63 protein-coding genes, 1 tRNA gene, 1 rRNA gene and 1 pseudogene (2 of these 66 only partly in view) are annotated in these 57,671 nt (G+C 32.5%); 42 read left to right on the plus strand and 24 right to left on the minus strand.

Annotation, left to right across the window (positions count from 1 at the left end):
- Positions 1 to 192, plus strand: partial view of an alcohol dehydrogenase gene (locus STK_RS07905; protein WP_010979455.1) — the 3' end only. The gene continues 675 nt to the left of window position 1, outside the view; the window shows 192 of its 867 coding nt (coding positions 676-867); its start codon lies beyond the left edge, outside the window; its stop codon occupies positions 190 to 192.
- Here STK_RS07905 and STK_RS07910 read toward each other — a convergent pair.
- Positions 175 to 1,377, minus strand: coding sequence for a PLP-dependent aminotransferase family protein (locus STK_RS07910; protein ID WP_010979456.1), 1,203 nt, complete (start codon positions 1,375 to 1,377; stop codon positions 175 to 177). The genes STK_RS07905 and STK_RS07910 overlap by 18 nt on opposite strands.
- A 44-nt stretch (positions 1,378 to 1,421) precedes the next feature.
- Between STK_RS07910 and STK_RS07915 the strand changes: the two genes are divergently transcribed.
- On the plus strand, positions 1,422 to 2,213 hold the full coding sequence (locus tag STK_RS07915) for a nicotinamide mononucleotide deamidase-related protein (RefSeq protein WP_010979458.1): 792 nt from the start codon (positions 1,422 to 1,424) through the stop codon (positions 2,211 to 2,213).
- Here the strand turns inward: STK_RS07915 and STK_RS07920 are convergent.
- Genes STK_RS07920 through STK_RS07935 form a run of 4 tightly spaced genes read right to left on the minus strand, consistent with a single transcriptional unit; the run spans position 2,200 to position 6,669 of the window.
- A complete protein-coding gene (locus STK_RS07920) occupies positions 2,200 to 2,967 on the minus strand; it encodes an alpha/beta fold hydrolase (protein WP_010979459.1) in 768 nt (255 codons plus the stop codon). The two genes, STK_RS07915 and STK_RS07920, sit on opposite strands and share 14 nt — an antisense overlap.
- Complete coding sequence (gene pheT / locus STK_RS07925) at positions 2,967 to 4,589, minus strand: phenylalanine--tRNA ligase subunit beta (RefSeq protein WP_010979460.1); 1,623 nt, start codon at positions 4,587 to 4,589, stop codon at positions 2,967 to 2,969. The genes STK_RS07920 and pheT overlap by 1 nt, the downstream gene beginning before the upstream one ends.
- A complete protein-coding gene (locus STK_RS07930; protein WP_010979461.1) occupies positions 4,576 to 5,985 on the minus strand; it encodes a phenylalanine--tRNA ligase subunit alpha in 1,410 nt (469 codons plus the stop codon). The genes pheT and STK_RS07930 overlap by 14 nt, the downstream gene beginning before the upstream one ends.
- Positions 5,986 to 6,669: a metal-dependent hydrolase gene (locus tag STK_RS07935; RefSeq protein WP_010979463.1), complete on the minus strand. Its 684-nt coding sequence runs from the start codon at positions 6,667 to 6,669 to the stop codon at positions 5,986 to 5,988.
- 53 nt (positions 6,670 to 6,722) lie between these two features.
- On the opposite strand from STK_RS07935, the gene map reads away from it, so the two are divergent.
- The 9 genes from map to STK_RS07980 all read left to right on the plus strand — a co-directional run bounded on the left by map (position 6,723) and on the right by STK_RS07980 (position 14,596).
- A complete protein-coding gene (gene map / locus STK_RS07940; RefSeq protein WP_010979464.1) occupies positions 6,723 to 7,616 on the plus strand; it encodes a type II methionyl aminopeptidase in 894 nt (297 codons plus the stop codon).
- A 182-nt stretch (positions 7,617 to 7,798) separates the two neighbouring features.
- The gene (locus STK_RS07945) at positions 7,799 to 8,941 is read left to right on the plus strand and encodes a DUF1512 domain-containing protein (RefSeq protein WP_010979465.1); all 1,143 of its coding nucleotides are present in this window, start codon (positions 7,799 to 7,801) and stop codon (positions 8,939 to 8,941) included.
- Complete coding sequence (locus tag STK_RS07950) at positions 8,938 to 9,132, plus strand: hypothetical protein (RefSeq protein WP_052846564.1); 195 nt, start codon at positions 8,938 to 8,940, stop codon at positions 9,130 to 9,132. Before STK_RS07945 ends, STK_RS07950 begins: the two co-directional genes overlap by 4 nt.
- A 49-nt stretch (positions 9,133 to 9,181) precedes the next feature.
- Positions 9,182 to 9,300 (plus strand): 5S ribosomal RNA (gene rrf, locus STK_RS07955).
- Between the two features lie 42 nt (positions 9,301 to 9,342).
- Entirely contained in the window at positions 9,343 to 10,530 is a 1,188-nt protein-coding gene (locus STK_RS07960; protein WP_010979466.1) for an HD domain-containing protein, read from the plus strand.
- Positions 10,527 to 11,213, plus strand: coding sequence for a phosphoglycolate phosphatase (locus STK_RS07965; RefSeq protein WP_052846565.1), 687 nt, complete (start codon positions 10,527 to 10,529; stop codon positions 11,211 to 11,213). Before STK_RS07960 ends, STK_RS07965 begins: the two co-directional genes overlap by 4 nt.
- Complete coding sequence (locus STK_RS07970) at positions 11,200 to 12,900, plus strand: glutamate--tRNA ligase (RefSeq protein WP_010979468.1); 1,701 nt, start codon at positions 11,200 to 11,202, stop codon at positions 12,898 to 12,900. The genes STK_RS07965 and STK_RS07970 overlap by 14 nt, the downstream gene beginning before the upstream one ends.
- Before the next feature lie 60 nt (positions 12,901 to 12,960).
- The gene (gene rpl7ae / locus STK_RS07975; RefSeq protein ID WP_010979469.1) at positions 12,961 to 13,341 is read left to right on the plus strand and encodes a 50S ribosomal protein L7Ae; all 381 of its coding nucleotides are present in this window, start codon (positions 12,961 to 12,963) and stop codon (positions 13,339 to 13,341) included.
- A gap of 10 nt (positions 13,342 to 13,351) precedes the next feature.
- Entirely contained in the window at positions 13,352 to 14,596 is a 1,245-nt protein-coding gene (locus STK_RS07980; RefSeq protein WP_010979470.1) for a glycosyltransferase family 4 protein, read from the plus strand.
- Positions 14,597 to 14,662: 66 nt separating this feature from the next.
- On the opposite strand, the gene STK_RS07985 is transcribed toward STK_RS07980, so the two are convergent.
- Positions 14,663 to 14,737 (minus strand) — tRNA-Arg (locus tag STK_RS07985).
- A 60-nt stretch (positions 14,738 to 14,797) separates the two neighbouring features.
- Here STK_RS07985 and STK_RS07990 point away from each other — a divergent pair.
- Positions 14,798 to 17,428, plus strand: coding sequence for a DNA-directed DNA polymerase I (locus STK_RS07990; RefSeq protein ID WP_010979471.1), 2,631 nt, complete (start codon positions 14,798 to 14,800; stop codon positions 17,426 to 17,428).
- A 2-nt stretch (positions 17,429 to 17,430) separates the two neighbouring features.
- Here STK_RS07990 and STK_RS07995 read toward each other — a convergent pair whose 3' ends face one another.
- From STK_RS07995 to STK_RS08005, 3 genes are read right to left on the minus strand one after another with little or no spacing between them, the layout of a single operon-like run.
- A complete protein-coding gene (locus STK_RS07995) occupies positions 17,431 to 17,862 on the minus strand; it encodes a DUF2286 domain-containing protein (protein ID WP_010979472.1) in 432 nt (143 codons plus the stop codon).
- Complete coding sequence (locus tag STK_RS08000) at positions 17,859 to 18,344, minus strand: protein-lysine N-methyltransferase (protein WP_052846965.1); 486 nt, start codon at positions 18,342 to 18,344, stop codon at positions 17,859 to 17,861. Before STK_RS08000 ends, STK_RS07995 begins: the two co-directional genes overlap by 4 nt.
- 18 nt (positions 18,345 to 18,362) lie before the next feature.
- A complete protein-coding gene (locus STK_RS08005) occupies positions 18,363 to 18,683 on the minus strand; it encodes a hypothetical protein (RefSeq protein ID WP_010979474.1) in 321 nt (106 codons plus the stop codon).
- 35 nt (positions 18,684 to 18,718) lie between these two features.
- Here STK_RS08005 and pgsA point away from each other — a divergent pair, with 35 nt between their 5' ends.
- Positions 18,719 to 19,303: an archaetidylinositol phosphate synthase gene (pgsA, locus tag STK_RS08010; RefSeq protein WP_010979475.1), complete on the plus strand. Its 585-nt coding sequence runs from the start codon at positions 18,719 to 18,721 to the stop codon at positions 19,301 to 19,303.
- On the opposite strand, the gene priL is transcribed toward pgsA, so the two are convergent.
- Entirely contained in the window at positions 19,285 to 20,205 is a 921-nt protein-coding gene (gene priL, locus STK_RS08015) for a DNA primase regulatory subunit PriL (protein WP_010979476.1), read from the minus strand. The two genes, pgsA and priL, sit on opposite strands and share 19 nt — an antisense overlap.
- Before the next feature lie 67 nt (positions 20,206 to 20,272).
- On the opposite strand from priL, the gene metG reads away from it, so the two are divergent.
- Positions 20,273 to 21,988: a methionine--tRNA ligase gene (gene metG, locus STK_RS08020; protein ID WP_010979477.1), complete on the plus strand. Its 1,716-nt coding sequence runs from the start codon at positions 20,273 to 20,275 to the stop codon at positions 21,986 to 21,988.
- Here metG and STK_RS08025 read toward each other — a convergent pair.
- Entirely contained in the window at positions 21,977 to 24,082 is a 2,106-nt protein-coding gene (locus STK_RS08025; protein WP_010979478.1) for a V-type ATP synthase subunit I, read from the minus strand. The two genes, metG and STK_RS08025, sit on opposite strands and share 12 nt — an antisense overlap.
- Before the next feature lie 70 nt (positions 24,083 to 24,152).
- Here STK_RS08025 and STK_RS08030 point away from each other — a divergent pair, with 70 nt between their 5' ends.
- From STK_RS08030 to STK_RS08085, 12 genes are read left to right on the plus strand one after another with little or no spacing between them, the layout of a single operon-like run.
- Complete coding sequence (locus STK_RS08030; protein WP_010979479.1) at positions 24,153 to 24,455, plus strand: V-type ATP synthase subunit F; 303 nt, start codon at positions 24,153 to 24,155, stop codon at positions 24,453 to 24,455.
- On the plus strand, positions 24,452 to 25,036 hold the full coding sequence (locus tag STK_RS08035) for a V-type ATP synthase subunit E (protein WP_010979480.1): 585 nt from the start codon (positions 24,452 to 24,454) through the stop codon (positions 25,034 to 25,036). Before STK_RS08030 ends, STK_RS08035 begins: the two co-directional genes overlap by 4 nt.
- A gap of 1 nt (position 25,037) precedes the next feature.
- A complete protein-coding gene (locus tag STK_RS08040; RefSeq protein ID WP_052846566.1) occupies positions 25,038 to 26,816 on the plus strand; it encodes an ATP synthase subunit A in 1,779 nt (592 codons plus the stop codon).
- The gene (locus STK_RS08045) at positions 26,817 to 28,214 is read left to right on the plus strand and encodes an ATP synthase subunit B (RefSeq protein ID WP_010979482.1); all 1,398 of its coding nucleotides are present in this window, start codon (positions 26,817 to 26,819) and stop codon (positions 28,212 to 28,214) included.
- Complete coding sequence (locus STK_RS08050) at positions 28,211 to 28,861, plus strand: V-type ATP synthase subunit D (RefSeq protein WP_010979483.1); 651 nt, start codon at positions 28,211 to 28,213, stop codon at positions 28,859 to 28,861. The genes STK_RS08045 and STK_RS08050 overlap by 4 nt, the downstream gene beginning before the upstream one ends.
- On the plus strand, positions 28,845 to 29,024 hold the full coding sequence (locus tag STK_RS08055; RefSeq protein ID WP_010979484.1) for an ATPase: 180 nt from the start codon (positions 28,845 to 28,847) through the stop codon (positions 29,022 to 29,024). The genes STK_RS08050 and STK_RS08055 overlap by 17 nt, the downstream gene beginning before the upstream one ends.
- A gap of 17 nt (positions 29,025 to 29,041) precedes the next feature.
- Positions 29,042 to 29,347: an ATP synthase subunit K gene (locus STK_RS08060; protein ID WP_010979485.1), complete on the plus strand. Its 306-nt coding sequence runs from the start codon at positions 29,042 to 29,044 to the stop codon at positions 29,345 to 29,347.
- A 45-nt stretch (positions 29,348 to 29,392) separates the two neighbouring features.
- Positions 29,393 to 30,844: a proline--tRNA ligase gene (gene proS / locus STK_RS08065; protein WP_010979486.1), complete on the plus strand. Its 1,452-nt coding sequence runs from the start codon at positions 29,393 to 29,395 to the stop codon at positions 30,842 to 30,844.
- Positions 30,845 to 30,877: 33 nt separating this feature from the next.
- Positions 30,878 to 31,165: a 30S ribosomal protein S26e gene (locus tag STK_RS08070; protein WP_010979487.1), complete on the plus strand. Its 288-nt coding sequence runs from the start codon at positions 30,878 to 30,880 to the stop codon at positions 31,163 to 31,165.
- Positions 31,166 to 31,209: 44 nt separating this feature from the next.
- Positions 31,210 to 32,220 carry a pyridoxal 5'-phosphate synthase lyase subunit PdxS gene (gene pdxS, locus STK_RS08075; RefSeq protein WP_010979488.1) on the plus strand — a complete coding sequence of 337 codons (1,011 nt, stop codon included), beginning with the start codon at positions 31,210 to 31,212 and terminating at the stop codon, positions 32,218 to 32,220.
- Entirely contained in the window at positions 32,217 to 32,819 is a 603-nt protein-coding gene (pdxT, locus tag STK_RS08080) for a pyridoxal 5'-phosphate synthase glutaminase subunit PdxT (protein ID WP_010979489.1), read from the plus strand. Before pdxS ends, pdxT begins: the two co-directional genes overlap by 4 nt.
- Before the next feature lie 45 nt (positions 32,820 to 32,864).
- Entirely contained in the window at positions 32,865 to 34,397 is a 1,533-nt protein-coding gene (locus STK_RS08085) for a PINc/VapC family ATPase (RefSeq protein WP_010979490.1), read from the plus strand.
- Here STK_RS08085 and hjc read toward each other — a convergent pair.
- The 6 genes from hjc to STK_RS08115 all read right to left on the minus strand — a co-directional run bounded on the left by hjc (position 34,392) and on the right by STK_RS08115 (position 39,366).
- A complete protein-coding gene (hjc, locus tag STK_RS08090; protein ID WP_010979491.1) occupies positions 34,392 to 34,835 on the minus strand; it encodes a Holliday junction resolvase Hjc in 444 nt (147 codons plus the stop codon). The two genes, STK_RS08085 and hjc, sit on opposite strands and share 6 nt — an antisense overlap.
- An 8-nt stretch (positions 34,836 to 34,843) precedes the next feature.
- The gene (gene ilvC, locus STK_RS08095; protein WP_010979492.1) at positions 34,844 to 35,842 is read right to left on the minus strand and encodes a ketol-acid reductoisomerase; all 999 of its coding nucleotides are present in this window, start codon (positions 35,840 to 35,842) and stop codon (positions 34,844 to 34,846) included.
- Positions 35,823 to 36,218 carry an ACT domain-containing protein gene (locus tag STK_RS08100; RefSeq protein ID WP_010979493.1) on the minus strand — a complete coding sequence of 132 codons (396 nt, stop codon included), beginning with the start codon at positions 36,216 to 36,218 and terminating at the stop codon, positions 35,823 to 35,825. The genes ilvC and STK_RS08100 overlap by 20 nt, the downstream gene beginning before the upstream one ends.
- Positions 36,196 to 37,914 carry an acetolactate synthase large subunit gene (locus STK_RS08105; RefSeq protein WP_010979494.1) on the minus strand — a complete coding sequence of 573 codons (1,719 nt, stop codon included), beginning with the start codon at positions 37,912 to 37,914 and terminating at the stop codon, positions 36,196 to 36,198. The genes STK_RS08100 and STK_RS08105 overlap by 23 nt, the downstream gene beginning before the upstream one ends.
- A gap of 188 nt (positions 37,915 to 38,102) precedes the next feature.
- The gene (locus STK_RS08110) at positions 38,103 to 38,591 is read right to left on the minus strand and encodes a magnesium-dependent phosphatase-1 (RefSeq protein ID WP_052846567.1); all 489 of its coding nucleotides are present in this window, start codon (positions 38,589 to 38,591) and stop codon (positions 38,103 to 38,105) included.
- Positions 38,569 to 39,366 (minus strand): GTPase, encoded by a 798-nt coding sequence (locus STK_RS08115; RefSeq protein ID WP_010979496.1) that lies wholly within the window; start codon positions 39,364 to 39,366, stop codon positions 38,569 to 38,571. The genes STK_RS08110 and STK_RS08115 overlap by 23 nt, the downstream gene beginning before the upstream one ends.
- 33 nt (positions 39,367 to 39,399) lie before the next feature.
- On the opposite strand from STK_RS08115, the gene STK_RS08120 reads away from it, so the two are divergent.
- Positions 39,400 to 40,350: a hypothetical protein gene (locus STK_RS08120; protein WP_010979497.1), complete on the plus strand. Its 951-nt coding sequence runs from the start codon at positions 39,400 to 39,402 to the stop codon at positions 40,348 to 40,350.
- On the opposite strand, the gene STK_RS08125 is transcribed toward STK_RS08120, so the two are convergent.
- Positions 40,339 to 41,175 (minus strand): UbiA family prenyltransferase, encoded by an 837-nt coding sequence (locus STK_RS08125; protein WP_010979498.1) that lies wholly within the window; start codon positions 41,173 to 41,175, stop codon positions 40,339 to 40,341. The two genes, STK_RS08120 and STK_RS08125, sit on opposite strands and share 12 nt — an antisense overlap.
- Positions 41,176 to 41,209: 34 nt before the next feature.
- On the opposite strand from STK_RS08125, the gene STK_RS08130 reads away from it, so the two are divergent.
- Positions 41,210 to 41,416 carry a PolB1-binding protein PBP2 family protein gene (locus STK_RS08130; protein WP_198429663.1) on the plus strand — a complete coding sequence of 69 codons (207 nt, stop codon included), beginning with the start codon at positions 41,210 to 41,212 and terminating at the stop codon, positions 41,414 to 41,416.
- Here STK_RS08130 and STK_RS08135 read toward each other — a convergent pair.
- The 3 genes and pseudogenes from STK_RS08135 to speD all read right to left on the minus strand — a co-directional run bounded on the left by STK_RS08135 (position 41,386) and on the right by speD (position 42,662).
- Entirely contained in the window at positions 41,386 to 42,039 is a 654-nt protein-coding gene (locus STK_RS08135; RefSeq protein WP_232616455.1) for an NAD(P)/FAD-dependent oxidoreductase, read from the minus strand. The two genes, STK_RS08130 and STK_RS08135, sit on opposite strands and share 31 nt — an antisense overlap.
- 165 nt (positions 42,040 to 42,204) lie before the next feature.
- Positions 42,205 to 42,309, minus strand: a pseudogene (locus tag STK_RS15890) (FAD-dependent oxidoreductase); the annotation flags it as partial.
- Positions 42,294 to 42,662 (minus strand): adenosylmethionine decarboxylase, encoded by a 369-nt coding sequence (gene speD, locus STK_RS08140; protein WP_184650921.1) that lies wholly within the window; start codon positions 42,660 to 42,662, stop codon positions 42,294 to 42,296. The pseudogene STK_RS15890 and the gene speD, both read right to left, overlap by 16 nt.
- A 126-nt stretch (positions 42,663 to 42,788) precedes the next feature.
- Between speD and STK_RS08145 the strand changes: the two genes are divergently transcribed.
- Positions 42,789 to 43,070, plus strand: a complete 282-nt coding sequence (locus tag STK_RS08145; RefSeq protein ID WP_052846969.1) for a DUF211 domain-containing protein — start codon at positions 42,789 to 42,791, stop codon at positions 43,068 to 43,070.
- Entirely contained in the window at positions 43,067 to 44,035 is a 969-nt protein-coding gene (locus tag STK_RS08150; protein ID WP_010979503.1) for a TIGR00269 family protein, read from the plus strand. Before STK_RS08145 ends, STK_RS08150 begins: the two co-directional genes overlap by 4 nt.
- Here STK_RS08150 and STK_RS08155 read toward each other — a convergent pair.
- Positions 44,011 to 44,544 carry a cob(I)yrinic acid a,c-diamide adenosyltransferase gene (locus STK_RS08155; RefSeq protein ID WP_010979504.1) on the minus strand — a complete coding sequence of 178 codons (534 nt, stop codon included), beginning with the start codon at positions 44,542 to 44,544 and terminating at the stop codon, positions 44,011 to 44,013. The genes STK_RS08150 and STK_RS08155 overlap by 25 nt on opposite strands.
- Positions 44,545 to 44,592: 48 nt before the next feature.
- On the opposite strand from STK_RS08155, the gene leuS reads away from it, so the two are divergent.
- Positions 44,593 to 47,454, plus strand: coding sequence for a leucine--tRNA ligase (gene leuS, locus STK_RS08160; RefSeq protein ID WP_052846570.1), 2,862 nt, complete (start codon positions 44,593 to 44,595; stop codon positions 47,452 to 47,454).
- Here leuS and STK_RS08165 read toward each other — a convergent pair.
- Positions 47,422 to 48,018 carry a hypothetical protein gene (locus tag STK_RS08165; protein WP_010979506.1) on the minus strand — a complete coding sequence of 199 codons (597 nt, stop codon included), beginning with the start codon at positions 48,016 to 48,018 and terminating at the stop codon, positions 47,422 to 47,424. The two genes, leuS and STK_RS08165, sit on opposite strands and share 33 nt — an antisense overlap.
- A 60-nt stretch (positions 48,019 to 48,078) precedes the next feature.
- On the opposite strand from STK_RS08165, the gene hisC reads away from it, so the two are divergent.
- The 11 genes from hisC to serS are packed head-to-tail and all read left to right on the plus strand — an operon-like array spanning position 48,079 to position 56,241.
- The gene (hisC, locus tag STK_RS08170) at positions 48,079 to 49,152 is read left to right on the plus strand and encodes a histidinol-phosphate transaminase (RefSeq protein WP_232616552.1); all 1,074 of its coding nucleotides are present in this window, start codon (positions 48,079 to 48,081) and stop codon (positions 49,150 to 49,152) included.
- The gene (gene hisG / locus STK_RS08175; RefSeq protein ID WP_052846572.1) at positions 49,130 to 49,987 is read left to right on the plus strand and encodes an ATP phosphoribosyltransferase; all 858 of its coding nucleotides are present in this window, start codon (positions 49,130 to 49,132) and stop codon (positions 49,985 to 49,987) included. The genes hisC and hisG overlap by 23 nt, the downstream gene beginning before the upstream one ends.
- Positions 49,987 to 50,679 (plus strand): 1-(5-phosphoribosyl)-5-((5-phosphoribosylamino)methylideneamino)imidazole-4-carboxamide isomerase, encoded by a 693-nt coding sequence (hisA, locus tag STK_RS08180; protein WP_010979509.1) that lies wholly within the window; start codon positions 49,987 to 49,989, stop codon positions 50,677 to 50,679. Before hisG ends, hisA begins: the two co-directional genes overlap by 1 nt.
- Positions 50,669 to 51,253, plus strand: coding sequence for an imidazoleglycerol-phosphate dehydratase (hisBd, locus tag STK_RS08185; RefSeq protein WP_010979510.1), 585 nt, complete (start codon positions 50,669 to 50,671; stop codon positions 51,251 to 51,253). Before hisA ends, hisBd begins: the two co-directional genes overlap by 11 nt.
- Positions 51,250 to 51,999: an imidazole glycerol phosphate synthase subunit HisF gene (gene hisF / locus STK_RS08190; RefSeq protein WP_010979511.1), complete on the plus strand. Its 750-nt coding sequence runs from the start codon at positions 51,250 to 51,252 to the stop codon at positions 51,997 to 51,999. The genes hisBd and hisF overlap by 4 nt, the downstream gene beginning before the upstream one ends.
- Positions 51,996 to 53,180: a histidinol dehydrogenase gene (gene hisD, locus STK_RS08195; protein WP_010979512.1), complete on the plus strand. Its 1,185-nt coding sequence runs from the start codon at positions 51,996 to 51,998 to the stop codon at positions 53,178 to 53,180. The genes hisF and hisD overlap by 4 nt, the downstream gene beginning before the upstream one ends.
- On the plus strand, positions 53,173 to 53,457 hold the full coding sequence (gene hisE / locus STK_RS08200; protein ID WP_052846573.1) for a phosphoribosyl-ATP diphosphatase: 285 nt from the start codon (positions 53,173 to 53,175) through the stop codon (positions 53,455 to 53,457). The genes hisD and hisE overlap by 8 nt, the downstream gene beginning before the upstream one ends.
- Positions 53,457 to 54,047 carry an imidazole glycerol phosphate synthase subunit HisH gene (gene hisH / locus STK_RS08205; protein ID WP_052846574.1) on the plus strand — a complete coding sequence of 197 codons (591 nt, stop codon included), beginning with the start codon at positions 53,457 to 53,459 and terminating at the stop codon, positions 54,045 to 54,047. The genes hisE and hisH overlap by 1 nt, the downstream gene beginning before the upstream one ends.
- Positions 54,047 to 54,403 (plus strand): phosphoribosyl-AMP cyclohydrolase, encoded by a 357-nt coding sequence (gene hisI, locus STK_RS08210; RefSeq protein ID WP_052846970.1) that lies wholly within the window; start codon positions 54,047 to 54,049, stop codon positions 54,401 to 54,403. Before hisH ends, hisI begins: the two co-directional genes overlap by 1 nt.
- 44 nt (positions 54,404 to 54,447) lie before the next feature.
- A complete protein-coding gene (locus STK_RS08215; RefSeq protein ID WP_010979516.1) occupies positions 54,448 to 54,855 on the plus strand; it encodes a metal-sulfur cluster assembly factor in 408 nt (135 codons plus the stop codon).
- A 24-nt stretch (positions 54,856 to 54,879) separates the two neighbouring features.
- Positions 54,880 to 56,241, plus strand: coding sequence for a serine--tRNA ligase (gene serS / locus STK_RS08220; RefSeq protein ID WP_010979517.1), 1,362 nt, complete (start codon positions 54,880 to 54,882; stop codon positions 56,239 to 56,241).
- A 20-nt stretch (positions 56,242 to 56,261) separates the two neighbouring features.
- On the opposite strand, the gene STK_RS08225 is transcribed toward serS, so the two are convergent.
- Positions 56,262 to 57,671, minus strand: partial view of a B12-binding domain-containing radical SAM protein gene (locus STK_RS08225; protein WP_010979518.1) — the 3' portion only. The gene runs 60 nt beyond the window's last position; 1,410 of the gene's 1,470 nt are visible here — the last part of the coding sequence; its start codon lies off the right edge, out of view — the gene reads right to left on this strand; the stop codon is at positions 56,262 to 56,264.

Raw genomic sequence — 57,671 nt, forward strand, 5'->3', positions numbered from 1 at the left:
GCTTTAAGTCCTAACAACATAAAATTAATAGAACCTACAAAAACTAATGGAGTTTTCGAATATATAGAAAGTGAAATTAGTGATAAATTATTTAATGAGCTTATTGGGGTATCTGACGATCTATTCTCTTCAATTCCTACGTCAAAACCCGGGATTATAATTAATATCGAAAAATTATTTAAGAAAATCTAATATAGTATTTCCTAGGATTTTAATACCTTCTTCTAGTTCTTGCTTAGTAGGATAGCTGAAGTTTAATCTCATAGTATTTCTCCCAGAATAATCATGGTAGAAACTAGATCCAGGAACATAGGCTACTCCTCTTCTCATGCTTTCCTCTAACATCTTTACTGTATCTATTTTTTCTGGTAACCAGGCAAAAACAAACATTCCTCCAACTGGTCTGCTCCACGTAGCTTCTTTCGGGAAGTATTTCTCTATTGCTGCTAGCATTACATCTCTTTTTTCTCTATATACTCTTCTAATCAATGGTAACTGATTTTGTATAACTCCTCTCTTTATTGCCTCCATTGCTATCATTTGAGTAAGTGTAGGAGTATGCAAATCTATATTCTGCTTGTATAACTCCATTTCTCTAATAAACTCTTCTTGTGCTATAACCCATCCTAATCTTAAACCTGGAGCTAAAATTTTACTGAATGTAGATGTATATATTACTCTTCCTTCTTTATCTAAACTTATAAGTGGTGGTGGTGCTTCTCCGTCAAAAACTAAAAAGCCATAAGCATCATCTTCTATAAGTAAAAAGTCGTATTTTTGAGCTATTTCAAGAAGTCTTTTCCTATCATCTAAACTCATTGTTGTTCCTCCAGGGTTTTGAGCTGTAGGTATAACATACATTAGCTTCGGTTTTTTGCCATTACTTATGCTCTCTTTTACTTTTCTCTCTAATTCATCAAGGTCTGGACCATTTTGTGTAAGATGGACGCCAATGAAATTGGGTTTTCTTGCTCTAAGAATATTAAGTGCAGCAAGATATGTGGGCATTTCCACGATTACAGTATCTCCTGGATCTACTAGGAGATTAAATATCATAAATAAGGCTTCTTGGCTTCCTACAGTTACGAATGTATTATTTTCATTTATACCGCTTATTCCTCTGTATCTTGATAGGTTAACAAGCTCTTTTTTGAACTCAGTTATCCCAGACGTTGTTGAATATTGTAGGGCTCTATCAGATTTTTCTCTGAGTACATCGTCAGTTATTTTTCTAATCTCTTCAACGGGAAAAGTAGTAGGATCTGGTAAACCGCCAGCTAAACTAATAACTTTTTTTCCTTCAGTCAGTTTTAATAAATCTCTAATTTCTGACGACCTTAAATTTGATACGTCTTTTGAAAGAAATCTTTCGAACATGCTTTCACAACCCTATATATACTTAAAAGTTTTTATCTATTATTGTGGAGATTTGGTACGCTGAGATAATAAACATTGGAAATGAGATTCTTACTGGAAGAACAATTAATACTAATGCTTCTCACATAGCAAGGAGATTAACGTCATTAGGATATACCGTAAGAAGAATAACGGTAGTTAGAGATGAAATTGAGGAAATAGTTTCCGCTTTCAGAGAAGCTATTAATAGAAGACCCAGAATTATTATATCTACTGGTGGTTTAGGTCCCACTTATGATGATAAAACTAATGAAGGTTTAGCTAAGGCATTAAATATAGAGTTAGAATTAAATGAAATTGCTTACAAAATGTTATTAGAAAAATATTCCAAACTTAACATAGAAATAACTGAAGAAAGAAAGAAAATGGCAATAATGCCTAAAGGTTCAATCCCAGTAGAAAATAATGCTGGTGTAGCTCCAGGAATACTTATTGTCTATCAAGGTATAACTATTTTAGCTACACCTGGAGTACCTAAAGAAATGGAAGATGTGCTGGAGAATTTCATTAAAAAATATTTGAAAGATAGACCTAGTGTTAAGTATCTAGAAACGAGTTTTCTTTTAGAAGGTGTAATGGAGTCGACTATTGCTCCATATGTGAAACAGCTTGTTAAGAAATATGATTTATATATAAAAACTCATCCTAAGGGACAAGAACTATCAAAGCCAATTCTTGAAATTCAAATAGCCGGCAGTTCAGAAAATGAAGCAGAAATAAAAGAAAGAATTCAAAAAGCATTAGAGGAATTAAAAGAAATAGGGGTTAAACTAGGTGGAACAATTATACAAAGTTAACTATAGCTTCTATTAAACCTTTTGGTTCCTCTAGATTTAAGAAGTGTCCGTAACCCTTAAATGTTTGTACAGTCAAGTTGCGTATGTTCTGCTGGAAAACAGTAACGTTTGCAGATAATTTATCTTCATCGCCATAAATTAGCAATACATTACTATCTATTTTTTGTAATTCCTTTAAGTAATCTTTTGCTGAAAGTAAACCTTCTACAGCATATTTATAGCCTAAAGGTGTGTTTTCATTATAAATATTAATAAAGTCTTTCCATAAAGTCGGATTATTTATTAAAGAGTTTGAGAGTTCTCCCTGACTTCTACGATATTCTGCTAATGCTACCATTCCTAAATTCATGGCTATTGAAACATATTTCTGATAAGGTTCAGGGTTAGGTGCTTTATATAAAGCTCCTATTAAAATAAGTTTCTTAACATAATTATTTAAAGCGTAATCTATTGCTATTAGAGAACCTATAGAATGTCCAACAATTATTGGATCTTCTATTCCAAGTTCTTCTATTAGCTCCTTTAAATCTTCTGAATGTTCTTCTATTTTGTATGGACCTGGAGGAATTGAGGATCTACCATGTCCTCTTAAATCGTATACAAGGACCCTAAATTTTTCGGATAATATTGGCGTAATATACTTCCAACTGTTAATGCTTCCTGCAAGATGATGAATTAGAATAATAGTTTTATTTTCATATTTTCCTCTATCTTCATAAAAAATTCTAATTCCATTTGAAAGATAAGCGAACATTAAAGTATGTCTTTTATTTCATCTAAATAAATTTCACTCATAACAATTGGGTATTCAATATCTATTTTTTCCAGTATATTTGGGTTAATTTCACCAATAATTCCTATCTTTTTGTTATTTGCATAAATAGACGCAGTCCTTCCCTCTATAAAGAGGGGATTAGTATCTCTTTTATATATAGGATTTATTCCAAGACTATTTAGGATTTCATGAAGCGGAGCTTGCAGTTCCTCAAAACTCACTCTACTATTCATAATGGCGTATGCGGCATTTAATTTATTTGAATAGCCAGTTTCAGTGTTCTCGTTTCTAATTACAACGTCTCCTATTTCGAAGACTCTAATAGGCATTCTAGCGTGTTGATTTTTGCTTAAGAATATTAATATACTTGGTAAAAGTGAGTTTCTTACTGAATTATAGTCAACTGTAATTGGGTTAAGTATTTTAACAAAATCTCCAAGAAGAAGGGATTCACTAATCAAAGTAAATGTAAATATCTCTGTAAATCCTCCTCCAACGCTTAAGTCCCTTAATACTCGTATTAACTTAGTTCTATCAGACAAGGAACCTATTTTTTCTATTTTATATGGTGTTGGTGACAAATTGTTGTATCCATATGTAATTGCAACTTCTTCTGTAATATCTATTTGAGACAAGATATCATTTCTATACGGGGGAATTATAACTTCTATTTCTTTTCCTAGATCGTTAACATCAAACCGAGCCATTTTTAAATATTCTATTATTTCATTCTTATTCAGATTTGTTCCAAGAATTTTATTTATATATTCTGCTGTAATCTTTATAGATTTATGTTGAAGCAATGGAGAGTTATCCACATATGGTGAAATTACTTTTATTCTACCAATTTTTCCGCCCATTTCCGCAAGATTAGTAACTATAACATCTAGTGTGAATATAACTGTATCAAGTGAAGTTCCAGTAACATCTATGAAAAGGCTTTGCGTTTTACTGTTAATCCTAGTTTTTTCTGAATTTATAACTGGTGGTAAACTTAAAATTTGCCCATCATCTTGCATTATTGCTGGCATCTTTCCATCTAAAAGTGAAATATTTCCATATTCTTTTCCCTGAGGTGTTGATTCAAGGATCTCTCTTACGCTCATTTCTTTATCTGAGTTTAATGGAATGAATTTATAATCTAAATTAACAGTTGTGTAGATAATATGTTTAGAATCTATTTTCTTTAAATCATGTAATCCTATAGCAATTTTTTTCCTTTTTCTCCCAACAGTTATATGAAGTTTCTCTTGAAATTGAATAAGTTCCTTTAATAACTCATCATCAAACTTAATATCTTCAACAACAGCTGCTAGAGCATAAGGCCTACTTGGTACTTCTTTAATCTCAAATACGTAATCAGTATCTTTGACGCTATATCTTGGTTCTCCTAACTCTTTCTTAAGAAGCCCCTTTATTGATCTAATAATTCCATAAACAAATAGTAAATCTGGTCTATCATTGTTTATTTCTATCTCTATATGATCTTGGTCTATTGGTTTCATTTCAGACTTTAGATTAAATAATAAATCCTCTAATTGGGTTTCACTAATTTTTAACTCATTTAATAGACGCCACTTGTATATATTAATTGTCGGCATTTATCTCAACCTTTCTATTTCTTAGGTATTCAATATCTGTAGCGTATAATAATCTTATATCTTTAAGACCAAGAAGTAACATAGCTAATCTATCTATTCCTAATCCCCATGCACCAGCAGATGAGCTAATTTCAACTGCTTCTAGGATTTCTGGTCTTAACAAACCTGCCCCAGCCATCTCAACCCATCCTAATCCCTCTATTTTTCCGTAAACTTCCACGCTTGGTTCAGTGAATGGAAAATAGGCTGGTTTAAATCTTATTTCTTTAATTCCGATACCGTTGAATATTTCCTTAAGAGTACCTAATAAATCTCTAAAAGTGAAATTATCTTCTATTACTAAACCATCTAGTTGATGAAATTCAATTAAGTGTGTAGCATCTATCGAATCTGGTCTGAAGACTTTACCTATCGTGAAAACTCTTATTGGTGGTTTAGGTCTTGATGCTAAAACTCTTGCAGTAGTTGCTGTAGTTTGACTTCTTAACATAAGTCTCATTGAAATATTGACATCCCAATTATACTTCCATCCTCTCTCATGGATTTGTTTAACTCTCTGTATTAATTTCTCGTCGGTTAATTTACCTTTACCACTTATTGCAAAACTATCATGAATTTCTCTAGCAGGGTGGTCTTGAGCTTGAAATAGAAGATCAAAGTTATAAAATTCTATCTCTACATAATCACTGTATACTTCTTTAAATCCTAAGTCTCTCATTAAATCTCTTAATCTCTCTAGGAATTCTTTAAAGAAATGTTTTTTCCCTATAGGGTAAAAAGGAGGATAAGCTTCTACGTTATATTCCCTTAAAGCATATTTTTTCCATTCCCCGCTAGCTAAAAGCTCTGGAGTTAAAAATATTAATGCCGGTTTGATTTCTAAGGGTTCTCTTATAAGTCTTATATTCAATATTTTTTCCTCTTTTTTTATGAGTAGTTTTCTATTTAATAATTGCTGCAAAATATCTTTGTTTGCTTTTTCTGGATTTATTAATGCTTCTTTTTCTTCCTTTGCCTCATAGTCTTTAACAAGTGGTATGACTGTGTCTCCATCTATTTTTACAAGCCCTTTTCTTTTAGCCCATCCAATAGAAATTTCAAAATCTCTTCCTAGTTTATCCTTTAATTCATGTATTTTTTTCTCTTTTCCATCTAATAATTTAACTAGTTTTTCCTCTGGAAAACCCTCCTTTAATCTTCTTTTTCCTTCATCAGTAAGCTCATATTTTATAACTTTTTTTTCCTCAACTTCTATGTATCCTTTTTCTTTTAGTAACTGTGAAATACTGAAAACGCTTTCTATGGGTATGTTAAGTTGTTTGCTTATATCCTCAGCTGAAGCTTCCCTTTTCTTACTTAAATACTCTAGAATTTTAATTTCGTTTTCACTTAACATCTATAACTCCACACTCTGCCCTGGCTGAAGTACTAAAGCTTTATATCCTCTTTTTGAAACTTCTTTTACAAAATCATTAGGATCTACTTTTATTAGATCCCATGTATTATAATGAATAGGAATAGCGTACTTCTTTGGTTTAAGCATTTCGACAGCAATCGCAGCTTGATAAGGATCCATAGTAAAGCGCCCTCCTATTGGTAAAAGAACGTAATCTGGTTTAAAGATCTCTCCAATAAGTTTCATATCCTCGAATAATCCAGTATCTCCAGCATGATAAATTGTAACTCCTTCTCCGCTTACAATAGCCCCAGTAGGATCACTATGTTCGCTCGAGTGAACAGCCTTAGTTAATGCTAACTTTATGCCATCAAAATCTATGTAACCTCCTACATTTGCCGGGATCATTCTTTCCCAAGGTATATTAAATTGAGTAGCAAGATAATTTTCTAAATCGTAAGTTGCAAATAGATAAGCCTTAGGATTTATTTTCATTAATTCAACAGTATCTCCTAAATGGTCATAATGGTCATGAGTTACTATTATTAAGTTTAAATTATTTTCAAAATAATTTAATTTTACTGGTGATACTGGATTATCTTTTATCATTGGGTCTATTACAATATGCTTACCGCCTAGATTTAATTCAACTGCTGCGTGACCTAGCCATCTTAATTGTGGCATATACAAAGTTATTTTAAAGGAAAAAATTAAAGTTTCTATTCCTTTGTTACAGTGTGGAAGAATCAGATTTAGAATTATTAAGAAAAGCAGGCAAGATAGCTGCAAAGGCTAGGGATTATGGTGCTAAGCTGATAAAACCTGGAGCTAAAGTTTATGATATTTGTGAAACAGTAGAAAAGATAATAATAGAAGAGGGAGCTAAACCAGCGTTTCCTTGCAATCTGTCTATAAATTCTGAAGCAGCTCATTATAGCCCATTAATAGATGATGAAAAAACTATTCCAGAAGGTGCGGTAGTAAAATTAGATATAGGTGCTCATATTGATGGTTATATTACCGATACGGCAGTTACAGTAGTATTAGACGATAAATACCAAAAACTTGCTGAAGCAGCAAAAGATGCACTCAACGCTGCTATAGCTAACTTTAAACCCGGTACTGATTTAGGAGAGATTGGAAAAAACATAGAAAAAATAATAAAGATCCATGGTTTCAAACCTATAAGGAATTTAGGAGGCCATTTGATAAGACGATATGAACTTCATGCTGGAGTGTTTGTACCAAACATTTATGAAAGAGGCCTTGGAAGAATTATTGAAGGTAATACATATGCTATAGAACCATTTGCAACAAATGGGGAAGGAGAGGTTATTGAAGGTAAAGATATTACTATTTATTCAATTAAAACATTAAATGCTAAAGGACTTACTGATGAAGAAAAAAGATTCCTAGCTCAAATATATAAAAAAGCAAATATGCTACCATTCAATGAAAGATGGTTAAGAGATCTAGGAGAACCTAATTACATAAGACAAATGTTAAAAACTTTAGTAAGAAGGGGTGCATTAAGGGCGTATCCAATTTTAATAGAAGTAAGAAAAGGATTAGTTTCTCAGTTTGAGCACACGGTACTAGTTACTAGAGATGGTGCTGAAATTATAACTTAACAAGATTAACATTTTGTTGCAAATGATCTAATCTAAACTCATGGAAACATCTTATTTAATGTTATTACTTTCTGTAGAAACATAACCATTTATAAATAGCTTAATAATAGCACTATGAACAACATTTAAGCCATCCATTAATTTTTAATAAAGTTTAATTAGGTGGCATATAATATTAATCAATGAGAAGCATGTTAGATCTATTAGCATATGCACAAAGTAGCTCAAGTCAAATTAATGCTACCTATACTATAATAGGCTACTTTGTATTCTTCTTGATTATAATACTACTATCATTGCCTGGATTTCAACAGAAGATGTATATTTATTTTGTTGCAAGGGATATAGAAAATGGGCTTTTGAAATTAGAGAATTTCAGTAAAAATGCTAAAAAGAAAACTGTTGAGCTACTTAAAAAGAATGGTGCGGTAAATGCAGATGAGTTAACAGAAAAATTTGCTGAATGGTTTACAATAGACCCAGTAAATGTCGAACCAACTGATATAATAAGCAGAATGAGACTTCTAATAAGAACCAGTGAAGATAAAATAAAACAATTAATAATGCTTTCTTTGCCAAATTTGGATCCAGTAACTAGAAGCAAAATAGAAGTTTCAGCTGAAATAGTTAACGCATTAAATATGATATATAAAGTAATTAGACATTATCTAATATTAGGGAAAAAACTTCAAAGCTATTTTATATTGGTACAATTACAGTCTATTGTACCAATGCTTGTTAAAATGGCTGAGGCTTACGAAAAAGCACAAGATGTATTTCTAAAAGGTATACCGGTCGGAGATTCCTTAGGACCTCTAGTAGCTTCAAGATTTTTAGTTAATATATCTGAGAAATGGTCACCAAGTAGAGAAATGATAGCAGGAGAAACAGAATTTGAAGGGAGAAGATTAATAGTATTAAAGGCTGAAGGGCCTATGGCAACAGTGGGAACCCCAGGCGAGGCTGTGGAAAATGTTGTTAATAAGTTAGGTGGAAAAGTTAGCAGAATTATAACTGTTGATGCTGCTGCAAAGCTTGAAGGAGAGCAAACTGGAAGTATAGCAGAGGGAACTGGTGTAGCAATGGGTGATCCTGGACCAGAAAAAATAGCTATTGAAAGGGTTGCTGTGAAATACAATATTCCAATTGATGCTTTAATAGTTAAAATGAGTATGGAGGAGGCTATAACTGAGATGCCAAAAGAAGTTTATGAAGCTGCAGATAAAGTAGTCGAAATGGTTAAACAATTAATCAGGATGAGAACTCAGCCAGGTGATACTGTAATCTTAGTGGGTGTAGGTAACACAGTAGGTGTTGCACAGTGAGTCAAGTTAATCAGACTCAACAGAATAAAACAATTATCACTGTTCTAAAGTGCTTAAAATGCTCTTATTCTGTAGAAAGGCAATTTAGGGAAGGAGATTTTGTGCTAAAGATTGATGGTACATGTCCAAATGACGGTTCTCCATTATATATCTGGGGAATTTACGCAAAATCACTAAATGAGAAAAAGTAAGTATTATGTAAGATAGTTTTTTAAGGAAGTTAAACTACTTATTAATTGCCCACTCGGCCATAGTGGGCGGGTAACACCCGGACTCGTCTCGAACCCGGAAGTTAAGCCGCCCACGTTAGAAGGGCCGTGGGATCCGCGAGGACCCGCAGCCCTTCTAAGCCGAGATGGGCTTCACCAAATTTTTAATAATAATACTACACCCTTTTAATTATGAAAAAAATATTCGATGAGATTCATGGTTATATAACACTTAATGATATAGAGACAAAATTAGTTGATACACCTATTTTCCAAAGATTAAGACGAGTTAAACAAACTAGTTTAGCTTATATTGTGTACCCAGGCGCTATGCATACTCGGTTTAGCCATTCTATTGGAGCACTACATTTAGCAAATAGACTAGGCTTGAGACTTTATAATGAAGGAATAATAAACCAAGAAGAGATCCAGTATCTTAGGCTTGCAGCTTTATTAAATGATTTGGGTCAATTTCCCTTTAGTCATTCTATTGAGCCTTTATTTCTTAGCAAGAATATTAGTAATAAATATTTAAGAGATTTAATAATTACAAAAAGTCAAGAAATAAATGAGATATTTGAAGAATATTCTATTTCTTCGAAGAAAATACTAGATATATATCATGGTCAATCTTTTCTTTCAGCTATAATAGATAGTGATGTAGATGTAGATAGGATGGATTATCTGATAAGAGATTCAAAACATACTGGTGTGCAATTAGGTAACTTAGATTTAGATAGACTTATTGATACTATTAATTACGGAGAGAATAAAACAATAATAATTCTTGATAAGGGATTAACTTCCTTAGAAAATTTTTATATATCCAGATTGCATATGTACCAGTCAGTTTATTATCATAAAACTATTTTAGGGTACGAAATTCAATTAAGAAATATTTTCTCTCAATTATCAGAATTCTGCTGTCCCGGGATTTTCGATGAATCTTTTCTTAAAGATAGCGTGACTACAAATTACTTTGCATATTGGGACGATGAATGGTTATTTTCAAAATTATATGAAAGCCTATTTGACCCATCTGTACCAGACAGCATAAAAGTTAAGATAAAAAATTTCTTAGATAGGAATGGTCCTAAAGTAGTTTATGAAGAAATTTCTTTTCAAAATATTGAATCTAGAATAGAGGAAAATGTGCTAAAACTTACTAGGTACGGAATTCCAGAAACAGCTATATATCCGTTTGAGGAAGCAATTAAAATCATAGATAAATCTAAAATAAAAATAAAGACTAAGAACAAAGAAAAGGACCTAAAGGAGTATTCAAGTACTCTACTTAACGTAATTCCTTCAGTTATTTATATCAGAAGAATTTATGTTGAAGGCATGTATTCAAAAAAAGCGAGGGACTTACTTAGTTGATAAGGTTAGTTTTAGTAGACGTAGATGGTACGTTAACAGTTGATAGAAATTCATATGAGATAGAACTCTCTGCAATAGAATCATTAAGAAGATTAGAGAAAAATGGTATAAAGGTAGGTTTGGTAAGCGGTAATTCTTATCCAGTACTAAGAGGTCTCTACACATATTTTTATTTTCATGGGGGTTTGGTCGCTGAAAATGGTTGTATAGTATACTATAACGAGCTTGTAAGAGTATGCGAACCTATTGATAAATCATTAGCAGAAAAATTTAGTAAAATATTTAATGTTATTTCGAGTTGGCAAAATGAGTTTAAGTGCTGTGATTTATCTTTTACACCTCCAACTCTTTCCGATAAAATGATAGAATGGGCTAAAAATATGGGTCTTTATATTAAGAGTAGTGGATATGCTATTCATATTTCGAAATCTCAAACTGGTAAAGGAATAGGCGTAAGAAAACTAATAGAACTCCATAATATCAATAAATCAGAAGTTTTAGGAATTGGAGACTCAAGTACTGATATAGAGTTTTTTGAAGAAGTTGGCATAAAAGTTGCTGTAGGTAATAGTGATGAAGAAGTTAAAAAGGTAGCTAACTATGTTACTTTAAATAATAGTGGAAAAGGAGTAGTTGAAATCGTAGATAAGATATTAAAAGGTGAGTTAGATGGAAGAAATTGAGGAATTAATATATAAATACGCGCTACAAAATGCTTATAAACACGGTGGTAAAGCGCAAGATAAAGCTGTTGTAAGTAAAATTTTTGTTGAGCGTCCTGATTTAAGATCTAGAGCTAAGGAAATATCTGAGATAGCAAAGAAAATAGTAGAAAAAGTAAATTCAATGAGTATTCAAGACCAAGAGAGAGAACTTAAAGAAAAATATCCAGATTTACTCGAAGAGAAAAAAAAGGAAGAACCAGAAAAGAAGACTCTTCCTCCAATTAAAGTTGAAGGGAAATTTGTTACAAGATTTGCGCCAAACCCAGATGGTCCAATTCACTTAGGCAATGCTAGAGCGGCTATTATATCTTATAAATATGCTGAAATGTATAAAGGTGAGTTTATCCTAAGGTTTGACGATACTGATCCAAAGGTTAAAAAGCCAATAAAAGAGGCGTACGATTGGATTAGGAAAGATCTTAAATGGTTAGGTATAAAGTGGGATAAGGAAGTTAAAGCGTCAGAAAGACTAGAATTCTATTACAGTATGGCTAAAGAGCTTATAAGTAAAGGTTTTGCATATGTTGATACTTGCTCAGAGGAAGAGTTCAAAAAAATGAGAGATGCTAGTAAACCTTGTCCAAATAGGTTAAAATCAGCGGAGGATAATCTTTACTTATTTGAGAAGATGCTTAATGGAGAGTTTAAAGAAGGAGAAGCTGTAGTAAGGATAAAAACTGATCTCTCTTTACCTGATCCATCGCAAAGAGATTGGGTTTTACTTCGAATAATAGATGTTAAGAAAAACCCTCATCCTATCACTGGAGATAAATATTGGATTTGGCCTACTTATAATTTCGCAAGTGCCTTAGACGATCATGACTTAGGTATAACTCACATTTTCAGAGGTAAAGAACATGAAGTAAATGCAGAAAAACAGAAATGGATATACAACTACATGGGCTGGAAATATCCTTATGTTGAAGAATTTGGTAGGCTTAGATTAGAAGGATTTATGATGAGTAAATCAAAGATTAGAACAGTATTAGAGAAAGGCGTAAGCATTGATGATCCCAGATTACCTACGTTGGCTGGATTGAGGAGAAGAGGAATTCTACCAGAAACAATAATAGAAACTATAATTACAGTAGGTTTAAAGGTTAGTGATGCAACTATAAGTTTTGACAATTTAGCTGCACTTAATAGAAAGAAGTTGGATCCAATAGCTAAGAGACTTATGTTCGTTCAACAGCCTAAGGAGTTTATTATTGAGTTATCAGAACCAATTAGGGCAAAAATACCATATAACCCTAGTAAACCTTCAGAATATAGAGAAATTCTAGTAAATCCTGGAGATAAGATTCTTCTTGACGCGAAGGATGCAGAAGAAGGTGCGGTAGTAAGGTTAATGGAACTTTGCAATGTCACAATTTCTGGAAATAAATTAATATTTCATAGCAAAACTTTGGAAGACGCGAAGAAATTAAATGCAAAAATCATACAATGGGTAAAAAAAGATGAAGCTTCTAACGTTGAGGTAATTATACCAGATCCGAATGAAGAGAAGCCACCTATATCCGGTTATGGAGAAAAAGAAATTGGGAATCTAAAAATCAATGAAATAGTACAGTTCATAAGATTTGGGTTCGTTAGGGTCGATAATAAGATCGATAATAAGGTTACCGTAATATTCTCACATGAGTAACTTTATTAACCTAATAAGTTAATTCTTTTTTGCGTGACGAAATAAGAGGAGGATGAACGCATGTCTAAACCCTCATATGTTAAATTCGATGTACCAGAGGATTTGGCTAATAAGGTATTAGATGCTGTAAGAAAAGCAAAGGAATCTGGAAAGATAAAGAAAGGAACTAATGAGACAACAAAAGCTGTAGAAAGAGGCCAAGCCAAGCTGGTTGTAATTGCAACAGACGTGCAGCCCGAAGAAATAGTAGCTCACTTACCACTATTATGCGAGGAAAAGAAAATACCATATGTTTATGTCCCGTCAAAGAAGGCATTGGGAGAAGCATGTGGCTTACAAGTGGCTGCTGCCTCAGCGGCTATTATAGATCCTGGAGAAGCAAAGGATTTATTAGATGAGATTGTAAAAAGAGTAGAAGAATTAAAAGGTAAAGCAAGCTAAATTTTTTGGTATGAAAATTTTTGCTATAGGGAATGTTTTTAATCCTTCAGGTGTTTCTTCGCACATTATAAATGTTCTTAAAGGTCTTTCTAAATTAGGTGAAGAAGTCACATTATATGTTCCATATTTTCTTGTAGATAATAAAATTGAAATTTTAAAAGACTTAGAAAAAGCTGGAGTTCAAATATATCCTTTCGTGTATGATTATATTCAAAAATATAAAAGCAAAATAAGAACTACTAATTATTTTATAGAATCCCATACAGTTATATTTAGATGGAATGATATAGGAGCTGACAAGGTTTTATTAAGGGATCTAGATAGGATAAAGCCCGATATAATATATGATATGCATGAAGATACTATCACTTTAAGATTATCGTACTATTTAGGGAAGAAATTAAATGTCCCAGTGGTTAAGTTATTACATGATGAACCTTTTAGATATTCATCTTTTGGTAGAGGCTATAGAAAGATTCTCGGTCTTCAAGGTTTTATTTATGATGCTTTAATGTCTATTTTTTATAAGTTTGATAAAAGAGCATATGAAATTCCCATGGAAGATGGAATATTAAGAGGTATAGCCGCGGTATCATATGCGTCAATTTACTATTCGAAACTTGATGAAATAGCAAAAAAGTATCATGTGGCAGTGAAAGTTTACGAAATTGGAAATGCTTTTGATAAAGAGTTAATTTTTAAATATAGAAGAATAAAAGATAAAGGTGATTATGCAGTTTTCTTCGCTAGATTAGTACCTCAAAAAGGTCTTATGGAATTACCAAAAATTGCTGAGAGGCTTTCAACCAAAATAATTGTTTTTGGGAAATTATTTTCAGAAAAATACAAAAAAAATCTTCAATCTAAGAATATTGAATATCGTGGTTATAAGCCAATCGAGGAAGTATATGATACGGTTAGCAAGGCAAAAGTTTTAATATATCCGTCTCACCAAGATGGGTATTCACTAGTAGTTTTAGACACTTTAGCCCTAGGTACTTCTGTAGTAGCCTACGATATACCAGCTATTAGGTTTGTTTATGGAGGATTAAAGCCAGTGAAAATGGTAAAAGAATATGATTATTTATCTTTAGCAAAAGTAGCTAATGAAGTACTTAGTATGCCTGAAAAAGAATATGTTATGGAGCATGAAGATGAGAAAGTAAGAGCGTTTATAGAAAAACACTCTGACTGGTTAAATGTAGCTATTGAAACTAGAGATTTTTTAAAACAGTTTACTAGAAATGCTATATAATTATAATCATAAATTGTTCTTTTAATGCTATTAAATGTGGTAATTATCAATTTTAACTGTTTATGACGGGCCCGCCGGGATTTGAACCCGGGATCTCGGGTTCCGGAGACCCGTGCTTTGTCCTGGCTAAGCTACGGGCCCTCATTAAATGGCATTTAAGTTTATATCGTATTTCAGAATAATAATATTTTGTAGTGAGAAATGGCAAGACAAATTACACTTTTTGATTTTACATTGAAGAAAGAACAAAATAAGGATGAAAGTAGAAAAGAAGAGATCCCGCACGCTAATATCAACGAAGAGAGGAGAAAACCTAAGGAGTGGATAAAGGAGGCTGAAGAAGGGAAGAGTTATTTCTTACTTCAAGTTGATTATGATGGCAAAAAATCAAAAGCTGTTTGCAAACTCTATGACAAGGAGACGAAAAAAATATACATATTATATGATAATACAGGCCATAAACCTTATTTTCTTACTGATATAGACCCAGAAAAAGTTAATAAAATTCCTAAAGTTGTAAGAGATCCTTCTTTTGATCATTTGGAAACAGTAATTAAGATAGACCCTTATTCTGGTAATAAGATAAAACTTACAAAAATAGTTGTAAAAGACCCATTAGCTGTAAGAAGGATGAGAAACTCTGTTCCAAAAGCTTACGAAGCTCATATCAAATATTTTAACAATTATATCTATGATTTAGGCCTTATACCAGGTTTGCCTTATGTAGTGAAAAAAGGGAAATTAGAGCAAGTAAGACCAGAACTTAAAGGAGAAGAAGTAGATGAGATAAGAAAAGCTTTTGCTGATTCTGATGAAATGACTAAAGAAGCCGTTAACGATTGGATTCCTATTTTTGAATCTGAAGTTCCTGATGTGAAAAGAGTAGCAATAGATATAGAAGTATATACTCCTATTAAGGGACGAATTCCAGATCCAGAGAAAGCAGAATTTCCTATAATAAGCATATCCCTAGCTGGGAATGATGGTACTAAAAGAGTTCTAGTCCTACTTAGGGAGGATGTAAATTCTCAAATTACTAAGCACGATGTGATTGTAGAAACATTTAAATCTGAAAGAGAATTAATTAGAAGATTTTTCGATATAATTCTTGATTATCCAATTATACTGACATTTAATGGTGATGATTTCGATATTCCATATATTTATTATAGGGCTTTAAAGCTTAATTTTACCCCAGAAGAAATACCATTTGATATAATAAATGATGAGGGAAAATATTTAGCAGGTATTCATATAGATTTATATAAATTTTTCTTTAATAGAGCAATAAGAAATTATGCATTTGAAGGAAAATATAATGAGTATAATCTAGATGCAGTAGCCACAGCACTATTAGGAATGTCTAAAGTTAAGCTTGATACATTAATCAGTTTCTTAGATCTTGATAAACTGATAGAATATAATTCAAGAGATGCTGAAATAACTCTTAAATTAACTACATTTAATAATAATTTGGTATGGAAATTAATTATATTATTAGCAAGAATATCAAAGATGGGATTAGAGGAATTAACTAGAACTGAAGTTTCTACTTGGATTAAAAACTTATATTATTGGGAACATAGGAGAAGAAACTGGCTTATTCCATTAAAAGAAGAAATACTAACTAGATCAAGTCAGATTAAGACTGCAGCTATAATAAAAGGGAAGAGGTATAAGGGTGCTGTAGTAATTGATCCACCAGCTGGTGTTTTCTTTAATGTCGTTGTTCTTGATTTTGCATCACTGTATCCATCAATTATTAGGAATTGGAACATAAGTTACGAAACTGTTGATGTAGAAAATTGTAAGAACAAAGAATATGTAAGAGATGAAACTGGTGAAGTTTTACATTATATATGTAAAGATAAGCCGGGTATAACGGCTGTAATTACAGGTTTGTTGAGAGATTTTAGAGTTAAAGTTTACAAGAAAAAGGCAAAGTCACAAAATATATCTGAAGAGCAGAGATCGGTTTATGATGTAGTGCAAAGAGCAATGAAAGTATTCATAAACGCAACTTATGGTGTATTTGGTGCTGAGAATTTCCCACTATATGCTCCTGCTGTTGCTGAAAGTGTTACTGCAATAGGTAGATATGTTATTACTACAACGGTAAACTATTGTAGGTCAATTGGTTTACAAGTTTTATATGGCGATACTGATTCAATGTTTTTATGGAATCCATCTAAAGAGAAATTAGAAGAAATAATAAAATTTGTAAAGGGTAAATTCGGTTTAGACTTAGAAGTAGATAAAATATATAAATTTGTAGCATTTTCTGGTCTAAAGAAGAACTATTTAGGTGTTTATCCTGATGGAAAAACAGATATTAAAGGTATGTTAGCCAAGAAGAGAAATACTCCGGAGTTCATTAAAAAAGAGTTTAACGAAGTTAAGCAGCTTGTCACTACTATAAATTCCCCAGATGATATACCTAAGATAAGAGATCAATTGGAGTATAAGATTAAGGAGATATACGAGAAATTAAGACATAAGGGTTACAATCTTGATGAGCTGGCATTTAGAGTAATGTTATCTAAGCCTTTAGAAAGTTATACTAAGAATACACCACAACATGTTAAAGCTGCATTACAATTAAGATCTTATGGTGTAATGGTTCTACCTAGAGATATAATAATGTTTGTTAAAGTGAAAAGCAAAGATGGTGTAAAACCTGTTCAACTTGCAAAACTGAGTGAGATAGATGTGGATAAATATATTGATGCAGTAAGATCAACATTTGAACAAATACTAAAAGCGTTTGGTATTAATTGGGGACAATTTACTACAACTTCTATCGATACTTTCTTTAACATAAGTAAAAAGTAGTTTTATTCTTCTTCTTCAGCTTCTTCTGTTTCTGTCTCTTGTACTGGTGAAGTTACTTGTTTTGCGTATTCTAATAATTCGTTTTCACTTTTATCATCTATATAAGGAGAAACAACATAAACTTTTTTATCCTTAAAATCTGACTCAACCCACTCATTATCGAAACTGATCACAAATATAGGAATCTCAGCTATTGCCTCTGATTTTGTTCTAGATTTTATATAATTTTTTAACATTTCATAGGTTTGTGGTTTAAGAGGCAGAGGAATATGAATTTCATACATATCTTTCATTATTATGAAATCAGATAAGTTCTCATTCCATTCTTTTAGGGCTAACGTAGCTGTATTTCTTAATACTTGTGGTAAGTCACCTTCTACAATATCCTTTTTTGAAACTTGGCCATTTTCACTTTTGACTACTAAAACCTTCACTTATGCTCACCTATAACATATAAGTAAACTTGATGAGTCATACCTTTGTCTTCAACCTTTATAACTTCTTTTGGTACCCATCCTCTCATTTCGAATTCATGTGATACTACTCTAGTACCAGGCTTTAACTCTTTTTCTAATTTAGGTTTTAACATTTCATTAACGTTAGTTAGTAGAAACATAGTGACTATAGTAGCCTCTGAAAGATCGATCTCGAAAAAATTACCCTTTATTACTATGGCCTTATTTTCCACTCCGTTTCTCTTTATATTTTCTAGAGCTTCTTTTATTCTTTCGTCATTTATTTCAATACCCACAGCTTTTTTAACGTTGAAATCTTTTGCTGCAGTAATTATGATTCTTCCGTCTCCACATCCTAAATCATAAACAATATCTTCTGGTCCTGCATTAGCGATCTCTAACATCCTTCTTACTACTTTTTCTGGTGTTGGTACATATGGGACGTGAGGTATATAGCTCACTTTGCTCACTAATGTAATTTATTGGGACAAGATATTTTTAATTTTTTCAAGTGCTTGTTTTTTACCTTCTTCCGGGTCAGGCTCTAACTTCTGTGGATTAAAAGGCATTTGTGTTAATATAGGTGTAATTTTTCCATCATCTGTTTCTAAAAACAATTGTGGTAAAAAAGTCGTTCCAAATTCGTCTTTCTCTCCATAGTCAGCTAAAAAAGCATAATCTTCCATTTTTATTTCTTTTTCTATGTTTAGTTCCTTACTTAGTTCATCTATTACTTTTAAAAATGGTTTATGAGATGGATGTGCTTCTGAGGTTACCAGAATCAGTTTTTTAGCCTTCATATTCCCACTAAAAGTAAAAGTAATAGTTTAAAACGGTGATGGTTTTGATTACTAAGATAAGAAAGCAGTCTAAAAAGATATTGCAGCCTATAGCATTGGCTTTAATAAAGATTAATGTGTCTGCAAATACTATAACTTTTGTAGGCTTAATTCTATCTTTCTTATATTTAGCGATTATGTATTTCTTAAAAGATATAATAATTGGCTTGATTCTTCTTGCATTATCCGCATTTATGGATGCTATAGATGGGGAAGTTGCCAGATTAAGTAATAAAGCAGGAAGTAAGGGAAGTTTCCTTGATAGTAGTTTAGATAGAATAGAAGATATTAATTATATATCTGGGTTATTTAGTCTAGGTTTCACGCCCCTCTTAATAGGACTATTAATTGGTGTATCTGTAACAATTTCTTATTTAAGAGCTAAAGCTGAATCCTTAGGAATAAAAATGGAAGGTAGAGGAATCATAGAAAGAGGAGAAAGAATAATGTTTTTGGTTATACTTTTATTGTTGTATCTATTATCTTTTACTATTTCATATTATTTCTTTCTCATATTCTTAATACTTTCTATAATAACTGTTATCCAAAGATTTATTGCAGTTTATTCCAGTTTACCATAATAAAATTGAAGAGGATTTAAAGTATTACAAGAGGCTACACAAAGACCAAGTTCTTTCATCTTTTTACAAGAATATAATATATACTTAGTTTTTTTATCTCCTTTAAATTTTTTAACAATATTCTCATCTTTTGTAAGATCTATAACACTTTTTTCATCACCTATATCGATATAATATGCTATTAAAACTCCGAGTTCTGTATTATTTAGCTCCTTTTTTCTCTTTAATTCTAAAATACAAGGCGGCGTTTTTCTTCCCTTTAATTCATCTGCAAGCTTTCTAATTTGTTCTGGGATTACAACGTCACTAACATTTACCATCTTCATTAGTTTATCTCTTATTTGAAATACTAGGATCCTTACAATTTCTTCTTTTGTTAAATATACTTTACCATCTTTAAGTATATGTGATGCTAAACTAAATTTGTTATCTATTTTTCTAAGTTCTCTTGTGTATTTTAAAAAATCAATAAAATTCAAAGAATATTTAAGCGATAAAGAAAGAGTCTTTTTATTTTTCTTATATTTTATTTCTATATTATTATAATTAATATTTAATCCTAAATAATTTGCTATTTCAACTAGTGTTTCTTCACTTTCATTAAGCAAATTTTTCTCAATTATTTGTGACTCTTTATCTAGGAACTTTTTCTTCAGCATATCATTATCCAATGCAGCTACAAGGTATAAAGTTGTATAAAATACTAGAACAGAATCCTTTATCTTATCATAAGATTCTAATTCTTTATCTTTTAAAATTTTATCTATTCTTTCTTTAGCTTGATCAAGATAATAACTCCCACTAACTAATAAATCATTTAGACTTATTCCTCCGGCGTATTTTTTTAGTTCATCTTCTAATGGTTTTAAAAACGGATATTTTCTAAAGTCTAGTATTAGCACTTCCTTTAATAATTTGGTGGCAAAGTTTTTATAAGCTTATTACCTTTACGAAGGAATTAAGAGCAATATGAAGATATTTGTAGCCTCTGCATGGCCTTATGTAAATGCAGTACCACATCTAGGTAATTTGATTGGATCAGTATTATCTGCTGATGTTTTTGCTAGATATGCAAGGTTAAAATATGGCCAAGAGAATGTGGTATTTGTAAGTGGAAGTGACGAGCACGGAACACCAATTGAGGTAGAAGCTAAGAAGAGAAATGTGAATCCTAAAGAGCTAACCGATCAAGCACATGAATACGATAAAAAGTTATTTTTAGATGTGTGGGAGATTAGTTATAATAATTACACTAGAACAGAATCAGAAATTCATAAAACTTTTGTCAGAGATTTTATGTTAAAACTAGAAAAATATATAAAGATTGAAGAAGATGAAATTCCATATTGTGAGTATGATAAAATTTACTTACCAGATAGATTTGTGAAAGGTACTTGTCCTTATTGCGGATTTGAAGATGCAAGAGGAGATCAATGCGATAATTGTGGTAGACTATTAACGCCAAGACTTCTAGTTAATCCTAAGTGCGTATTATGTGGAAGAACGCCAGTATTTAAGAAAACTAAACACTGGTTTTTTGATCTTTCAGCATTTAATGATAAAATTGAGGAATGGATTAAGAATTCTCAGACACTACCTGAAAATGTTAAGTCAGTAGCCTTAAGTTGGGTTAAAGAAGGGCTAAAGCCAAGAAGCATTACGAGAGATAATGCTTGGGGTATTCCAGCACCTTTCGAAGGTGCTGAAGGTAAAACTATCTATGTATGGTTTGAGGCATTATTAGGTTATATCTCTGCTACGATAGAATATTTTAAGAAGATAGGAAAAGAAGAAGAGTGGAAGAAATTCTGGTTTGGAAATGATGTTAAAAGTTATTACTTTATTGGAAAGGATAACATTCCATTCCATGCTGTAATATTACCAGCAATGCTAATGGCTTCTGGAGAAAATTATGTTTTACCTACAGTTATAGCGGCAACAGAATATTTGCTTTATGAAGGGCAAAAATTCAGTAAAAGTAGGAAAATTGGGGTATGGATTGATGAAGCTCCTCAATTATTAGATATAGAATACTGGAGATTTATATTGATTAGACTTAGACCAGAAGAGAGAGACACTAATTTTACATGGAGAGAAGCACTAAGGATAGTTAATACAGAATTAAATGATGATATAGGTAACTATGCAAATAGAGTATTGAGTATGGTAAGAAGATACTTTAATGGAGAGGTTCCTCAAATAAAATATGAAAAACTAAAAGATGAGGATACTAAATTTATTAGTGAAATAAAAGAAGCTCCTAAAAAGATGAGTGAATTATTTGAGCTAGGAAAATTAAAGGCCGGAAGTGAAGAAATATTAAAGTTAGCTAGAAATGGTAACTCATATTTAAACATAAGAGCACCTTGGAATTTGATAAAGAACGATAAAGAAGAAGCTGGGAATGTCTTAAATATTGCTGTTAATTCTCTTAGGACATTATCTATCATGCTATATCCATTAATGCCAAAGAGTGCCGAAAAACTATATAACATGTTAGGGTTTAAAGATATAGAGAGAGAAAAATGGGATCTCGCTGGAGAACTTGTTATTAAGTCTAATCATAAAATTAATGAGGTAAGCGTTCTGTTTAAAAAAGTCGAACTAAATGAGAATGATATAAATAAAAAATTAGATGAAATAAGAAAGAACTTAGAAAAAATAAGACCTACCTTATTGCGTTAACTCAACATAAGTCATTACTGGTTCGAATTTTCTTCCTCTTCCCTCATAGAATTTACTAAACATTTCGTAGAAGTGAAGTCTCATATCTTGGATAAATACTATTAATCCTTCTAAGGCTATTGCCAGTAAATTGCCTATAATTAATATGACTATACCAGCTGGGTTTATGAAAACTGACAATAACGATGAAGGATTTCCTGCAGCCAAGTAAGCCATATAAGAGAATGCATAAAGGATGTAATAGTGTGCTATTGCAAAAACTAGTACACGTATGAATGATATTGTATTTGATAGCAACAGTAAAGCTGCCTCAAAACCTCCTTCAATAAAGCCAAATATTATTGCTGAACCAGTGCTAGCATGCTCATGCTTCTTTAAAAGATACGCTTTTGCAACCCAATTGTATATTAGTCCTATCTCTACCCATATTACCAAGATGTCAGCTAAAATTTGTACACTTGGAGGTGCTGGCGTACCTGAATGGAATAGGAAATATGAAATTCCTCCTAATATCATTGCCTCTTCTCCTTGATAATTGCTGATGTTAATGAATCCATATAGGAAAACTATTAGAGGTACTATATATATAATAAATAATGGTAACCTATCTAAGAATAGAAATTCTTTATCTTTTTTCTTTATAGCATTTATAACTCCAAGTAGTGTACTTACGAATAGTAATATAGATCCCAGTAGTAATGATAATAATATTGTATTAATTATTGCGTTTGCACCAGTAGGAATTATATCACTTATCTTTTCATAAAATGAAACTGGAATGGGCCAAGCATAATATAACGGGCCAACTGGTGCAGACGGGTTATTTAGTAATTCTTGTAAACCTCCTACTGGTAAAGGACCAAAGAATTCTCTAGCTAGAAGACCGGTAACCATTGCAACTATACTTGAGTATATAAGAACTAATGAGAGTTTTACTGTATTCTCGCTTCCTCTCTTTTTACCGTAATTGTAAAACCATATAGAAAAGAGTAAAAGAACAAGTGCGTTTCCAAAATCTGGGAACATTAGACCAAAAAGGAAGGGAAATGTTATAATAAGGAATATTGTTGGCGAAATTTCCCAATAAGAAGGTGTTCCATAAAATTCTATTACGGATTCTAACGGAATAATTGATTTTGGTAATTTAACATAAGTAGGTGGTTCTTCTTGTTCTTCTCCGTATCTTTTCGGATACTCATAAGTTATAAACCCGATATTTTCTATCATCTTAGACAGTTTTTTTAGTGATTTATCTGGTACATAACCTTCAACTTGAACGTAATACTCAGATTTTCTTGCTTTTGCGAGAATATTCATTGCATCTCTAATTGTGAGTAATTTTCCATAAAGTTCTTTAACATTTTTCTCATCTTCTTTAATTTTCTTAGCTAATTCTTCTCTTCTTTGAGTTAGTATAGTTTGTATATTATTAATTCTTTCTTTCAAGTTACTGTAGTAAATTTGTGGTGCAATAAAATCAGGTGTTTCAAATTTTCTAAGTCCAAGTTCTTTTAGTATTTCGTCTAAGTTTGAGCCTTTTCTTGAAAGTACTAGGCTGGCATATTTATTATTTCCTAATTCCTCTACTATAACTACTGCTCCTTTATCTTCTAGTTGTTTTTTCTGTATTTCATTAATAACTACTAATGCTACTTCAAAATTTGTAGAGGAATATAGAACCTTAAGATCAATTCCAATATTTTTAAATGGTTCTACTTCCTGTAGTTGTGAATTTAGAGTATCTAATTCTGCCCTTAATTTTCCTATTTCCTCTAGTAAATCTTTATATTTATTCTCTATTTCTGAGCCCTCGATAAATACTTGATTAGATGCCTCTATCCAGTCATTTACTTTCATTTTACCTTGAGGTTCTATAATTAATCCGCCCAATTCCATTAAAATCTTCATTTTGTTTATGTGCTCGTTTACTTCACCTAGATTTCGTCTTGCATCCTCAAATCTAAGGTTTGATATTGGTGTTTTTGGCTCTTCGGGTTCGAATTCTTTGAATTTTAAGAGAGCTGTTATGAGTTCATTTATTTTTTGTTTCGGTGTCAGTATTTCCACTCTAGCCATTGTCTCGGGAATAATCACTGTGATTCATTATGTTAAATTACGGATAGGTTAAAAATATTTAATCTTAAATTTAAAATGATAGTTCGAGATGGGTAAAGTTTTAGTTATTGGGGACAAGTACACTGTGAACCTTTTCAGATTAATTGGTGTTGAAAGCTTAGTCCTAGAAGATCCTCTAAAATTAGAGGATATAATACAAAAACTAAAGAAAAGAGAGGATATAGATCTAATATTAATTTCTAATGATTTGTATACGCCAGTAAAAGAGAAAATAGATTCCTTATTATTGGAACAGAAAAAGCCTTTAATTACGATTATACCTTCTCCTTATAGTGAATCTAAACCAATTGATGTGAAAAGTTTAATACTTAGAGCATTAGGATTTGGGTGATAAAGTTGGTCTCTTTTGAAGATTTGTTGAATTATTCTTTAAATGAAGAAAAAAATAAGATTACAGAAGAATTTAAAAAAATTTTATCTGAAATGAATCAAATAATAGATGAGGCTTACGCAGAAGTATATAGAGAATATAGCGCTAAAATAACAGATCTTGTTAATAAAAACAATGATAGAATTAGAGGAGAAATAGCTAAAATGGAGATAGAAAATAAGAGACTTATAAGTAAGGAAATGGACTATTGGATAGAAAATGTCAAAGAAAATGCAAAGAAATCATTATACGAATTTGTTAAAACTGATAATTATAAAAAAGGCTTAGAATCCATTATTAGCAGAGAAGTAAGCGATGGTTCAATTATTTATTGTTCACCTAGTGATCAAAAATCCATAAGTGATATTATTAAGAAGAAAAAGATTAGTTGTAAGATTGTTGTTGACGAAAAAATAGTAGGCGGTATTAAAATTTACTATCCCGATAAAAGTTTATCAAAAGATTTTACACTTGAAACAATTTTAAATCAAGTTTTTGATGATATAAGGGATAAAATAGCCCAAATTTTATTTGGTGAGTAATATGGTCTCTGAAGGTAGGGTCGTGAGAGTAAACGGACCTTTAGTTATAGCTGATGGTATGAGAGAAGCACAAATGTTTGAGGTAGTATATGTAAGTGATCTTAAATTAGTAGGTGAAATAACAAGAATTGAAGGAGATAGAGCATTTATTCAAGTTTATGAAAGTACTGACGGTGTAAAACCTGGTGATAAAGTTTATAGATCTGGAGCCCCATTATCAGTAGAATTAGGTCCTGGGTTAATAGGAAAAATATATGATGGTTTACAGAGACCACTTGATTCTATAGCAAAAGTTTCTAATTCCCCATTTGTAGCTAGAGGTGTATCTATACCAGCGTTAGATAGACAAACTAAATGGCATTTTGTTCCTAAGGTAAAAAGTGGTGACAAAGTAGGTCCTGGGGATATAATTGGTGTGGTTCAAGAAACCGACCTTATAGAGCACAGAATTTTAATTCCCCCAAATGTTCATGGGACTTTAAAAGAATTAGCTAGAGAAGGAGATTATACTGTGGAAGATGTAGTAGCTGTAGTTGATATGAATGGTGATGAAATACCAGTAAAAATGTACCAAAAATGGCCAGTCAGAATACCTAGACCTTATAAAGAAAAATTGGAACCAGTAGAGCCCTTACTAACTGGCATAAGAGTTTTAGACACTGTATTTCCTATTGCAAAAGGTGGAACAGCCGCTATTCCAGGACCTTTCGGTAGTGGAAAGACTGTAACATTGCAAAGTCTAGCAAAATGGTCTGCTGCAAAGGTTGTAATTTATGTAGGTTGTGGCGAAAGAGGAAATGAGATGACTGACGAGTTAAGATCTTTCCCGAAGTTAAAAGACCCTTGGACTGGAAAGCCACTCCTATTAAGAACTATATTAGTTGCTAATACTAGCAATATGCCAGTAGCAGCTAGAGAATCTAGTATTTATGTTGGAGTTACTATGGCCGAATATTTCAGAGATCAAGGTTATGATGTATTACTTGTTGCTGATTCTACGAGTAGATGGGCTGAGGCACTAAGGGATTTAGGAGGAAGAATGGAAGAGATGCCAGCTGAAGAAGGTTTCCCAAGCTATTTACCGTCTAGATTAGCTGAATATTATGAAAGAGCTGGAAGAGTTATAGCTCTTGGTAATCCAGAAAGATATGGTTCAGTTACTATAGCTTCTGCAGTTTCTCCTCCTGGAGGTGATTTTACAGAACCAGTTACTAGCAATACTTTAAGATTTGTAAGAGTTTTTTGGCCTTTAGACGTTTCATTAGCACAAGCAAGGCATTATCCAGCAATTAATTGGATTCAAGGGTTCTCTGCATACGTGGACTTAGTAGCTCAATGGTGGCATAAGAATGTAGATCCTAATTGGAAAGAGATGCGTGATACTATGATGAAAGTCTTGATAAGAGAAGATGAGTTAAGACAGATTGTTAGATTAGTGGGTCCAGAATCTTTAGCTGAAAAAGATAAATTAGTCCTAGAGGCTGCTAAACTAATAAAAGACGCTTTCCTTAAACAGAATGCTTATGATGATATTGATGCCTTTTCTTCACCTCAAAAGCAGGTAAGAATTATGAGGTTAATCTATATATTTTATAATCAGTCCCAAGATCTTATCAGTAAAGGTGTTCCATTGAAGAAGATATTAGACAAAGTCGGTCCTATAGAGCCAGAAATTATCAGAATTAAATACACGATTAAGAATGATGAGTTAAATAAGATTGACGAGATAGAGAATAAATTAAAAGCTACATTTGATTCATTATTAAAAGAGGTGAGCTAAATGAGTCTCCTTAATGTTAGGGAATATTCAAATATTTCAATGATTAAAGGTCCATTAATTGCTGTTCAAGGGGTTAGTGATGCAGCTTATAATGAATTAGTTGAAATTGAGATGCCGGATGGAAGTAAAAGAAGAGGATTAGTTGTAGATTCTCAGATGGGTGTTACATTTGTTCAAGTATTTGAAGGCACTACTGGAATCTCTCCTACTGGTTCCAAAGTAAGGTTTCTAGGTAGAGGTTTAGAGGTCAAAATATCAGAAGAGATGTTAGGTAGAATATTTAATCCATTGGGTGAGCCATTAGATAATGGTCCACCAGTAATAGGTGGTGAAAAGAGAAACATAAATGGTGATCCAATAAATCCAGCAACTAGAGAATATCCAGAAGAATTTATACAAACTGGTATATCCGCGATAGATGGTTTAAATTCATTACTCAGAGGTCAAAAATTACCGATCTTCAGTGGAAGCGGTTTACCTGCAAATACTTTAGCTGCTCAGATAGCAAAACAAGCTACTGTTAGAGGAGAAGAAAGTAATTTCGCAGTAGTATTTGCCGCTATAGGAGTTAGATATGATGAAGCGTTATTCTTTAGAAAATTTTTCGAAGAAACCGGGGCAATTAATAGAGTAGCTATGTTCGTTACATTAGCTAATGATCCGCCATCTTTAAAGATCTTAACTCCTAAAACTGCTTTAACTTTAGCCGAATATTTAGCATTTGAAAAGGATATGCATGTATTGGCAATATTAATTGATATGACTAACTATTGTGAAGCTTTAAGAGAGTTAAGTGCCTCTAGAGAAGAAGTTCCAGGTAGAGGTGGTTATCCTGGTTATATGTATACTGATTTAGCTACAATCTATGAAAGAGCTGGAAAAGTAATAGGTAAGAAAGGATCAATTACTCAAATGCCTATATTAACAATGCCTAATGATGACATGACTCATCCCATTCCAGATTTAACTGGATATATAACAGAAGGGCAGATTGTGTTAGATAGATCACTATTTAATAAGGGTATATATCCTCCAATTAATGTACTGATGAGTTTATCAAGGTTGATGAAAGATGGTATTGGAGAAGGTAAAACGAGAGATGATCATAAAGATTTATCTAATCAGTTGTTTGCAGCTTATGCTAGGGCTCAAGATATAAGAGGTTTAGCTGCAATAATAGGTGAGGATAGTTTATCTGAAGTAGATAGGAAATATTTATTATTTGCTGAAGCATTCGAAAGAAGATTTGTCGCTCAAGGTGTTAACGAAAATAGAAGCATAGAAACTACCTTAGATATAGGTTGGGAAGTATTATCTATATTACCAGAGTCAGAACTTTCACTTATAAGGTCAGAATATATTAAGAAATATCATCCTAATTACCGTGGTAAGAAATGAGCTCTAGAAAAATTCTACCTACAAAACTTAATTTGATTAATTTAAGAAAACAAATAAGATTAACTAGAACTATAAAGAGATTACTGGAAAACAAAAGAGAAGTCCTTTTGATATATTTAAGAGAATATGCTAATGAGTATGAGAAACTTTATTCAGAAGTTAGTCAATTGCTCAAAGAGGTCTATGAAACATATTTAATGGGTGTAAGTGCAGAAGGGATATCTACAGTTGAATCTTATGCTAACTCAGTTCCTCCATCTTTGCAAGTAAAAAGTGATCTTAAGGTTCTTTTTGGAGTAAGAATACCTATAGTTAAACTTGATGAAAATTCTATACAACCTCAACCTTTTGGTGATATAGAAGTTTCACCCTATATAACTAAATCAAGAGATGCGATTGCCGAAGCATTTAAGAAAATATTAGAGCTAGTTGAAATGGAATCTGCAATTAGGTCATTATCTACTGAGTTAAGAAAAACTCAGAGACTAATTAATGCAATAGATTCTTATATACTTCCATATTATACTTCTTCTGCTAAATATATTAAAGGGGTTCTTGATGATAGAACAAGAGAAGAATTTGTTAGACTTAAGATGATAAGAAAAGTCCTCCAAAGGAGGAGAGGGGAAAATGTCGGAAATAGATAAATCCACAATTGATAAATATATAAATATTTTGAAATCAAAACTTGATCAGAAGAAAAATGAATTACTTTCAAAAATAAATATGGAATATGAAAAAACACTGAAGCAACGACTAGATGAGTTGGAGAAGCTTAAAGGAAATATTTTAAAGGAAGTTCAAAAATAATATCACGGTGTCTTGATATGAAGAAAACGTGGCTACCATTTCTCTTGTTACCACTTCTAGTATCTGCTACTATTTTTTCAGCACAAGCTCCCTATGATACTGCACAAGGTTTTGAAGGACTTAACATAGGTGCTGGATTGGCAATTGGTTTAGCTGCTATAGGTGCTGGCGTTGCTGTAGGTATGGCTGCTGCTGCTGGTATTGGTGTACTAACAGAAAGAAGAGACATGTTTGGTACAATTTTAATCTTCGTAGCTATAGGTGAAGGAATAGCCGTATACGGTATCTTGTTCGCGGTATTAATGCTATTCGGTAAGTTCTAAAAGACAAAAATGTTTTTTATCTTCTTCTTATTTTCCTTTTCCTAAATGAAAGTTTCCAAGGAAAAGTGGGAGAAAAATTTTAGTGAATGGTTAGATTGGGTATTAAGAGAGGCTGAGATTTACGATTATGGCCGATATCCCGTAAAAGGTATGGGGGTATGGATGCCATATGGTTTCAAGATAAGGCAAAATGTGCTTCAACTTATCAGAAAATTATTAGATGAAACAGGACATGAAGAAGTTTTATTTCCATTACTTATTCCAGAAGATCTATTGAAAAAAGAAAGTGAACACATAAGGGGATTTGAGGAAGAAGTCTATTGGGTAACTAAGGGTGGTTCTCAAGATCTAGATGTAAAATTAGCATTAAGACCTACCAGTGAAACTTCTATAACGTTTATGGAATCTTTTTGGGTTAAAAGTTACAAACAATTACCTAAAAAATATTACCAAATTGTTAGTGTATTTAGATACGAGACTAAAGCTACAAGGCCTATGATGAGATTAAGGGAAATAACAACTTTCAAGGAAGCTCATACACTTCACGAAACATATGAAGATGCGGCTAGGCAAGTAGACGAAGCTATAAATATATATAAAGCGTTCTTTGATGAGCTTGGAATTCCATATATGATTTCTAAAAGACCAGAATGGGATAAATTTGCTGGAGCTGAGTACACTATAGCTTTTGATACTATATTACCAGATTCGAGAGTTTTACAAATAGGTACTGTGCATCATTTAGGTCAGCACTTTACGAAGGCTTTTGATTTCAAAATCCAAAGAAAAGATGGAAGTTTAGATTATCCTCATCAAACTAGTTATGGGATTTCAGATAGAGTAATAGCAGTACTTATAGCTATAAATGGTGATGATCATGGTCCAGTACTAAACCCTGTAATAGCACCAATAAAGGTAGTTATAGTTCCTATACCAGCTAAGGATGAAGAAACAACTGCTAAAATTATTAACTATGCTAAAGAAGTTGGAGAGAATCTAAAGAATAGAGGCATTACTGTGGTAATAGATGATGATAAAGAGAAAACACCTGGTGAGAAGTTCTATATATGGGAATTAAAAGGAGTTCCTTTAAGAATTGAAATAGGCCCTAAGGAACTAAATAATAATACTGTTTATATTAAAAGAAGGGATACTTTTGAAGGTAAATCAGTGCCTAAAGATAAGGCAGTAGAGGAGGTAAATACTCTATTAGAGAAAATAAAGAATGATTTACATGAGAAGGCGTTAAAGTTCTTAAAAGAGAGGATAATATATACTGAAGACCTTAATGAAGCTAAAAAGATTTTAGAAGAAAGAGCTGGCGTTGTTGAAGTACCATGGTGTGGTGATAATAATTGCGGCTTGCAACTTCAGGATGTAACTAATGCTAGAGTTTTGGGTATTCCTCTTGATGAGGATAAAGATGTTAGTAATGCAAAATGTGTAATGTGTAAAAAACCAGCAAAATCATTACTTAGGTTGGCAAAAACTTATTAATAATATAAACTAGGAATTAAATAGGGTGCTAATTTGCCAAAGAAAAGAGAAAATAGAGGAAGGAGAAAGGGAGACAAAGGTCACGTAGGTTATATTTATTGTGATCAATGTGGTGCCAGAGTACCAGAAGATAAAGCTATATGTGTTACAAAGATGTATAGTCCAGTAGATCCAGCTTTAGCTTCTGAACTAGAAAAGAAAGGAGCCATAATAATGAGATATCCAGTTACTAAATGTTATTGTGTAAATTGTGCTGTATTCTTGGGAATAATTAAGATTAGACCAGAAGAAGAAAGAAAACAAAAAGCAAAACTCTACTAATAAACTTTTTTATGCATTTCATGTATATTTTAATTTGACGTCAAATGAGATTATATGAACTAAGTTTTTATGAGGTCGAGCAATTCTTTTATAAGCTAGCAGAAGTGAGAGATATAATCAAAGATCAAGGTTTACTTTCCTTTTTACCACAAAAGTTAGACGCAGAATTAGTCCAGGGTTCTACTATGGTAAAACATGCCTTTCCAATATTTCAGAAGGGAGGAGTTGTTATGGACGTAACTAATGTTACCCAGGCGGAAATCGCTGAAGATGCTGGAGCTACTGCTGTAATGGTTTTAGATAAACTACCTTATGACGTAAGAAAAAGTGGTGGTGTAGCAAGGATGGCTGACCCTAAGATAATTGAAGAAGTCATGAATTCTATTACAATCCCTGTTATGGCTAAGGTGAGAATAGGACACTATTATGAAGCTAAAATACTGGAAGCCTTAGGTGTTGATATGATAGATGAGAGTGAAGTACTAACTCCAGCTGATGAGGAACACCATATTAATAAATGGGAATTTAAAGTACCTTTTGTAAATGGTGCAAGGAACTTAGGAGAAGCTTTAAGAAGGATAACAGAAGGTGCATCAATGATTAGAACTAAAGGTGAGGCTGGTACTGGTAATGTAAGTGAAGCTGTTAAACACATGAAGATAATAAATGGTGAAATAAGGTCGTTGATTTCCATGTCAGAAGAAGATAGAATGAAAAAAGCAAGAGAATATCAAGTTCCATATCAAATAGTTGAGTTAACAGTAAAGTTAGGAAGATTACCAGTAGTTAATTTCGCTGCTGGAGGTATTGCAACACCAGCAGATGCCGCATTAATGATGTGGTTAGGTGCCGATGGCATATTTGTAGGTTCTGGTATCTTTAAGAGCCAAGACCCTGATGTTAGAGCGAAGGCTATAGTATTAGCTACCGCTAACTGGGAAGACCCAGAAATAGTTCTTGAAGCTCAAAAGATGATAAGCGAGAGTAAAAGCATGATGGGAATTGATATTAAAGCATTGAAGCCAGAGGAATTACTTCAGGTGAGAGGTCAATGAAAATTGGAATTGTTGCATATCAAGGTAGCTTTGAAGAACATGCGTTACAGACTAAAAGAGCTTTGGACAATTTGAAAATTCAAGGAGATATAGTTGCTGTGAAAAAACCTAATGATTTGAAAGATGTTGATGCTATAATAATACCTGGCGGAGAGAGTACAACCATTGGCGTTGTTGCTCAAAAACTTGGTATTTTAGATGAATTAAAAGAGAAAATAAATTCTGGGATACCAACTTTAGGTACTTGTGCTGGAGCAATAATTTTAGCAAAAGATGTTACAGACGCCAAAGTCGGTAAAAAATCTCAGCCGTTAATTGGTTCAATGGATATTTCTGTGATTAGAAACTATTATGGTAGACAAAGAGAAAGTTTTGAAGCAACTGTTGATTTATCAGAAATAGGGGGAGGAAAGACTAGAGTTGTGTTTATAAGAGCTCCTGCTATAGTCAAAACATGGGGAGATGCAAAGCCATTATCAAAACTTAATGATGTAATAATTATGGCTATGGAGAGAAATATGGTTGCTACAACATTTCATCCAGAGTTATCTTCAACTACTGTAATTCACGAGTTTCTCATTAAAATGGCAAAGAAATAGGTTTATTAGTTTTTAAATTAGATTAATTTTTAAGGGTTCAAACTATTGCCTCCGAAAGATCTTTTAATAGATAAGTCAGCCTTAATACATGGCGTATCTAAATATTTAGAGCGTAAAATTATATACGGTAATATCTTAATTCATAAAAGATTATTAAGCGAGATAGAGAAAGATGCTCGAGAAGGTCTTGTTACTGCTGAAATAGCTCTTGATGAGATTAAAAGGTTGAGAGATGTCTCCGAATCACTTTTAGTTAGCTTTGAAATAGTTGGTGATTTAATTAGTAGACAAGATACAAATGATGAATTAAGGGAATATTGCCTTAAAAGAGGATGTACTATAGTTACAGCTGATGAGATACAGAAACAAATTGCAGAGAATTTAGGTATAGATGTATTTTACTTAAGTCCATTAGAGAATGCTTTAGAAATAGAGAGTTACTTTGACGAAAATACTATGAGTGTTCATCTAAAGGAAGGAACCACACCAAAGGCAAAAAGAGGGAAACCGGGTTATTGGCAGTTTGTAGAATTATCTTCAGAGATCACGTCTGGCTATCAAATAAAGAAATTAGTAAGTGAAATATTAGCCTCGGTCAAGTACGTTAAGGATTCTTTCATAGAAATTGAAAGAAAAGGTTCAACAATAGTTCAGTTAGGTAACTATAGGGTTATAATCACTCACCCACCGTTAAGTGATGGCTGGGAAGTTACAATAACTAGACCAGTGACAAGGAAGAAGCTTGAAGATTATAACTTACATGAGAAATTAATGAATAGATTAAAAGAACATGCAGAAGGAATTTTAATTGCTGGTTCTCCAGGTATGGGGAAGACAACATTTGCCCAAGCTTTAGCAGAGTTTTATAATAGAATGGGAAAAGTAGTTAAGACTATTGAATCACCTAGAGATATGCATTTACCACCAGAAATAACCCAATACTCAAAGAATTACGCTGAAGTTGGAGAACTTCATGACATATTATTACTCAGTAGACCTGACTATACTGTATATGATGAAATGAGGAATGACGAGGATTTTAAGTTATATATTGATTTACGATTAGCTGGAATAGGAATGATAGGAGTAGTCCACGCAACATCACCTATAGATGCTATTCATAGATTTATAAATAGGGTTGATATAGGAACTATTCCTAATATCTTGGATACAGTAATATTTATTCATGCAGGAAATGTGGCTAAAGTTTACAGTTTGGATATGACAGTAAAAGTTCCTACTGGATTGAGAGAGGCTGATTTAGCCAGACCAGTAGTTGAAGTTAAGGATTTAATAGAGGATAAAGTTGAATATGAGATTTATGTATTTGGAGAACAAACAATGTTAGTACCAGTTGGTAAAATAGCTGGAAACAAACAGAATGCAATGCAGAATAAACTAGAGAGAGTCATACTTAATGTGATTCCAAATGCTTCGGTAACTTATGAAAACGGAGAATATGTTATAACAATTCCTAAAGAAGAAATAGGCAAATTTAATAAAAAGCTAGTTAGCAAGTTAAAGAGGTATGAGAAGAAGCACGGAATTAGAATAAGAGTTAAGTTTGATACTTCATAAGAAAGAATCTAAGGTTCTACTTATTTTACTCTCAACATAACGGACTAGATCTTCTAATTCCATTCCTTTTTCTACTGTTTCTAAATCTATTGCATAATTTCCTCCCTCAGTTTGCCTTAACATATCAAATTTTATAAACCTTAGCATCTTAGGTAATTTAACGCCTAAAAATAGTTCGCCCCCACTTCTTTTGGCAAACTCTCTAATGCCTTCAGCTTGTTCTTTCTCTATATATATTTTCTGTCCATTTTTTCTACTTTTTACTTCAATTAATATTATAACTCCAGATTTTAATGCGATAATATCTGGTACGTGATCTTTTCTCTTAGAACCACTAGCTGGAGCTCTTATAACAGCAAATCCTTTATCTCTTAGCCTAGAAACAATATAACGTTCTACCGAAGAACCCCGTGATTTATTGGAATTCACAATATACATATAAAAAATTAAGATTTAGGCTTTCCTCTGAGCGAAATCTCTCTAATTTGCCTACCTACTTGTTCTTCCAAGCTGTTTTCAACCTCTTTCATACCATTAACAAGTGTGGGTGCTCCTTTATTGTATTCTTCAATCCATTCTTCAGCGAATTTTCCGCTCCTTATTCTATCTAATACTTCTTTCATTCTCTTCTTTACATCCTCATTTATAACATATTTTCCTGCAGTAAAACCGCCATATTTAGCTGTTTCTGATACAGCTTTTAACATTCCTGTAAATCCTTTTTCATATATTAAATCTACTATCATTTTCATTTCGTTTATAGTCTCATAGTAAGCTATTTCCGGTTGATAGCCGGCTTCAACTAAAACTTGAAAAGCTGTCCTCATTAATTGTGTAATTCCTCCTACCAAATCAACTTGTTCGCCAAATAGGTCAGTTTCAGTTTCTTCTTTAAATGTCGTCTCTATAACTCCAGCCCTCGTAGCTCCTAATGCTTTCGCAATAGCCAATGCTTTTTCAAAAGCTTTCCCAGAGTAGTTTTGGTGTACTGCTACTAGAGCTGGTACTCCTCCTCCCTTTGCAAAATATTCTCTTACTATTGGTCCAGGTCCTTTAGGTGCTATCATATAAACATCAACTGTCTTGGGCGGTTCTATTAACTTATAATGGATATTAAATCCATGTGCGAATACAAGATCCATTCCATCCCTTAAATAAGGTGCTACTCTTTCTCTATACACATATCTTTGGACCATATCTGGTACTAAGAAAATTACTATATCCGACTTCTTTACTGCATCTTCTGTATGCATTGGGTTGAACCCATCACTTTCTGCTACTTTCCATGAATTTCCTTCTCTTTCTAATCCCACAAGTACCTTTAATCCAGAATCTCTAAGGTTAAGCGCCCAAGCTCTTCCTTGACTTCCATATCCTAGTACAGCTATTGTTTTATCCTTTATAGGATCTAAACTTGCATCTTTATCAATATATACTTTTGCCACTTACAACCCCCCAACTGATTGTTGTTACTTTTGTAAAAACTGGTTTAAAAACAACTATATCATATTCTCTAGCCTGTGAGGGCTCTCCTTCAATTATTGTACCATTGTTTCTAATAATGTATGTTACTACTTTTGCATCTTCTAGAATTTCTACTTTCTCTACATCTACTGTTTTGCTTAAATTTTGAATCGCTATATCGAAATTATTACTGTAAGGAATACCCATATAAATCTCGTATAAACCATCATCAGAAATCCTCCTAGCTTGCATCCAATTTATATCCATTAATAGTTTTCTAAAAGCTCCAGCAACTCTTTCAAAGAACCCTGGATCTCTATAATATCCAACTACTCTAACTACTTTTTCTTGGGTCACGTACAATCACCTGCTTTAATCTTCCTCCAGGAGGTAATGTGGGTAATGCTAATTCTTCTTTATCGACCGGAATTCTTATTACTGCAGGAATATTTTCTTTCATAGCTGTTTTAAGTGATTTTTCTATTTCTTCATAAGAAGTAGCGTTAAATCCTAGAGCTCCAAATGCCTCTGCTAATTTTACGAAATCTGGCGAGGGTCCGTAGTCTACTCCTACAATTCTGTTTCCAAAGAACAAATCTTGAACTTGCCTTACTAGACCTAATGTCCTATTATCAAACACTACTGATATAATTGGAATATGCTCATCCACAGCAGTAGCGAGATTATTTCCAGTCATTAAGAAAGACCCATCACCATCCAGATCCACTACAACCTTATCTGGTTTAGCTAATTTAGCTCCCATTGCAGCTGGTAAACCAAATCCCATTGTTCCCATACCAGTCGAAGATAAAAACGTTCTAGGTTCTAATACTTCCCAGAATACTTCTGCCCACATTTGATGTTGTCCCACACCAGTAGTTACTATAGCATCTCTAGGTATCGTATTCCTTATTGTCTTTAATATCTTCCATGGTTTTAGTTTATTTGGTTCGTCATAATAATAGAATTGTGAGTAATATTCCTTATATTCTTTTACTCTTTTTATCCAGGCGCTATGATCATTCTTTTTACCTACTTCGTATATTGCTTTCATCAATTCCCTAAGTAGAATTTTTGCATTACCTACAAGATTTACATCAACTTTTATTGCTCTTTCTCCATCTGAGGGATCTATGTTAATCATTATGAATTTCTTTCTTGTCTCAATCATTTCATCGTATGAAGTAAAGGTTCTATCACTAAACCTAGCTCCAATAACTAACATAGCATCTGATTCTAAGGCAGCCATTGAAGCTTCTGCTCTTCCATAGTATCCCATGGCACCGAAATATAGTGGGTGGTCATGTGGTATAGCGGACTTACCAGGGAATGTTGATACTATTGGAATATGCAAATACTCGGCAAGTTCAAGAACCTCTTGTGTTGCGTTAGACCATACAACACCAGTTCCTACTAAAATTATAGGTCTCTCAGCATTTACCAGTATTTCTGCAGCTTTCTTTAACTTCTGTCTATCAATTATTGTAGGAAACTCTTTGTAACCTTTTACCATGGGTTTTTCTGGCCATTTTACTTCCTCAACTTTTTCATAGAAAATATCTCTAGGTATGTCAACAACTACAGGTCCTGGTCTACCTGTTGTTGCTATATAGAATGCATTCTTTATCCAAATTGGAATTTCTTCTAATTTCTTTACTTCTACAACGTATTTTGTAATATGTTCAAATATACCCATGGCATCGGCTTCCTGGAATGCCATTTTTCCAATGGAATTTCTAGGTACTTGTCCAGTTATTGCTATAACTGGCGAGGAATCCCAGTATGCTGTTATTAGGCCAGTAACTAAGTTTGTTGCACCAGGACCGGATGTTGCTGTACATACTCCCGGTATTCCTGAAGCTCTTGCATACCCATCAGCTGCATGAGCGGCAGCTTGTTCATGTCTCATTAATACGTGTCTTAGTTCTCCATTTTGTAAGTCTTCAATAAATGCGTCATAAAGTTGCATATTGGATAGGCCAGGTATTCCGAATATTACTTTTACTCCTTCTCTTTTTAGAGCATCTATTGTTATTCTAGCCCCTGTTGGCATTATAGTAACACCTCTTTAGAATTATTTCTTTTATAGTTAATTTGTGCTTGTTCAAAGTTATCTTTGACTTGAGGAAAAGAATTAGACTTGGAGGGTACAGTCACCTATCATCTTTTTCACAGACTCTACATAAGAAGTTAAACTTTTTAAGCATTACTATTTTTCTTTTCACAAAAATTAATGGAGAATTAAAAACTTTTTATTTTTTCAAGTATCTGCTTGTGATGAATTATATCTGACCACATTTCTAAACATTTTATATTGCCCAAATATAACCATGTATTACCAAAATGTACTCTTCTATCATCGATAAACATTATCTCATCTGGTTTTAAATATATCCCCTTTTCTCTCATTTTATCTATAATTTCCGCAATAAAAATAAACTTAAATGGGTAATCTTTAGATGTAATAATATCAAAATATTCTCTTATTTTAAGAAGATCAAGGATTTCATATGTTTTTTCTGGTAAATTCCAAGTCGCTAACCCAATAAACAATCCCATGTCTTTTAAACTCTTTAATGTGTCTCTAACTTCTGGAAATAATGTAAGTCTATTACCCTCTGAATCCTCGATTGAATTCTCGTTAATTAGTTTATAAGGTTTTTTAAAGATAGAAATATTATAATGATCCCATAGAGTTTTGTCGGCATCAAACACTACTATCTTTATCATCATTCATAGATAAAGGAGGGACATAATAAATAATTTTGCCCTTGTGATAATCTCTTATAAACGCTTTTGCTGCTTCTTCTATGTTAGGCTCTTTAGTGGATTTATATAACCATCCTCTTTTTAACGCTAATTTTTCAAAAAACTCATAGGGAGAATTAAAAGTTATATTATATGTCTCCTTAATAGCATTTGGATTATATTTTATAATTCTTAGTAAGAGCATTTCCCCTGCCTTAACTGGATCTTCAAGTTTTTCTACACTTATTCCTCTAATGACTTTCTCTAATTCATTTCCGTCTGGGGGTATGATACCTGGTGAATCCCATGCATATATTTTTGAGTCTATTTTGAACTTTTGGATGGTTTTCGTATAACCATATGCCATTGGTATTTTTGAAGTTGAAGCAGAATGCTTTCCCTTTAATGCATTAATAATAGAAGATTTCCCCGTTTTGGGATATCCTACAAATATTACTGTTCCCTCTTTTCCTCTTAATAACTCTTTTATTTTATCACGTAGAATTTTAGTACCTAAATGCATGGTCGCTGAAATATATATCGCATTTTTTCCTTCATTCTCAAATATCTTTTTCCATCCTTCTAAAATTTCTCTAGGAATTAAATCTGCTTTATTAAGAACTATTAAGATCTTCCTTTCCCTATTAAGTGCATATTCCTCTAATTTTTTTGACCTAGTCAAATCTGGCTCTCTAGCATCTATTACCTCTATTACTAAGTCTGATTTATTAATAAATCTAAGTACTTCCCTAATCATTCACTTTATTTTTTTAGCAACTGAGTTATATATATGCCAATTGGAAGTATAGCGGTTTTTGACGAGGGCGTTTTCAATGGTTTCATAGAGTATGATGCCCTAGTTGAAGGGGTTAAATTAACATCAAGAGAAAGAGAAATGGAATATACATTTGACATAGAAAGAAAGGCTGAAAAAGTCTATGTAATACTAAATATAGAAAGAAAAAAGTTCTTGGAACCAAAATGGAGATTATGGTTAAACGAATTTTCATTAACGAAAGAGTTTAGACCCAACATAGAAGTTGATTCTGGCAATACCATTATATCGTCTATAATATATGATATAACTCCAATAGTAAAGCAGGGTAAAAATGTTTTTTCAATAGTATATAAAGGCCTAGATAGTATAACCGTGGATAGTGTTGGTCATATAATATTTTATCCAGTAAGAGAATTCGAAACAAGATATCAACTATATGCGGGATCTTTACTATTGAAACCTAAAGAGAGTGTAGAGTTTACTTGTTATGGTGAATGTTATATTATTGCGAAGAATCCTAGTAAAGATACTAAAGTAAACATAGGAACTAGTGAAGTTACAGGTGATAATGAAGTAGCCGATATAAAGATAGAAAAGGAGGGTAATGTGAGTATAATATTTTCAGCTCCAGAGAATTTTAAAAACTATGGAAGAGTATATTCTTTCTATTCGTTAAAATATAAAGTACCCACAATTGATATTAAAGCTGAAGCAATTGTTAGGGATGGATATATTGAAATAAAATTAGTAAACAATAGTGAAATTGATTTAGATAAAGTGTTAGCAAATTTATTCCTTAATAGCATATCCATTAACTTCAAAAGTTTCAATAATATAAACAAGGGACAAATTATTGAATATAAAATTCCTCTGAATAATTCTAAGGGAAATTTAAATCTTAGAGTTGTAGGAATAAAAGCAGGATATAGAAAGATTTTTGATATAAATGTGTTAAATAGGTAATGTTCCTAATGCAAATAAAATTAATGTTCCTAAAGCATAAACTTTCATATAAGCTCTAGCTTTTGAAGCACTTTCTATATCATGTCTTAGTAATACTACTAGGATAAGTATAATGTCCAAGAATAATATTCCAATTAAGTAAATTATGTTGAACCCAAAGAAATAAGGAATAAAAGATGTTACTATGAGTATTACCAGTATAATTTTAGATATAAACCAAGTCTTCTCAATACCTACTCTTACTGCAAGCGTCTTGACACCATTAGTCATATCACCCTTTACATCTTCTATTCCCTTTACGAATTCTCTAGTTAAAGTGAAGAAAAATATGTATAATGTGGGTATTAATGTCCTAATAACCCATGATCCTTCAAAAAATGCCAGACCTCCGTAAAATGCTGAAAGAGCCGATGTTAAGGCTACTATTAAATTACCTACTAATCCTTGTTTCTTTAAGTCTTTAGCATAGTAATATAAAGCTAAAACAGTTAGTAAAGCTATTATAAATGCATAAATGTTTAGTAAAACTGATAATACTATACCAACTAAAAACAAAACTATTGATAATGATCTAGCTCTTGAGATTTTTATCCTACCCGATGGTAAGGGTCTATTTGGTTTATTTATTTTATCAATCTCGATATCAAAAACATCATTAATTATGTAGCCTCCAGCAGCGATAACAGAAACAACAATCATTGCAAGGATAAGTTTTATTGGTACTATTTTCCATTCAGAAGCAACAACATAGCCCATAAATACGGAAATAGCAGAGCCTATAACGTTATGTATTCTTACAAGTTCAAAATAAGCTTTTACTGACATTTTTCATATATTGATTTACTAGGAAATTAAAAAGGTGATTTTAGTGGTATCACAAGAAGAAATTGAAAAAGCTGAAAAGTACTTTAAGAATGTTATTTCGGTGGGGGAAATCATTGCTTTGAGGGAGTTAAAAGCTATAGGAATTAATAATCCTGAGGAAGTAATAAGTAAACTAATGGAAATGGGTGTAATCGAAAAAGGCGAAGGATGTTATAATCTAGTACGGAAAAGAAGTGAATGAAAATCGAATTCTTCGTTTACACTTAATGTTTTATCCTTCAAGACTCTGAAAGCTAATGGCAAAACTACTCTCCAAGTTTTTTCCAGAATTGTTGTCAATCTAAACTGTTTATTTATTTCGTTTTTCAATTTGTTAAATTTACTTAAGTGTAAAGAATTATCATTTTCATAAACTAGTTTAGGTATTGTTTCTAACATTTCTCCGATAGAAAAAATCCCACCTCCAGTAAATATTTTAATTAAACCTAACGTATCACCTATACCGTACTTATATACTGGTTTAGCTCTTGGTATCGAGCCTCCATGTATGTCTATAATTCTCTTGTTTACTTTAGGGATAAATAGTTTGGGATCATAATAAGATAATGAACCTACTAATGTCCCATAACTAAGTGGGACTATCCATCCGAAACCTGCTGGATTCCTAGGATCAAAGAATACTTCTATACTGTCACTTTCAATTGGTTCTGTTAGATATTCGATAGCTTTAATCCATTTAGCTTTTCCTTTCCAGCCAGAAGCATCAATGATTTTTCCTTCATATTTCTCGTTATTTGCAAGAAGTTTATTACTATTTTCTATTTTTACATCGGTAGATTTTTTGACTTTAAGATTTTCTTCCAAATATTTTTCAAGTTTTAGTCTATTTAATCTTACTATGTTTGTTCTAACTTCAAATGATATATTTGAGTAATGAAAAATAATTTTCTTAAAGTAAGAATCGATAAATTCACTAGATATTCCTAACTTTGAAAAAGTATTATAACTTATAATTCCAGTACATTTTTTTCCTAGTTCTCTTTTTCTATCAAATACTATTACACTTTCATCTTTTAATTTCCATGCAGTTAGTAAACCTGCTATGCCTCCTCCTACTATTAAAATTCTGATGATCTATCAGCCTCATTTATTGTATATCTTTTAGCTTTTAATTCATTAACTATGTACATAAATGCTTTATAAGGATCTGTGTGAGCACCACAAGAGTATACGTCAACTGTTGCAAAGTTATACTCTGGCCAAGTGTGTATAGTAATATGACTCTCTAAAACAATTGCAACTACACTTACTCCTTCTCCTATTTTCCACGATTTAATATCAAGTAATGTCATATTGCCTACTTTTGCAGCTTCTTTTACAATTTCTTCTAATCTTTTTACGTCTTTCAGAACTTCGTTGTCGCACTCATATAAGCTTCCATATACTTGTCTTCCGACAACTTTTGGTGTGCTGACGACCCCCATCATACCCCAAACCCCCCACACTATAAGCCCGCTATCTTCATTTTTAAATTTTAATATCCTTGCACCCCTTTCTATCTCAAGTAATTTTTTATTGATGTTTTGAAAATAGTATTGTAAACAGTGATTACGTTGCCTATAAGACGTCTTGTTTTAGATGTTTTAAAACCTATAAGAGGTACATCAATAGTTGATCTAGCCGAAAAAATTTCAAGTATAGAAGGAGTTGATGGTGTAAATATTAGTGTTACTGATATGGACGTAGAGACTATGGGATTAATGATAGTTATAGAGGGTAGTAATTTAAACTTTGAAGAAATAAAGAAATTATTAGAAGAAGAAGGATGTGCTATTCATAGCATTGATGAGGTAGCAAGTGGAAATAAAATAGTAGAGGGGAGAAAAGAAGCATGATATGTGATGTTTGTAGAATTAGGGAAGCGGAAATTTATCAACCTCATACCGGAAGAAGATTATGTAGGCAATGTTTCATAGAAGATATAAGAAAAAGAGTAGAAAAAGAGGCAGAAATTATAGGGTTGCAAAAAGCCAAGAAAATTTTGCTTGCTGTATCTGGTGGGAAAGATAGTTTTGTACTAGCCGATACTTTAGCATCTTTTATTGATCATAATAAATTGATAGCTTATAACATAGTTGAGGGAATACATGGTTATAATAGAAAGGAACAAGTAGAACAGCTTAAGAAATTTCTTACTGATTTAGGAATCGAATTAATAGAAGATAGTTTCAAGGACAGTGTAGGATATACTTTGGACGAGATGGTTAAATCTTCTATGGAAAAGGGCCTGAATGTTTCCGCTTGTACTTTTTGTGGTGGTTTTAGAAGAAAATTAATAAATAATGCTGGTAGAATGGTTAACGCAGACTATGTAGCTACTGGGCACAATCTTGATGATGAAGTGCAAGCTATAGTAATTAATTTGATTAGAGGGGATTTAATTAGGCTTATAAGATTTGGTGACAAACCGCTTAAATTAAGTTCAAAGTTTGTACTTAGGGTAAAACCTTTAAGGAAAATATATGAATGGGAAACTACTATGTATGCTTACTATAAAGGATATAACTTTCAAGAAGTTGAATGTCCTTATATAACTACAAGACCTACCTTAAGAGCAAAAGTTAGAGAATTACTTTACATTTTAGAAGAGACTAAGCCTGGTTCACTATTAAATATTATTGAGGAATTTGATAAAATTTCGGAAAATGTTAGAAAAGAATACTCAACCACTTCTGAACTAAGAGAATTACCAAGATGTAAGATATGTGGAGAGCCTACTAGTTATGGAAGAGAAATTTGCAAAAATTGTGAACTTTTAATTAAGTCTGGACTTCTTCACCAGAACTTACCTATATCATAGATTTTTTCACTTACATTTCTCCTTTTGTTTGCAACTAATGCCATTGCAAATAAAAGTGATGATAATCTATTTAAATAGACTATAATCATCCGATTAATTTCTGGTAGTTCTTTGGTATATTTAACTGCATTTCTTTCAACTCTTCTTGCTACTGATCTAGTTACATGTAATACTGAGGCTTCTTCCGAACCACCTGGAATAACAAATAGTTTTACTGGTCCGCTTTCTTTTCTATATTCTACAGTTCTTTCTTCCAACCATTTTACGTATTTTTCATCAATTTTCTTTTTACTACTTTGAGTAGAGAGATCTTCGCCTATTTCAAAAAGTTCAACTTGTACTCTTTCTAAATCTTTTTTCATATCTTCCCAAGGTATTTTTGATATAGCAAAACCTATAAAAGAGTTTAATTCATCAAGATCCCCTAGAAAATTAACTAAAGGAGAATCTTTTCCTACTCTTTTATTTATTACGTTAGTATTTCCATCATCACCAGATTTTGTAAACACAACATAATTTAAATATTCGAGGTTATAAAGGTGTTTTGGTGATCTAGGATTTCAGCAAAGGAGTTCGTTGATTTTCTAACATCAATAGCTGAAAAATGGCAGAAAGAATGGGAAAAAGCCAAAATCTTTGAAGCAAACCCAGATAGAACAAGGAATAAATTCTTTACGACAGTTGCCTTCCCATATCCTAATTCTCCATTTCACCTAGGTCATGGAAGAACTTATGTGACTTGTGATATTTACGCAAGATATATGAGAATGAAGGGTTATAACGTACTTTTCCCCATGGGATTTCATTATACTGGAACGCCGATAATTGCTATGGCTGATGATGTAGCTAAAGGAGATAAAGAGTTGATAGACATTTTCAAAAATATATATGAGATTCCAGATAATGTAATTTCAAAATTAGCTGATCCTCTCTTTATGGCTAACTATTTCAGAGATGAAATAAAGAAGGCTATGAAAGAAATAGGTTTAAGCATTGATTGGAGAAGAGAATTTACGACTATAGACCCAGAGTTCTCATCATTCATAGTATGGCAGTTTAATAAGCTACAAGAGAAAGGATATATAGTTAGAGACACACATCCAGTTGGATGGTGTCCAGTTCACCACATTCCAGTAGGAATGCATGATACTAAAGGAGATATGGAACCTGAAATTGGCGAGTTTGTATTAATTTACTTTAATAGTGATCTAGGAATTTTACCTGCTGCTACATTAAGACCAGAGACCGTGTTTGGTGCTATAGGAATATGGGTAAATCCGGATGTCACATATTCTATCATAGAATTAGATGGCAAAAAGATGATTGTTAGTGAAAGGGCCGCATTCAAATTAACTTTCCAATTTGATAATATAAAGAATTTAGGAAGTATAAAAGGTTCTGAATTAACTAAATATAAGGCTGTTAATCCAATAACTGGAAAAGAAATTCCTATAATGGCAGCTGATTTTGTTGATCCTAATGTTGCTACAGGCATAGTGATGAGTGTTCCAGCCCATGCTCCTTTCGATTATTACTATTTGAAGAAAAATAAGCAACAAGATATGCAAATAGTTTCTGTTATTCAAGTTGAAGGTCAAGGTGACACTTTAGCTAAAGATCTTGTAGAGAAGACTAATCCAAAAAACAAAGATGATCTTCAAAAATTAACTGAACAAGTTTATAGAATAGAATATAATAAGGGTAAGATGAAAGATGTGAGCTCGCTAGTAAAACCAGAATTTGTTAACTACTTTAAGTCGTTTATTGGCTTATCAGTTCCAGAGGCAAGGCAAAAAGTAACTGAGTTCTTAATAGAGAAAGGCTTAGGTAGGAAAATTTATGAAATTATGAATAGACCGGTTTATTGTAGGTGTGGTAACGAGGTTGTAGTTAAAATACTAAAGGATCAATGGTTCTTAGACTATGGTAACCCACAATGGAAGGCTTTAGCTAAAAAATTAATTTCTAATATGAAATTTATTCCGCCAGAGATAAGGAAAGATTTTGAGTTTGTCACAGATTGGTTACAAAAAAGGGCATGTGCTAGAACAAGAGGATTAGGTACGCCATTACCTTGGGATAAAAAATGGATTATTGAAAGTTTAAGTGATTCCACTATCTATATGGCCTACTATACAATTTCACATAAAATAAGGCAATATCAATTAAAACCCTCTCAACTTACTTATGATTTCTGGAATTATATAATGCTAGGTATTGGAGATATTGATAAGATTTCCAGCGAAACTGGTATATCTAAAGAAATAATTAGGGAAATGAGGAATGAATTTCTATATTGGTATCCATTAGATATACGCCATAGTGGTAAGGATTTAATTCCTAATCATTTATCGTTCTTCATATTTAATCATGCAGCAATTTTCCCAGAAGAATTATGGCCGAAAGCTATAGCAGTCAACGGTTTTGTTTTATATGAAGGAAAGAAAATGAGTAAATCATTAAGGAACATTATCCCATTAAGAAAAGCTCTGAGAATTTATAGTCCAGACGTTGTAAGAATAGCATTGACATCTACTGCCGATATGGGTTCTGATGTAAACTTTAGTGACTCTTATGCAAAGTCAGTAGGAGAAATATTAAGGAGGTATTACGAATTTATAAAGGAGTTACCTAAGTATGATGGTGAAGGTAGTGAATTTGCTAATAACTGGTTAAAGGCTCAAGTAAGTAGTATTGTACTCAGTTCTACTAAGAATATGGATAATATTGATTTTAGAAGTACTATTAATGATATATTATATTCATTTGATTCTTATTTAAGAGAATATATTGATATGTGTAAAGCCGATGGAAAAGAACCAAATGGAAAATTATTAAGAGAAGTAATAGAGACATGGATAAAACTATTAGCACCTTTTGCTCCTCACTTTGCTGAAGAAATTTGGCATGAATTAGGTCATACAACTTTCATCTCATTAGAGAAATGGCCTACAGCTGAAGAGTCATCTGAGGACTTATATTATATTTTAATCCATGAATATCATAAGAGAATAATTGAGGATTCCCAGAAGATTATAAACTATTACTATAAAGGTAAGCCTAGTATCGTAAAAATATATGTTGCAGAACAAGAATTAATGAAGGTATTGAGAGAAGCTGTGCAAATACTATCTAATGGTGGTACATTAAAGCAGTTAATGGAGAAAGAGAGACCATCAGATAAAAAACTAGCTAATATAATCAGAAAGATTTACGAACTAGCAGTAGAATTAGATGACAATATGAAAAAGTTAATCTTAGGTTATAATATTAATGAGAGAGAAATCCTTGAGTTAGGAACTAAATATATGAGTTACAAACTAGGTATACCAGTTGAAGTATATGATGTATCAAAACTAGATAAAAGTAAATATAATAAAGAAGCCTTACCTCTTAAGCCAGCTATTATTGTTGAGTAAAACTTTTCCATTTTTTATTTCAATAACTCCAATATCTTTTAGAAAATAAATCTCTTTTCTTATATTATCTCTGCTACTATTTGTCTTATGATATAGTATGTCCACTATTTCTTTTAAAGAAAGTTCATTATATTCCCTAAGAATATTAATAATCTCTTCACTTAATCCTTTGATTTTTTCCTCAACTATTTTCCCTTCTATTATCCTAAACAAATATATTTTATTATCAATATTTATCTTAAAAAGATTTTGATCAAGTTTTTGAATTTCTGATTGTGGAATGCCTAGATTTAGTTTCTTAATAGAAGTTACTAAACTAAAATTATTTGGGATTTCTGATTCATCTTCTGCTTCAAAAATTATATTTTCTGATCTTTCATTACATTTCATATGAAAATTCAAATTATATGGATAATATTCCCATTTAATTTTATCAAAATTAAAAATACAAACATCACGTCCCTTGCTGTAGAGGTATTCTGCGATATTGATAACTAGAACTAATTTAGGGTAGTAATAATAACTTTTTATTAATCTTTTTGTCTGAAGAAGATCCTCGAACACTTATAAAGAGTTGACAGAAAAGCTTATTTGCTTTTCTTCATGAAATAAGTAGGGTTTCTTATTGCACCAACCGTTGACATCAAAAACCTTATATATCCTTGGTTAATTGAAGCAGAAGAGTATAGCTTCAATGACATAAATGATGGCATAAGGTTACACTTAAATGAATCTCCTTTTCCACCACCAGATTTTATAATAGAGGAAGTAAAGAAATATTTGCATTTAGGTAATAGATATCAACACCCTTCATTACTAGAAAGATTAAGAGAATTAATGGCAGAATATAACAGAGTAGAACCAAAGAATATATATCCAACTCCAGGAGGAGATGGGGCATTAAGGGCAGTATTTTATAACCTTATACAGACTGGAGATAAAGTTGTAATAAATAATCCATCTTATAGCATGTATAAAGTATATGCTTCAGTCAGAGGGTTAAAATTAACTCGAGTAAATCTGATAGAAAATGATAACTGGTGGAAGATGAATTTTGAAAAGTTTTTAGATGAGGCAAAAAATGCAAGACTTGTTATAATTGATGATCCAAATAATCCTACTGGTTCACCTATGTTGAAGGCAGAGGAAGACAAAGTAAGAGCCTTAGCGGAAAGTATTAATGGCTTTATACTTATTGATGAGGCATATTACGAGTTCTCTGGCTATACAGTTGCTAAACTTATTAACAAATATCCTAACCTACTCATAGTAAGAACGTTAAGTAAGGCTTTTTCATTAGCATCCTACAGGGTCGGGTATTTAATTGGGAATGAAGAAGTTATTAAGAATCTAATGAAGGGAGCTACACCATTTGACATTTCGCTACCAGGATACATAGCTGGTATTACGGCTTTAGAAAATCCTTCATATGTTAGAAAAATAGTAGAAGAAATAACTAAGAATAGAGAATACCTTCTTAATGGTCTCAGAAAACTTGGATTAAAAGTATACAATTCTCTTACAAATTTTGTTTTTGTAAAGGATGAGAGAGACTTATTATCCCCATTACTGAATAAGGGTGTAGCGATTAGAAAACCAATTATAGGTTATTATAGGATAAGTGTAGGCACAAAGGAACAGGTTGATACTCTATTAAAATATTTAGGTGAGATAATTGAAAATGGCAATTCCAAATAAAGGCAGATTAAAAGATCCTGTTGTTCAATTTTTAGCTTCAGTAGGAGTGAAAGGGAATTTCTCCGATGATAGAGCTTTAATAATACCCACTAATTGGGAGGGAGTACAACTAGTTATGGTTAGGACTGAGGATATTCCTAGTATAGTAGAATCTGGTGCCGCAGAGTTAGGAATAACTGGGCATGATTATGTAATTGAGTCAAATTCTGATGTTGATGAATTAATCAGACTTGATTTTGGAAAATCAAAAATTGTCTTAGCTGTTCCAGTGAGTTGGAATATTGACAGAGTTGAAGAAATTAAAGATGAAATAAGGATAGCTACAAAGTACTATAATATCGCAAAACAGTATCTTGAAAAGAAGAATATAAAAGCTAAAATAGTTAAAATCAGTGGTGCTGCAGAAGTAATGCCATCTTTGGGTGCTGCAGATGCTATAATAGATGTTATGAGTACTGGGACTACTCTAAAACTTCATGGCTTAAAACCTTTAGATACAATTTTAGAAAGTAGTGCTGTGGTTATCGCGAATAGAAATTGGGTAAAAAGCGAAGAAGCTGATAAAATAAATTTGCTTTTAACCATGATGAAAGGGGCTTTAATGGCAAGAAATAAGAAAATGATATTTATGAATGTTCCAGATGATAAATTGGATAAAGTTATAGCATCACTTCCAGCTATGCTTTCTCCAACGCTATCAAAACTAGCAAAAAGTGATGCATGGGAAGTTATAACGGTGGTTGATGAAGATCTTATACCGGAAGTAATAGCTAAAGTAAAAGCTAATGGTGCTAGGGATATTGTAGTAGTTAATATAGAGAAAGTGGTGAAATAATGCTAAAAGTCGTACCCAGTATTGATATTAGTGAAGGGAAGGCAGTGAAAAGGATAAGAGGTGTAAAAGGCTCTGGTTTAATTCTCGGTAACCCCGTTAAGATAGCATATGAGATTTACGAGGAAGGTTATGATTATCTACATGTAGTTGACTTAGATTCCGCTGAAGAGAACGGAAATAATGAAGAATATGTTAAAGATATATGTAAAATAGGTTTTAAGTGGGTTCAAGTTGGTGGAGGGATCAGAAATGTTGAAAAAGCTGAGAGATTACTAGATTACGATTGTTCTGCTATAGTTATTTCCACATTACCAATAAAAGATCCTAAATCTTTTATGGATATACAAAAAATAATAGGAAAAGATAAAATTTTACTTTCTGTTGACTATGATTCCTCAGGTTATGTATTAATAAGAGGATGGAAAGAGAAATCAATAAAAGTTTTAGATTTTCTTCTTTCTTATGATTCCTTGGGTTATATATTTACTTATGTAGAGAATGAAGGTACTAAGAGAGGAATTGATAACAACGTGAAAAATTATGTTATAAGAATAAAAGGGCTAAAAGAATACGCTGGTGGAATAGGATCTATAGAAGATTTATATAAGTTAAATGAGTATGGTATTAATTATGCGATAATAGGTATGAGCTTTTATTCTGGCAGTTTAAGAGGGATAAAATATGTCTACTAGGAGTGTAAGAAAAATCAGAGAAACTAAAGAAACTAAAATAGAATTATATCTAGATATAGATAAGAAAGGAGAGGTAAAAGTATCTACTCCAGTTAATTTTCTTAATCATATGCTTTCAACACTTTTCTATTATATGAATTCCACTGCTACTCTCATTGCAGAAGATAAGCAAAATTTCGATGATCATCATGTTGTAGAGGACACTGCAATAGTTATTGGAGAGGCCTTTAAAGAAGCTTTAGGTGACAAGAAGGGAATAAGAAGGTTTTCTCATCAAATTATTCCCATGGACGATGCTTTAGTTTTGGTTGCTGTAGATATTTCTGGAAGAGGAGTAAGCAATATTGAACTTAATTTAGAAAGAGATGAGATTGGAGGTTTGGCAACAGAGAATATTATTCATTTCTTTCAAACTTTCTCTTATAATTCTGGGGTGAATATGCATATTATTCAATTAAGAGGATGGAATACTCATCATGTTATCGAAGCATCGTTTAAGGGTCTTGGTTTTTCGTTGTATGAAGCTTCCAGAATAGTTTATGAAGAAACTTACAGTCTAAAGGGATCTTTATGACAGCTAAAAGAATAATTGCTTGTTTAGATGTAAAAAACGGTAGAGTAGTCAAGGGTGTAAATTTCCTTAACTTAAAAGACAAGGGAGACCCCGTAGAATTAGCATCTAGATACGAAGAAGAAGGAGCGGACGAAATAGTATTTTTGGATATTACAGCTACTATAGAAGGAAGAAAAGCATTATTAGAAGTAGTAAAAAATACGGCTAGCGTATTATCTATACCACTGACGGTAGGAGGTGGAATAAGAACAATAGAAGATGTTTCAAGAATTCTAGGTAATGGCGCTGATAAAGTAAGTATAAATACAGCAGCAGTTGAAAACAAAAAGATAATAACTGAGGCCTCTGAACAATTTGGTGCTCAAGCAATTGTTGTAGCAATTGATGTGAAAAGGGTTAATAATTCGTTCATAGTTTTTACTAGATCTGGTACCTATAATACCGGTATAGACGCAATTCAATGGGCAAAAGAAGTAGAAAAATTGGGTGCTGGGGAAATTTTGCTTACAAGTATTGATAAAGATGGTACAAGAGAAGGATATGATATCGAGCTTACAAAAGAGGTAAATAATTCTGTAAATATTCCAGTTATTGCTAGTGGTGGTGCAGGGAAAATGGAACATTTTTATGAGGTTTTAAAAGTTGCGGATGCCGCGTTGGCTGCAGGTGTTTTTCATGATGGCGTTATTAAGATCCCTGAACTTAAAAGGTTTTTGTTAGAGAAGGGTATAGAGGTGAGAGTATGATATTAAAGGAGTTACCTAAGCAAAGACCTAATGATTTTACCAAAGTACTTCAAGATGTAGAGAAGATTATTAGTTATGTTAAGCAAAAAGGTGACGAGGCTTTAATAGAACTCGAAGAAAAATTCGATAAAGTAAAACTTACATCCATAAAGTTTCCTGAGGTAGATAAGCTAGCTTCTCAGATTTCACAAGATTTAAAAATGGCAATAGATGTAATCTTTACACAGATATACGAATTTAACAATTCAATAAAACCACCAAATATTATAGGAGGTAGTGCTAACGGTATAGATTACGGAATAATGTGGAAAAGTATCGAGAGAGTAGGAATTTATGTGCCAGGTGGTGAGAAAGCATACCCGTCAACACTATTAATGGCTGGTGTTCCTGCTTTAGTTGCTGGTGTTAAGGAAATTTATGTTTCTTCTCCTCCAACTAAAATAAATTCAGCTATAGCATATATTTCTCTTAAGCTTGGAGTTAAAGAAATCTATGCAATTGGTGGTGCACAGGCAATTGCTGCGATGGCATATGGAACTCAAACTGTTAAGAAAGTGGATAAGATTGTTGGCCCTGGTAATATTTATGTTCAAGCGGCAAAATATTTAGTCAGTAGTGATGTTGGTATAGATGGTATCGAAGGTCCTACTGAATTAGTTATTATAGCTGATGAAACCGCTAATCCCTCTAACATAATATTAGATTTGAAAGCTCAAGCTGAGCATGGGAGGTCAACTTTTCTAGTTTTGCTTTCCAATTCAGATAAGATTATTAACTTTGTATCTAAAGAACTTGATGTAGATTCCAATATCTATTATGTCATCAAAGTAAATTCTATAGATGAAGCAATAGATATTGCTAATGAGATAGCACCAGAGCATTTATCTTTACAAATTTCTAGTGCTAGAGAATATCTACCAAAAGTGAAAAACGCTGGAGCTGTAACTTTGGGAAATACCCCTCCAGCAATAATTGACTATTCTGCTGGTCCAAATCATATTTTACCTACAAATGGTTGGGCAAAAATTAGAGGTGGAATATCAGTTTATGATTATCTAAAGATGATAATGTATGCTTCTACGTCGAATCCAGAGAAAAAACTTGTTGAAGCTTCTAAAATTTTAGCAAAATATGAAGGTTTCGTATTTCATGCTGACAGTATTGGTGTTAGGTATGAGTAGTAATGTATTAGATACGCTATATTCCATTATTTTAGATAGGATAAGCAATAAGAAGGAAGGTAGTTATACTGTAAAATTGCTAGAAAAAGGTAAACCTTATATAGCTAGAAAAGTGGGTGAGGAAGCTACGGAAGTAATTGTGGCTTCATTAAGTGAAGGAAGAGAGAGATTTATTAGTGAAGTAGCAGACTTAATATATCATCTTTTCGTATTAATGGCTGTAGAAGGAGTTAAGCCAGAAGATGTTTATGAGGAGCTAAAAAGGAGGATGAAGTGATGAAAGCTACTCTAATAAACTATGGTGTAGGAAACCTGTTCAGCATTAAGGCTGGTCTAGAAAGGGTTGGGTTTAATGTTAAGATTTCTTTCTTACCAGAGGGAGATGAAGATGTCATAGTATTGCCTGGTGTAGGTGCGTTTTCTGCAGTCTCTTCCTATCTAAATTCTATGAAGGATAAATTTAATGAACTGAGAGAGAGAGGAGTAAAGTTTTTGGGTGTATGTTTAGGTATGCAAGTAATGTTTGATGAAGGAACTGAGGGGGGTTTGAGTAAAGGTTTAGGATGGTTTAAAGGTAAAGTTGATAAAATTCATTCTAACGTAAAACTTCCTCATATTGGTTGGGACAAGTTATTTGTTAATAAAGATTCTTGTAATTTGACTGAAGGCTTAGATGGTAAATATGTGTATTATGTCCATAGTTATGTAGCGTATACAAATGATTACGTTGCTTATAGTGAGTATGGAATTAAATACCCAGCTATAGTATGTAATGATTTTGCTGTAGGAACTCAGTTTCATCCTGAAAAGAGCAGTGTAACTGGTAAGATATTCCTTAGAAACTTTTATTCGTGGGTTAAAAGATGATGAAACTAAGTGAGAATGAAGCCTCTAAGTTAATAGAAAAATTATGGTTTAGGCATACAGATTCTACTATAATAGCTGTTCTTCAAGATTATAAAACTAAAGAAGTTCTAATGGTTGGGCATATGAATAGAGAAGCAGTTTTTAAAACTTTGACAACTGGATATGTTCATTTTTGGTCACTAAGTAGGAAGAAGTTATGGTTAAAAGGAGAGACTAGTGGCCATTTTCAATTAGTTGAAGATTTTAAAATTGATTGTGATGGAGATGCTATGGTTTTCTTAGTCAAATCAGTTGGTCCTGTATGTCATACTGGAAATAGGAGTTGCTTCTATAGGAATTTTTCAGATTTAATTTAATGAAGAGTTTAAAATATATGAAGTGGTAATTAAATACGGTTAAAATGTCTACTCAGCAAAATATTAACAAAGAGGAATGGAAGAAAAAGATTATGGAAGCTTTAACGCAAGTTTATGACCCAGAAATTCCAGTAGATATTGTAAATTTAGGTCTTATTTATGAATTAAAAATTAGCGATGAAGGGGATGTTTATGTTCGTATGGGATTAACGGCTCCTGGTTGCCCTGTTGTAGATGATTTAATTTATACAGTGGAGCAAGTAATTAAAGAAACAGTTCCTGCAAAATCAGTAGATGTAGATATTGATTTAGATACACCATGGAATCCGTTAAAAATGACCCCCGAGGGAAGAGAAAAGTTCAAGCAATTATATGGCTATGATATTGTTGAGATGTGGATTCAAACATATGGATTACCAGAAGGACAAGATCAACAAGATCAGAAGGCATAAATTCTTTTGTGTTTTTTGTTAATTGTGTCTTGGAGTATATTAGAGTTAGTTAGAAACAATCCGGATAAACTTAAGGAATATATAAAAAGAAGATTTATAGATGTCTCTTTGGTTGATAGAGCTGTAGAATTAGATAAGAAATGGAGACAAACACTACAAGAAGTAGAAAAGCTAAGGCATGAGCACAATGTTATAAGCTCCTCTATTCCTAAGGCCAAACCAGAAGAGAGACAAGAGTTGATAAAGAAAGCAAAAGAATTATTAAAGGCATTGGAAGAAAAGGAAAAAGAGCTAGATAATATAGAGAATGAAAGAGATAATATATTAATGCAATTGCCTAATATAGTAGATGATTCTGCTCCTATAGGGCCTGATGAAACATATAGCGTTCCTATAAGATTTTGGGGGAAATTTAAAGTATACGAAAAAGATGAAGCTGAGTTTCTTAGTCAATTAAAAGGAAATAGGGTTGATTATGAAATTATACATTGGAAGCCAGTTGGACATGCAGATATGTTAGAAAATGTTCTAAAACTAGGAGATACCAAGAAAGCAGCAGAAGTATCTGGTGCCAGATTCTACTATTTATTTGATGACATAGTTTGGTTAGATATTGCATTACTTAATTATGCAATAGACACGATGACAAGTAAAGGATATACTTTAGTACTTCCTCCATATATGTTAAGAGGGGAGGTCATAAAGAGCGTTATTGATTTAGATACATTTAAGGACGCAATTTATAAGATAGAAAATGAAGATCTTTATCTTATTGCTACCGCAGAACATCCAATAGCGGCCCTATACTTTAAGGAGGAAATACCTAAAGAGAAACTTCCATTAAAATATGTTGGTATAAGTCCTGCATTTAGGAAAGAAGCTGGAGCTGCAAATAAGGATTTGAAAGGTATATTTAGGGTTCATCAGTTTCATAAAGTGGAGCAATTTATCTTTTCATCTCCAGAAGATAGTTGGAAATTACATGAAGAATTAATAAGGAATGCAGAAGAGATATTTCAAGGATTAGGATTACCATATAGGGTCATAAATATCGCAACTGGTGACTTAGGTGCATGTGCAGCTAAAAAGTATGATTTAGAAGTATGGATGCCCGCACAAGCTAAGTTTAGAGAGATGGTAAGTTGTAGTAATTGTCTTGATTGGCAAGCATATAGAATGAGGATAAGATATGTAGAAAAGGGAGGTAAGAAAGGTTATGTACATACGCTAAATAGTACTGCTATAGCTAGTACTAGGACTATAACAGCAATCCTTGAAAATTACCAGAGAGAAGATGGTGTAGTTGAAATACCTAAAGTGCTCAAAAAATACTTAGAACCATTTAGTAGGGCTCCTAAAGATTACATATATCCTAGAAAAGAATAAATAAAGATATTTAATAAAAATTATTTCTTTAAATAATATTCTAGGTTTGATTCTATCTTTTTCATCATTCTTTTAGCTACTCTGAGGAATAATTTTAATGTCATTCTTACTGGATAGTATAGGGGTCCTTTCATGTAAAAGTGATCTATTATTTCCTCTCCCCAATATACGTCGTGCCAGAATACTTTTCTGTACAGTTCTATATGAGCTTCAGTTAATTTAATCCTGGTAAACCAGTCCTTATTCTTAAAGTATCCCATAGGTACAAAGAACATAGGTACTAATATACTTCTATAAGGTCTTAAGTTATCAACAAGCTCTATAGTCTTGTATACATCATCTTCTGTTTCTTCTGGTAATCCAACTATCATAGTTCCAGCTGGTATAATCTTATTTTCATGCATGATTTTGAAAGCTTGTTCTACAGTCTCTGGATATTCTTCAACTTTATAGGGTGCCGATTTAGCTGGCATTATTTCCTTAGCAAGCCGTGCTGAACCCGTTTCTATCCCTACTTCAACACCTAAATAACTTTGGTTCCCATCTTCAAATACTATTTCCATGAGCTTCGAAATTAATCCATACTTTTCTTCTGAATATCTTATTGCTGCTAAGCTAGCATGGCTCCAAGCTATCGTTTTATAATATTTCTTTACTAATTTGTGCAACTTTATTAGTGGTTCTGGTCTAGGATAAATTCCGATGGCACCATAAAACAATACATCATCACTATGTACCACTCCATGTTTTACACCATTTCTTACGTTAACCATTAGCTCTTTCTCAATTTTTTCTAATGGATAGTATCTTGTAGGTCTTAGTGTCACGGAGCAAAATCTACATGAACGTGCACATCCTCTCATAATTTCTATTAACCCATTAACGCTAGCTCCTTTAATCTCTGGAATTTCGTCTACAGATGGTGCTTCATCAGCTCCTATATAAACATATTTAGGTAAAGGTTCGCCATCTAATATCATTTGAGCTAATTTTACTACTGCCTTTTCTCCCTCTCCATCAACAAGTGTATCAACGCCTACTTTCTCTATCATATCTTCTCTCCATAACCATTGCCAAACTGATGGTCCACCAGCTAGAATTTTCATTCCTCTTTCTTTTTCTTTTTTTATCTCTGGTCTATTTACTAACTCCATAAAACTCTTATAATTTACCGGCTCTTTTCTAGTTATTCCCCACCAAGTAGAAGATGGGGGACCGAATGCGAAATAATCGTGATGTGAGAACATTAATGCTTTTGCATAAGGTAAATGTTTATTTAAATGATCTGGATCAATTATAGCAGCTTTGAACCCAGCATCTATTAATGCAGCCTCTATTTTTCTCATTCCATATGGTGCCTGAACAGGTCTTCCTAAATCATCAGTCTTCATTTTTGGACATGCCAACCATTTCCAAACACTTTCTGGTAT

Source organism: Sulfurisphaera tokodaii str. 7 (assembly GCF_000011205.1).
Classification (GTDB): domain Archaea; phylum Thermoproteota; class Thermoprotei_A; order Sulfolobales; family Sulfolobaceae; genus Sulfurisphaera; species Sulfurisphaera tokodaii.

Coding starts and splice junctions, on each gene's coding strand:
- hisI (WP_052846970.1), top strand. CDS start 54,047: ATGAAACTAAGTGAGAATGAAGCCTCTAAGTTAATAGAAAAATTATGG.
- STK_RS08050 (WP_010979483.1), top strand. CDS start 28,211: ATGAGCTCTAGAAAAATTCTACCTACAAAACTTAATTTGATTAATTTA.
- hisF (WP_010979511.1), top strand. CDS start 51,250: ATGACAGCTAAAAGAATAATTGCTTGTTTAGATGTAAAAAACGGTAGA.
- hisD (WP_010979512.1), top strand. CDS start 51,996: ATGATATTAAAGGAGTTACCTAAGCAAAGACCTAATGATTTTACCAAA.
- STK_RS08150 (WP_010979503.1), top strand. CDS start 43,067: ATGATATGTGATGTTTGTAGAATTAGGGAAGCGGAAATTTATCAACCT.
- STK_RS07970 (WP_010979468.1), top strand. CDS start 11,200: ATGGAAGAAATTGAGGAATTAATATATAAATACGCGCTACAAAATGCT.
- pdxT (WP_010979489.1), top strand. CDS start 32,217: ATGAAAATTGGAATTGTTGCATATCAAGGTAGCTTTGAAGAACATGCG.
- STK_RS08120 (WP_010979497.1), top strand. CDS start 39,400: ATGCCAATTGGAAGTATAGCGGTTTTTGACGAGGGCGTTTTCAATGGT.
- hisA (WP_010979509.1), top strand. CDS start 49,987: ATGCTAAAAGTCGTACCCAGTATTGATATTAGTGAAGGGAAGGCAGTG.
- STK_RS07960 (WP_010979466.1), top strand. CDS start 9,343: ATGAAAAAAATATTCGATGAGATTCATGGTTATATAACACTTAATGAT.
- STK_RS08115 (WP_010979496.1), bottom strand. CDS start 39,366: ATGATTAGGGAAGTACTTAGATTTATTAATAAATCAGACTTAGTAATA.
- STK_RS08055 (WP_010979484.1), top strand. CDS start 28,845: ATGTCGGAAATAGATAAATCCACAATTGATAAATATATAAATATTTTG.
- STK_RS08105 (WP_010979494.1), bottom strand. CDS start 37,914: ATGCCAACAGGGGCTAGAATAACAATAGATGCTCTAAAAAGAGAAGGA.
- metG (WP_010979477.1), top strand. CDS start 20,273: ATGAAGATATTTGTAGCCTCTGCATGGCCTTATGTAAATGCAGTACCA.
- STK_RS07930 (WP_010979461.1), bottom strand. CDS start 5,985: ATGTTAAGTGAAAACGAAATTAAAATTCTAGAGTATTTAAGTAAGAAA.
- proS (WP_010979486.1), top strand. CDS start 29,393: ATGAAAGTTTCCAAGGAAAAGTGGGAGAAAAATTTTAGTGAATGGTTA.
- STK_RS08045 (WP_010979482.1), top strand. CDS start 26,817: ATGAGTCTCCTTAATGTTAGGGAATATTCAAATATTTCAATGATTAAA.
- hisH (WP_052846574.1), top strand. CDS start 53,457: ATGAAAGCTACTCTAATAAACTATGGTGTAGGAAACCTGTTCAGCATT.
- STK_RS08040 (WP_052846566.1), top strand. CDS start 25,038: ATGGTCTCTGAAGGTAGGGTCGTGAGAGTAAACGGACCTTTAGTTATA.
- STK_RS08060 (WP_010979485.1), top strand. CDS start 29,042: ATGAAGAAAACGTGGCTACCATTTCTCTTGTTACCACTTCTAGTATCT.
- STK_RS07935 (WP_010979463.1), bottom strand. CDS start 6,669: ATGCCACAATTAAGATGGCTAGGTCACGCAGCAGTTGAATTAAATCTA.
- hisBd (WP_010979510.1), top strand. CDS start 50,669: ATGTCTACTAGGAGTGTAAGAAAAATCAGAGAAACTAAAGAAACTAAA.
- rpl7ae (WP_010979469.1), top strand. CDS start 12,961: ATGTCTAAACCCTCATATGTTAAATTCGATGTACCAGAGGATTTGGCT.
- pdxS (WP_010979488.1), top strand. CDS start 31,210: ATGAGATTATATGAACTAAGTTTTTATGAGGTCGAGCAATTCTTTTAT.
- speD (WP_184650921.1), bottom strand. CDS start 42,662: ATGATGGGGGTCGTCAGCACACCAAAAGTTGTCGGAAGACAAGTATAT.
- STK_RS07980 (WP_010979470.1), top strand. CDS start 13,352: ATGAAAATTTTTGCTATAGGGAATGTTTTTAATCCTTCAGGTGTTTCT.
- STK_RS07990 (WP_010979471.1), top strand. CDS start 14,798: ATGGCAAGACAAATTACACTTTTTGATTTTACATTGAAGAAAGAACAA.
- STK_RS08005 (WP_010979474.1), bottom strand. CDS start 18,683: ATGAAGGCTAAAAAACTGATTCTGGTAACCTCAGAAGCACATCCATCT.
- STK_RS07945 (WP_010979465.1), top strand. CDS start 7,799: ATGAGAAGCATGTTAGATCTATTAGCATATGCACAAAGTAGCTCAAGT.
- STK_RS08030 (WP_010979479.1), top strand. CDS start 24,153: ATGGGTAAAGTTTTAGTTATTGGGGACAAGTACACTGTGAACCTTTTC.
- hisE (WP_052846573.1), top strand. CDS start 53,173: ATGAGTAGTAATGTATTAGATACGCTATATTCCATTATTTTAGATAGG.
- STK_RS07920 (WP_010979459.1), bottom strand. CDS start 2,967: ATGTTCGCTTATCTTTCAAATGGAATTAGAATTTTTTATGAAGATAGA.
- STK_RS08215 (WP_010979516.1), top strand. CDS start 54,448: ATGTCTACTCAGCAAAATATTAACAAAGAGGAATGGAAGAAAAAGATT.
- pheT (WP_010979460.1), bottom strand. CDS start 4,589: ATGCCGACAATTAATATATACAAGTGGCGTCTATTAAATGAGTTAAAA.
- STK_RS08110 (WP_052846567.1), bottom strand. CDS start 38,591: ATGATAAAGATAGTAGTGTTTGATGCCGACAAAACTCTATGGGATCAT.
- STK_RS08125 (WP_010979498.1), bottom strand. CDS start 41,175: ATGTCAGTAAAAGCTTATTTTGAACTTGTAAGAATACATAACGTTATA.
- STK_RS07910 (WP_010979456.1), bottom strand. CDS start 1,377: ATGTTCGAAAGATTTCTTTCAAAAGACGTATCAAATTTAAGGTCGTCA.
- hjc (WP_010979491.1), bottom strand. CDS start 34,835: ATGTATATTGTGAATTCCAATAAATCACGGGGTTCTTCGGTAGAACGT.